We start from the raw sequence: 50467 nt of genomic DNA, 5'->3' as shown, positions 1-50467 counted from the left end.
CCAACTGAGCTAAGAGACCTTCGTAATTGGATTGCAAATATAGGGCTGTTTTTGAATAATCCAAATAGTTAAAATGAAAAAAATTAAATAAAATTTAATGTTAGGACTTAACTCTTTTCATTTCAAAGAAATAATTTTTCAGATTTTAAAAAGAAATATTCGTCTTTTTCTTTTTCTCTTCAATTTTAACCCCTTTAAACAGGTAAATAATACCAATAAATGAGATAGAAATGGTGATGATAGAGAAAATAAATGCCGCACTTGTTGCTAAAGTTTCATCAAAATTGAATCGATGTGCAGCGTACATAAACACAGCTTCTCTAATCCCAAATCCACTAAACGAGATAATCGATAAGATCCCTGAAACTAAAAAGATCAATAAATATATACTGAAATTCTCTGGATGAATATTTAATCCTTCCAAAACAAAATACAACATACCAACTTGTATCAATTGCAATACAATCGAATAAATCATCGAGTTATAAAATGTACGTCTATGAATAGGGAAAATCATTCCTAAAATAAATGGAACAGCTATAAAACCAACCAAAGAAAGGATTAATGAACCATATTGTACCCAAGGATAATCAGTCAGATTTGAGAAAAATATTAGGAAGATGATGATGAGTAACATTGCACAAAGACCGATAATTTTGTCAAGAAAAACCGCCTGCGAAATTTCTTTCAGACTGATTTTATAGTTTTTATTCAACACATAAACTTTGTATGCATCACCACCAATTCCGCCTGGAACAAAGGTGTTGTAAAACATTCCTAAAAAATATAAACGTGCATTTGATTTGTATGATAAATCGAGGTTAATATCTCTGAAATAATAATCTAATCGGAAAACAGACAAGGCTTGCGAAAGAACATAAAGGATAACAGCAATAAAAATATACGCCCAATTCGCGTTTTTGTAATGACTGAAAATATCAAAAATATGTAGTTTAACAAAGAAGATATAATAGATTAACGCAATACTAATTGTTAATTTAATTCCTGTTATGATATATTTTTTAGTTTTTGGATTCAATTGAAATCTTTTGATAATTAACGCACAAATTTAGAGAATCTTCTAATAACCATTCAAAAAATTATTTATCTACCAATATTTGTCTGATATTATGTAGTTTTGCGATTAAATTAATCGAATCATGCAATCAAAAGTTATTGTAATTACAGGCTCTTCTTCGGGTGTAGGATTGACTTTGGCGAATTATTTTCACGATAAAGGACATCAAGTTTATGGTTTATCAAGAACGGCTAAAGGTCAAGAAAAATTTAAACATATTGCAACAGATGTTTCGGATAAAGATAATGTAAAACGTAGTTTTCAGCAGATTTTTTCGGAAACGAACAATCAAATTGATGTATTGATTAACAATGCAGGAATTGGAATGTTAGGCGCTGTGGAAGATGCTTCGAAAGCTGATATCGAGAAATTATTGGACGTTAATGTGTACGGACCTATTTATACAATGCAAGAAGTTTTGCCTACAATGCGTGCGCAAAAAAACGGTTATATCCTGAATGTTTCTTCGATTGCGAGTAACAATGGTTTACCTTTTAGAGGTTATTATTCAGCTTCTAAAGCGATGATTGATCGTTTGATTGAATCGGCTCGTTTGGAAAATCGTCATACAGGAGTAGAAATTGCTACGTTGAATTTTGGAGATATTAAAACTAATATTGCAGAAGGTCGTGTGAAAACTTTTGTGTCAAAATTTTATCAAAAAAGATATGATGCAATGGTTGCTGATATCGATCACGAAGTGCAAGATGGTACACCAACAGAAGATTTGATTCCGATTATCGAAAATATTTTGGCTCAGAAGAATTTGAAACCGCATTATTATATTGGAAAATCAATGCAGAAATTTTCTGTAACCTTGAAAAATATTTTACCTCAAAAAATGTTCGAAAATATTATTGCAAAATATTCAAAATTAGATTAATCTATGGAAGAAATTATTTGGCATTACAAATCTTTTGATGATTTAACGTCGAAAGAGCTATATAAAATAGTGCAATTACGCAACGAAGTTTTTGTGATAGAGCAAGATTGTATTTATCAAGATTGTGATGATAAGGATTTGGTTTGTGGACATCTTTGGGCAACGATTGGCGATGAGGTTGCGGCATATTCTCGAATTGTACCAAAAGGAATTTCGTATGAAAATGAACCTTCAATTGGTCGTGTAATTTCGAATCAAAAGTTTCGTCGTTATGGATTAGGAAAGCAATTGATGAAAAATTCGGTTCAAGTCATCGAAAATCAATTTAAAACATCTGAAATTAGAATTTCTGCTCAATCTTATTTGAAAGAATTTTATTCTTCTTTTGGTTTTGAGCAAGTTTCAGAAGAATATTTAGAAGACGATATTCCACATATCGAAATGTTGAGAAAATGAAATTCTTAAAATACTTTTTCATTACGTTATTTTCAGCTTTCATTGCATTGGTTTTGGTTGATGTCTATTATTCGAATCAACTCAAAAAAATGGCTTTGTTTAGCGGAGAAGTGCAAGAATGGAATCAAATAAGAGAAGGGAAAACGAATGTTGAATTGGCTATTTTTGGTTCTTCTCGAGCATTTATTCAAATTAATCCGAATATTTTAGAACAAGACTTAAAACTGACAACGCATAATTTTGGGTTGAATGGAAGTAAATTTAAAATGCAATTGTATCGTTTCAATTTGTATTTGAATCATAATCCAAAACCGAAAGTTGTTGTTTGGAATTTAGATACTTTTTCGTTTTCACACATTGATGAAGTTTTTCAGTCAAATCAATATGCGCCATTTATGTTGTGGAATTTTAAACTTTATGATGCATTAAAAGAATATAAAGACACGAAATTGGTTGATTTTATTGTACCGCTTTATCGTTACAGAGATCAGACGTATTGGAAAGATCAAATTGTAAGGGCTAAGAAGGAAAAATTGTATAAAGATGGACTTTTTCGTGATGATGGCTTCAAGTCATATAACCGAAAATGGAATGTTGATTGGGAAAAAATGAAAAAGAAAAACTCCGATTTTGATTTTTCAGATTATGCTTTATTAGAAGAATTAATTGCGAAATGTGAGCAAGAAAATATTCAGTTAGTTTTTACAATTGCACCCGAATTTTATAAAGGTCAAGATTATATGTTGAATCGAGGTGAAGTGATTAATCGTTATCAAACAACGTTACAAAAGCATCATCTTCCTTTATTAGATTATTCGACTGATTCGATTAGTTTTGATCAAAAATACTTTTATAACACAACACACATGAATTACAAAGGTGCGGATGCTTTTACAAAAGAATTAGCAAAAGATTTAAGAAAATATATAAAATAAAAAATCTCGTAAACGATTTGGTTTACGAGATTTTTAGTTATTGTTGAAGCGATTTGTATTCACTTAAAACTTCGTCTTTTGAAAACTCTTTGTTATAAACTTTCAATTCATCGAAGCTAACATTTTCTAATGAAATTTGCTTTAATGGAAACGTCAACGTTTTTACTTTATGAAATGAAATCTCTTTTCCTTTTTTATCTTTGTAAGGCAAAATGATTTCTTCTGTTTCCATTTTTTTAACCAGTTTTCCATTTACATACAAGCTTGTATTTTCTTTATTCCCTGTGATTGTAATAAAATTCCAGTCATTTAAATTCAAATGATCAGTCATCTGATAAGAATAACCATCACGCTTATATCCGACAGAATTTTTATTCAATTCAAAAGTTGCGTTTTTTGATTTGAATAAAACATTTGCATTCTCTGCGTTAGATTTCAACCAAAAAGAAATAGTGTAGCTATTTCCAATCTCTTCTAACGGAAGATTTAATGTTGTTGTGCTATTCAATGAATTGTTAATAATTCCTTTTGCAAAAGAAGAATTATTTGAAGTGACTTTTTCATTGAAAAAACCTGAAATATCTTCTACAGAATTTTCAAACGGAAGATGAATAATTTGGCGAGTTTCTTCTCCAAAATATCCCCTTAAATTAAGTCCTGGAGCTTCTGCAACGTTTATTTTTTTCTGATTAAAATCGAATAAAGCTGGATTATTATCACTTGCAGTCCACATTTTTTCAGCCAAAACTTGTATCGCAGGAAAAGCTCTGTTGTGTACATCTTTTTCAGAAATTCCATTGCCAGCAATATCATTCCAAATCCCAAACATTCCGCCTACAACAGTTGGGTCTCCTTTCTCAAATGTTATATTACCAATATTACGCGGCTCCCAATTGTTATAAATATTGTTGACATTTAGATAATCATTATAATATCCTGCAGCGGGAACAATATATAACCAATCATCTGGTGTAGAAATTTGTTTGTAACCCAATTTTTTCATTTCAACAGGATCTGCATATCCGTTGTACCACATATTTAGTGTGACATTTTTCGAAGTTACAGGAGTTTTTCCTTGCGCATGCGTAAGCGCTCCCCAAGCACGTACATCTTTTCCATTTTTCTGAACAGCTTTTATAAGAAAATCCGTAAATTTTCTGAACGACTCAGCTTCTTTTTTATCATATTCATCTGTTCCAATATGAACTTCTTTTCCTATAAATAAAGGATCTTGTCCTTTTGTGTATTCATCAAAAATTGCTTGTACAACTTCGTAAGTTTTTGGATTAGCTAAATCCAAATGATCTTTTCCATATTTATCACTTCCGATTTCAGGAATTACTTTTGTAATGGACAAAGAATGTGCAGGAACATCGATTTCAGGAATAATTTTAATTCCATATCGAAAAGCTTTTTTCTGTAAATCTCTAAATTCTTGTTTAGTATAATGACCATCTGCTGAAGCTAAACCTGGATATGTTTCATTTTCTAAGCGAAAACCCGAAGGTGTTTTATCCCAATCGAAATCGAAGTATTTGTGAAATGCATTGTCATTTAAATGAATTTGAAAGTTGGAGATTTTATAATAAGACAATATTTCGACGTAATCATTTAAAAAATCAATGGTGAAAAATCTTCGTCCAACATCTAAAAGAAGTCCACGTTCTGAGTAAGTAGGATAATCTCTAATTTCTCCTTTCGGAATACTGTTTTTAGTTTTGGATTGATCTAATAATTGCAAAATTGTACGAGTTGCAAATACATTTCCAGTATAAGTTGGTGCAGAAAACTGAACAAAATCTCCAATTTCCATTGCGTATCCTTCATTTCCTAATGTTGTGTCTTTGTGCTTAGAGATAAAAAAATCTCCTTTTGAAACTTTTTTAGTTGAGGTAATTTCTAATTTGTAACCAAACTGTTTTTGGAGATCTTCTTGTAATAATTTAGCAACTTCCAAATTTTCAGAATTGTTATTTTCAATTACAATTTTTGAAGAAGAAGTTAAATTAAATTCTCCTTTTTCCCCATGCCATTCACGCAAAGAGGGAATTACAAAAGGTTTTGGATTGATTCCTGCGTTTGTATATTTTCCGTTTATTTTTAAATTTTTTACAGGGATTTCTGTTGTGGCTTTATCTGATTTTCGAGTTATTTTGAATAATAAATTAATTGATTTAGAAATTAAAGGTTGATTTATTTTTCCATTCAAATCAATTATTGTTTGATTGTCAGAGCCAATTAATTCAAAATTATACTTGTTCTGTTTCGGTAAAGAAAGGGTTTTACCATCAATTTTTATATTTGATTGAAGTTGAGATTGTAATTGAACAACTTCGATGCTATCAATTTTTGTTTGTGCGAAGATGATTTGATGAGATGAAAAAAGTAGGAGAGTAAGTGAGAGTTTTTTTGAAATTGTAATAAAATGATTCATTTTTAATTTATTAAATAATCTACGATAGACCATTGTTGTGTTAATTATTTAATAAAAATAGGAATCTATTTTGAATATAGCTTAAATCTTTTGCAGTTCTTTTTCTTTTTTCTGTGTTAAATAAACGCCTGATAAAATCATTCCGAATCCAAATAAATGGATCCATGAGATTTTTTCACCGACTAAAAATCCCCAAAAAACAGAAACTACGGGCATTAAATAAGTCACCATTGAGGCGAACATCGAACCTGTAGATTGTATCAATCGGTAAAACAATATCATCGCTAAAGCTGTTCCTAAGAGTCCTAAAATAGCGACAAAACCTAAACTTTTTAATTGTTGTTCTGTTCCTTCGAATACATCAAAAAATCCTGAAATAATCAAAATAAAAACTGAAGGTAATAACCAAATTGTAAACAAAGCTGATGATAATTGAAATGAAGGAACGTCGTTTAAATAGCGTGTTAAGATTAAACTGTTTAGACCGTAAAGAGCAGTTGCTAATACAATTAATAAACAATGTAAAAGACTATTTTCCCCAGAAAAACCATCGCCACCAATTAATAAAACAGCTCCGATAAATCCAATTATTGCTCCTAAAACTTGATTTTTAGTTCCTTTAATATTGAAAAATAAAGCACCAAAAAGTAAAATAAATAATGGGACTAAAGAATCTAAAATTCCAGCCATTGAACTAGAAACATGTGTTTGCGCCATTGGAAATAAAAACATTGGAATGAAATTTCCGCAGAAACCAGCCAATGCGACATATTTTAATTTGTTTTTCGGAATTTTAAATAGACTTGGAATTCCCCAAATAGCCAAAATTCCTCCTGCAATTGTTAGTCGTAATGCTCCAACTTGATACGGCGTGTACGCGACCAATCCTTGCTTGATGAGAATAAACGAGCTTCCCCAAGTTAGCGCCAAAACGCCAAGGATGATCCAATGTTTTAGTTCGATTTTCATTTTTCTAAGTTTGCGCAAAGATGCACATTTCAGATGATTTTATTGAGCTGTTATTTACAAAAACAATCTGTTGTATGATCATTTACCATTCCGGTCGCCTGCATATGCGCATAAATAGTGGTTGAACCAAAGAATTTGAAGCCAAGTTTTTTCAAATCTTTTGCAATTTGATCTGAAATTTCGGTTGTGGCAGGAACTTCTTTTATCGAATTCCAATTGTTGATAATTGGTTTGTTATCAACGTATTTCCAGATGAAATCGGAGAAAGAACCGAATTCTTTCTGAATTTCTATAAATAATTTTGCATTATTAATTGCTGCCGAAATTTTTCCTCGATGACGAATAATTCCTTCATTTTGTACCAATTCATCAATTTTAGTTTCATCAAATTTGGCTACTTTTTCTACATCAAAATCAGCAAAGGCTTTTCTAAAATTTTCTCGCTTTTTAAGAATTGTAAACCAACTTAATCCTGCTTGAAAAGATTCGAGAATCAAAAATTCGAATAAAATTTTGTCATCTTTTACAGGTTTTCCCCATTCGTTATCGTGATAATCGATGTAATCTTGGTCTTTATTTACCCAAGCGCAACGTGTTTTTTCCATGGTTTTTTATTGTAATTTCTAAATATTTTTATAAGCCTCTTCAACCGAATAAACGGGTAATTGACACGTATAGTTTTCGCATATATGAATAGATGTTTTATTTTCGATGAATCGATTTTGAGTGATTTCTAAATTTTCAGTTTTTGAAGCAACAAAAATTGCATTCGGAACATAACATTGTTGAATTTTCTTCGAGAATTCTAATGCATTTTCGCCAACGATTACAATTTCTTTGAATGGATAAGCGAAATTTAGATACAACTGAATCCAATTTGCAAAACCAGTTGGATAATCGTGAATTTTTTCTTCGATATTGGTTAACATTTGTTTCGCTTGTTCAATGTATTTTTCTTGATTGAGAATCTTCCCTAATTTGAACAAATTATTTGCCATAACAGAATTTGAAGATGAAATAACATTGTCATAAATCTCAAATGTTTCATTAACCAAAGGCGTGTCATAATGCGATTTGTACGCAAACATTTTATTCTTGTGATTATAAAATTGATTGAAAACTTCTTCTGTTAAGGTTTGAGCAGTTTCTAAATAGTGCATTTCAGAAGTAATTTCATAAAGCTTGATTAATGCTTCAATTATTAACGCATAATCATCCAAAAATCCTGGAATTGTTGTTTGATTATCCTTATAATTTCTGAACAAGATTTCACCATTCCATTGATTTTCTAAAATAAAATTGGTTGCATTTTTTGCTAAATCAAGATATTCATCATTTTCAAACGTAATAAATGCGTCGCACAAACCTTTTATGGTTAAAGCATTCCAAGAAGTTAAAACTTTTTCGTCGCGATGAGGTTTTATACGTTGTTTACGAATTGGATTAAGAATTTTTTTCCATTCATTAACTTTGGTTTGAAGTTCTGTTGTTGTGATATTCTGTTTCGATGCAAAATCTTCGTCATCTGTCAATCGCATCAAAATATTATTACCATGTTCCCATTCTCCAAATTCATCAACATTATAATAGTGTTGAAATAAGTTGAAATCATCTTTCAATATTGTTTTCAATTCATCCGATTTCCAAACATAATATTTTCCTTCTTCGCCTTCAGAGTCGGCATCAATAGCAGAATAAAAAACATTTTCAGTCGAAAGCATTTCATCTTTCAACCAATTAATCGTTTCTTCGACAACTGTTTTATATTCCTTTTCTTCATAAATTTTATATGCATTCGAATAAAGCGAAAGTAATTGTCCGTTATCGTAAAGCATTTTTTCGAAATGTGGAACTTTCCAATACGGATCAACAGAATAGCGAGAAAAACCACCTTTTAGTTGATCGTAAATTCCACCAAAAGCCATTCTATCTAATGTAATTTTGGTTTGAATTAAACAATTTTCATTCTTCGTTTGTATGCCATATCGTAAAATAGCTTCCCAAGCATTTGGTAACATAAATTTCGGTGCACGATTAAATCCGCCCCATTCATCATCAAATTGTTGTTGCCAAAATTCAAATGTTTCATCAATTTTATGTGTTGAAAAAGTTGAAGAAGATTTCAATTCGATTGTTTCCATTTTATTCAGACCATCCGCAATAGAGTTGACATATTCCATTGTTTTAGTTTGATTGTGATGGTATAAATGATTGATGTTTTCTAATAATTCAATCCATTGAACTTTCGGGAAATATGTTCCGCCATAAAAAGGACGACCATCAGGTAAGGCAAAAACATTCAGCGGCCAACCACCAGATTGATGAATTAATTGCGAGACATTCATGTACAAAGCGTCTAAATCAGGACGTTCTTCACGATCAATTTTAATGCAAACAAAATTCTCATTCATCACTTTTGCAACTTCATCGTCTTCAAAAGACTGATGTTCCATCACATGACACCAGTGACAAGCAGAATATCCAATTGAAATAAGCAAAGGTTTGTTGACTTTTTTTGCATGATTCAAAACTTCGTCACTCCAACTTTGCCACCAAACAGGATTGTTTTCGTGTTGTTTCAAATACGGACTTGTCGCTGATTTTAGATTATTTTGTTGAAAATTCATGATTCTTGTTTAGAAATTTAAAGTTCGTACAATTTTTGTGGATGAAAAATTATATTTTCGATAAAAATTAAAACACATGAACATTTACGAATACATTTCTATTGGCGCATATATGGCTCTGATGATTGGAATCGGGATTTATTCCTACCGAAAATCAACAAGTAATTCCGAAGATTTTTTGATTGGAGGAAGGAAGATGGGAGCGGCTGTAACGGCGCTTTCTGCTGGTGCTGCTGATATGAGTGGTTGGTTGTTGATGGGCGTTCCAGGAGCAATGTATTTTACAGGTTTGTCGAGTGCTTGGATTGCAATTGGATTGACAACAGGATGTTTTTTGAACTATATTTTTGTCGCACCGCGATTACGAATTTATACAGAAATCGCTCAAAATTCGATTACTTTACCCGTATTTTTTGAAAATCGTTTCAAAGATAAATCACGTTTATTGCGAATTGTTTCTTCAATATTAATCTTAGTATTTTTTACATTATACACTTCTGCAGGAATGGTTTCTGGAGGTAAATTATTTGAATCAGCTTTTGGATTAGATTATATGACAGGACTTTGGATGACAAGTTTTGTAGTTGTATTATACACTTTTTTAGGAGGTTTTTTAGCGGTAAGTTTAACTGATTTCGTACAAGGAACGATTATGGTTTTGGCTTTGGTTATTGTTCCAATAGTAGCAATTTCTGAAATTGGTGGAGTAGGAGAAACATTTTCATTGATTAATGATAAAGGTGATAAGTATTTAGATTTATTCAAAGGAACTACAACGGTTAGTATTTTGTCGTTGATGGCTTGGGGCTTGGGATATTGTGGACAACCGCATATTTTAGTACGTTTTATGGCGATTGGTAATCCGAAAGATTTAGCGAAAGCAAGAAATATTGGGATTACTTGGATGATTTTTACAGTTGGTGGAGCTCTTTTAGTTGGTTTAGTTGGAATCGCATATTTAATGAAATATGACCAAACAACAATGTTGACATTCGATAATTCTAAAACAGAAGCTGAGACCATTTTCATTTACTTTTCACGTGTTTTGTTTCATCCATTGGTTGGAGGTTTCTTATTATCAGCAATTTTAGCAGCAGTAATGAGTACTATTTCTTCACAATTATTAGTAACATCAAGTTCGTTAACAGAAGATATTTACAAAGCATTTTTGAACAAAAAAGCAACATCAAAACAGTTATTAACAGCAAGTCGTTTATCGGTTTTAATTGTAGCAGTTATCGCGGTTTTATTATCCTTAACGCCAAAAGATTCTATTCTAAATCTAGTTGGAAACGCTTGGGCAGGATTTGGATCGGCATTTGGACCAGTGATTGTTTTTTCACTTTTTTGGAAAAAAACTTCTTGGCAAGGAGCTTTAGCGGGAATGTTAACAGGTGGAATTGTTGTCTTATCATGGGTTTATGCAAATCATGATTACAAAGATTGGTATGAAATGATTCCAGGGTTTATTTCTTCGGTTATTGCAATTTATGTCGTTTCGTTATTGACTCAAAAACCGAATCAAGAGATTGATGAAGAATTTGAGGAAATGAAAGCTGTTTTGAAAGAAAATTAATTAATCCAATAATAATAAAAAATAGGTAGGCATTTGTCTACCTTTTTTATTGCTGAAAATTATGAATTTATTATTCAGAATTTTAATCTCAAGACTTCAACAATTGTTGATAAGTTTCACTTATAGAGAATAAGGTCAAAAGAGAGATTTGTTTGTATATTTGTAAAGTTTGATTAAAAAAATAGTCAAAATTAAATCAATTTATACGAAAAGATGAACGATATTATTCAATTACTGCCAGATCATGTAGCCAATCAAATTGCCGCAGGAGAAGTTGTACAACGACCAGCTTCTGTCATAAAAGAATTGATTGAAAATGCGGTGGATTCTGGTGCAACTTCTATTCAGGTGATTGTAAAAGATGCTGGAAGAAGCTTGATTCAAGTGATTGACAATGGTTCGGGAATGAGTGTGACAGATGTTCGAATGGCTTTTGAACGTCACGCGACTTCAAAAATCAGAAAGACAGAGGATATTTATAATATTCATACAAAAGGTTTTCGTGGAGAGGCTTTGGCATCGATTGCTGCAGTTGCGCAAGTAGAAACGAAAACGCGTCGAGAAGATGATGAGGTTGGTTCGCAATTGGTGATTGAAGGCGGAGAAGTTCGCAACCAAGATCCTGTTGTTTGTCCAGTCGGAACGTCTATTTCGGTCAAAAATCTTTTCTATAATGTACCTGCTCGTCGCAATTTCTTAAAATCAAATCAAGTTGAATTTCGTCATATTCAAGATGAGTTTCAACGTGTTTCGATGGCGCACGAAAACATTAGTTTCTTTTTACATCACAATGATGCAGAGGTTTATCATCTGAAAGCTGGGAATTTGAAACAACGAATCGCTCAAATTTTTGGAAAGAAATTAAGTTCTCAAATTATTTCGGTTGAAGAAGATACAGAAATTGTAAAAGTAAAAGGTTTTGTTGGAAAACCAGATGCAGCAAAAAAATCGCGTGGCGAGCAATTTTTCTTTGTGAATAATCGCTTTATTCGTAGCGGATATTTGCATAATGCAATCGTAGACGCTTTCGAGAGTTTGTTGCCAACGGGATATAGTCCTTCTTACTTTTTGTATCTAGAAATTGATCCGTCAAAAATTGATATTAATATTCATCCAACCAAAACAGAAATCAAATTTGAGGATGAAGCGTTGATTTTCACGATTCTTAGAGCGGCTGTAAAACACGCTTTGGGACAATTTAATGTAATTCCTTCGTTAGATTTTGAACAAGATCCGAACTGGGCTTTTATTCCGTCTGCGACAGAAGATACAGAAATTAAAATGCCTGAAATTACGGTAGATTCTAGTTTTAATCCTTTTGAGCATCAACAAACAAGAGCGCCAAAACCGTCTGATATTCGTGCGAATATGGATTTTTATAAAGATGCAGTTGAGTTAGAAATCGAAAATAATCATGCGCATCAATTATTTGAATCTGAAGATTTTCATGATAGTTTTGAAGTGATTCAATGGATGAATCAATATTTGGTTGTGGAATATCGTGGAGAATTGTTAATTATAGATCAACATCGTGCACATCAAAAAATATTGTTCGAAAAATTTATACATTCAAATAATGGAAGTGCTTTGGTACAACAAATGCTTTTCCCGATAGAGTTGGAACTTTCGCCAAATGATCGTCAGAAATTAATTAATGTAGAACATCAATTGTTGAGTTTTGGTTTTGATATTTCGTTGGATGAAGAAGCGATACAAATTAATGCAATCCCTGTTGATGTGCAACAAGAGGATGTTGTGTCTGTTTTTATGGATTTTATCGAGGAATTAGAATACCAAGAATCAATTGAATTAGAAAATACGTTTGCAAAAATTTTAGCAAAAAATGCGGCTGTTAAAAAAGGAGTTTCATTAAAATCTGAACAAATGCAAACTTTGGTCGAAGAATTGCTAAGACTACCAAATCCGAATTATACGCCATACGGACGCCCAATTTTTGTGCAGATGAATACGGCTGATATCAAAAAAACATTACAATAAACGAATGAGACAATCTATACCACCGATTACAAAGAATTTACTTATTATAAACGGTTTGTTCTTTCTAGCGACTTTTGTTTTTAGTACAAAAGGAATCGATTTGAGAGTGATTTTAGGTGCTTTTTATCCAGAATCTCCCAACTTCAAATTTTGGCAAATTTTGACGCATATGTTTATGCATGCCGATTTTTCGCATATTTTGTTTAATATGTTCGCATTGTGGATGTTTGGTTCTGTAGTTGAACAAACTTTTGGACCAAAAAAATTCTTGATACTTTATTTATTAGCTGGTTTTGGTGGTTTTATATTGTTTAATGCAGTTAATTACTTTCAAATAGAGCAGTTAAAAGAAGCAGTTCAGGCGCAAGGAATAGGTTTTAGTCAAATTTATGAAGCTGCAAAATTGAATATGCAAGGAGGATATCATACAAATTCAATTATTCAAAGTAACCAAGCTGCGTCAGAACTTTTGACAAATTATGTAACACCAATGGTTGGTGCTTCTGGAGCTATTTATGGTTTATTGTTAGCATTCGCGGTTTTATATCCAGATGAAAAATTAATGTTAATCTTTTTTCCAGTGCCGATAAAAGCGAAATATTTTATTCCAATTATGGTATTAATTGAGTTTTATATGGGATATCAAAACATCGGAAATGTAGCACATTTTGCGCATTTAGGAGGTGGATTGATTGGTTTCTTGTTGACAAGACATTGGAAAAAGAATTTATATAGATGGAATTAGGAATGGCAAATAATATCTTAGACGATTTAAAATTAAAATATTCATCAGGAAATAGCGCAACAAAATTAATTTACGTTAACGTTGTGGTGTTTTTTACATTGTTAATTGTTGATTTTGTTCTTCGAACGGTAGTAAATTCTACGATTACAACAACTGGTTTGTTTGCTTTGTCATCTTTCGATGATTTGATTGTGAGACCTTGGCAAATCCTAACATATTCTTGGTTACATGGCAATCTTTTTCATTTGATAATGAATATGGTTTTGTTGTATTTCGTTGGGCAAATGTTTTTGCAACAATTTCAGAACCGAAATTTAGTTACATTCTATATTTTTGGAGGAATCGCTGGTGGAATTTTCTTTTTATTGTTTCAGAATATATTCAATTATTCACATTTATTAGTTGGTGCTTCGGCAGCGGTTTATGCGGTGTTTTTTGCAATGATTTCTTATAATCCGAAAATGCCCGTTCGTTTGTTGTTGATTCCAACTTCATTTCCATTGTTGTATGTTGGTTATGTATTTATCGCATTCGATGTGTATAATATTATTGCCAATCAAAATGCGGGCGGAAGTATTTCTCATTTGGGAGGTGCTATTTTTGGTTATCTTTATATGAAACAATTTGAGAGAGGAAATGATTTTTTAGGTAACTTTATTTTCAAAATAGAACAGTTATTTAAGAAAAAAGAGAAATCAACTTTCAAAACATATAAAAATACTTCTTCAACTTCTTCGCGATCAAATGTTCCGAAAGATGATTACGATTTTAATCATCAAAAAGTTGAAAAACAAAAGAAAATTGATGTAATTTTAGATAAGATTTCTCGTTCAGGTTACGAGAGTTTGTCTAAAGAAGAAAAAGACTTTCTGTTTAGAGAAGGTAGATAAAATGAGTATAATCAGTAAGTTTAAACTAAATTATTTCAATCGTTTAGTACTAACAATTAATATCGTTTTTTTGTTGGTGGCTTATTGTGTCTATTTAAATAAAGTTTTTACGCCTACAGAAATTCCATATTTTAATTTCATTTCGATCGGTTTTCCAATATTATTTGCATTCGGAGCAATGTTTTTACTGTATTGGTTGTTGTTTAGCTGGCGACACTTTTTGTTAATTTTAATTCTTTCAGCCGGATTATTTTATCCTATTTATCTTTCATATCCAATTGTACAATTCAATAAAGTTGAAGATAAAAAAGCTGATTTATCTGTATTGACATATAATGTACATGGTTTTAAAGAAGAAGGAACAAAAGAGCTTTTGATTAAGAATAAAGCTGATATTATGTTGCTTCAAGAAGCGTATGAAGGTCAGCAGAAAAGTCTAAAAAATAAAGAATTTAAGAATTATTATTCAGAATTTTATGGTTTATTGACAATTTATAGTAAATATCCTATTATTCAAACCAAAAAAATAACGCCTGATGATAATGATGAATTGAATGGTCTTGCCGCATATGCGGATATCGATTTAGGGAATGATACGATTCGTGTAATTAATGTTTATCTTGAACCAATGTATATTGATAAAGCGATGGTAAAAGAAATTATTCAATCTGATGATTCGAGAAATGCAGAAATTTCTAGTCGAAAAGTTGAATTGAAATTGGTGCAAGGTATGCAAAAACATCAAAAACAGTTAGAAGCAATTATTCCGTATATCACATCTTCGCGCTATCCAGTTATTTTGGGAACGGATCTTAATTCGACTCCAGTTTCTTACGAATATGAGAAGTTGAAAAAATATCTTCACGACTCTTATATAGAAGTTGGAAAAGGAAATGCGACAACTTTTCACGGATTTAAATTCCCAATTAGAATTGATTATTTGTTTCATTCTAAAGAGTTTAACTCTGTTGAGGCACATGTTATTCGAAAAAAATTCTCTGATCATTATCCAGTAGCTGTAAAATATAAAATTTCAGAATAATTTTTTCTTATATTTATTCAATAATCAATCAAAATGAATCAGAAAGAAAGCTTTATTCAAGAGATACAAAGTCGTTATTCTTATAAAAACGATAAAATAATTTTAGGCAAAGCCAAGCTAGATGGCGAAATTGTAGAAGAAGCTGAAATCTCAGTAGCATTAAAAACAATGAATCGCCACGGATTGATTGGCGGAGCAACTGGTACAGGGAAAACAAAATCTTTGCAGATTATCGCCGAGCAACTTTCTCTGAAAGGTGTTCCAACATTATTGATGGATATTAAAGGAGATTTATCTGGAATTGGAGCTGCAGCAAATTCGGAAGATAAAAATGCCCAAGAAAGAATGGAATCGCTTAATTTACCTTTTGATCCGCAAGCTTCTCCTGTTGAATTTTTATCTATTTCTGATGAGCCTGGAGCAAGACTTCGTGCGACTGTAAGTGATTTTGGACCAATTTTATTCAGTAAAATTTTAGAACTGAATGAAACACAAGAAAGCATTATTTCAATTATATTCAAATATTGTCAAGATCGTAATTTACCTTTGATTGATTTGGAGGATATTCGACGTGTTTTGCAATATGTGACAGATTCTGATGAAGGAAAGTCTGAATTAAATTCGAATTATGGAACAATTGCGCCAACTTCATTGGGAGCTATTTTGCGTAAAATTGTTGCATTAGAACAACAAGGAGCAACAAAGTTTTTTGGAGAACCAAGTTTTGATGTTCAAGATTTATTGAAAACGAAAGACGGAAAAGGAATTGTAAATATTATTCGTTTAATTGATATTCAAAATCAGCCAAATTTATTTTCAACTTTTATGTTGAGTTTATTGAATAAAATTTATTCTCAATTCCCTGAATCTGGAGATTCTGATAAACCGAAATTGGTGATTTTTATTGATGAAGCACATTTGATTTTTAAAGAAGCTACAAAAGCTTTATTGAATCAAATTGAAACAATGGTAAAATTAATTCGATCAAAAGGTGTGGGTTTATATTTTGTAACGCAAGTTCCTGGTGATGTTCCTGATGCGGTTTTGAGTCAATTAGGGCTTAAAGTTCAACACGCATTAAGAGGTTTTACAGCCAAAGATCGTAAAGAAATTACAAAAGCGATAGAAAATTATCCGACAACAACCTATTATAAAGCGGATGAGGTCATCACTCAATTAGGAATTGGAGAGGCTTTTGTGACGGCTTTAGATGAAAAAGGTATTCCAACTCCTTTGGCGTATACGTATATGCGAGCGCCGAATTCGAGAATGGATATTTTGACTTCAAATGAAATCGATACGATTACCTCAAATTCAGATTTAGTGACTAAATATGCAACAGATATTGATCGTGAATCTGCAAATGAAATTTTATCGAAAAAATTAGAACAACAAAAAAATATAGAGAAACCTGCTGCTAAAGCAACTTCAATAAGAAGTGTTCCTAAAGAAAAAGATTGGACAGATAATCCTGTTGTGCGTGATGTAAGTCGTACTGCAACTCGAAAATTGATGGATTTTGGAATGAAAATGTTAACTAATTTTTTAAAAGGAAAAAAATAAGCACGTGTACGCGATTTTAGATATAGAAGCGACTGGCGGAAAAGTAGGAGAAGAGTCAATCATAGAGATTGCAGTGTATAAATATGATGGAAAAGAAATTGTCGATCAGTTTATATCATTAGTCAATCCTGAAAAAAAGATTGACCAATATGTACAAAGATTAACGCATATTTCGGATAAGATGGTGCTGACAGCTCCTAAATTTCACGAAGTAGCAAAACGTATAGTTGAGATTACAGACGATTGTATTTTAGTTGGACATAATGTAATGTTTGATTATAGAATGTTAAAACAAGAATTCGATCGTTTGGGGTATAATTACGAAAAAGAATGGATTGATACGTTCGAATATAGCGAAAAATTAATTCCAGGATTACCTTCATATTCTTTGGGGAAATTATGCGAATCGCTTGGAATTGTAGTCACAGATAGACATAGAGCTTCTGGAGATGCAAGAGCGACAATTTCTTTATTCAAATTATTGTTAGATAAAGATTCGGAGAAAATAATTACGAAGAAAACAGGTTTGAAACAACCTAAAAAAGCACATTCTAAATATCAGAAACTTCTTGAAGGTTTACCTAATTCTATCGGGGTTTATTATTTATATAATAGTCGAAAACAACTTATTTATATTAGTCGAAGCAATAATATTGCGCGATCTATTAATCAAATTTTTACATCAAAAACTCTAAAAGCAAATAAACTTAAGCGTTATACTCGTTCTATAAAATTCGAAGAAACCGGTAGTGGTTTTCTTGCTGCAATTAAAGAAAATAATGAGATTTTGAATAATCAACCAATGTATAACGTAAAGTTGGTTGAAAATAAAGTTTATCCTTTTGGATTGTATTATTTGGAGTCTAAACGTGGTTATTCGAGATTAGAAATAGGGAAAGTTAGAAAGACACAACCTGTTTTGAAATTTAAAACTAAAGAACGTGCAAAAGAGGTTTTAGAGAAAATTGTTCATGATTATAATCTTTGTCAACAAGTAAATGCGGGAATTAAATCTGATGAATCTTGTTTCCAGTATAAAGTAAATAAATGCAATGGAGCTTGTGTAAAAGAGGAATCTAAAGAAGTTTATAATGAGCGAATTCAAAGTTTTATTAAAACAACAGAATATCCTTCCGAAACTTTTTTGATTATTGATAAAGGACGAAAAGGAATTGAAAAATCATTTTATTTAGTTGAGAATGGAGAATTTAAAGGATATGGTTATTACGAATATCATCATCAAATAAAAACGCTAGAGAAGATTCATAATATCTTAATTCCGATTAAAGAAACGGAAGAAATAAAAAATATGCTCAAATACTTTTTGTATAAAGTTTCTTCTAATTCTAATCAAATCGTTATCATTGAATAATTAATTCAATTAATATTCTTTAAAAGAAGAAAATATAAATAGAAAATAATAAAAAAGCTCAGTTAATATTAACTGAGCTTTTTTTGTATGATTAAATTTTAGACTATTTAATTTCTTTGAAAATTACACGTCTGTTTTCTAAGTTTTTCCAAGCAGGACAGTTTGTAACAGGATTACATTCTGGCCATTTTAAGTCAGATTTACCTTTTCCTACAGACGACAATTTAGTTGTGTCAACACCTTTGTTAGCTAAGTAACGAACAACAGAAGCAGCACGTCTTTCAGATAATTTTTGGTTATAATCAACACCACCAGCAGCATCTGTATGACCTTCCACTACGAATTTGAAATCTGGATTTGCTAACAATACCTCAGAAGCATGATTTAATTTTTCATAAGATTGTTCTCTAATGCGATCAGAGTTGTAATCGAACTCAATTCCTTCTAAATAAGCATTAATAGTTGTCGCAACATCTTCACCAGAAATTCTAATTACTTTTTCAGGACAACCACCATTTGTTGGAGGTCCAGGAATTGTAGGACATTTATCTTCACTATCAGGAATACCGTCTCCGTCAGAATCTAAAGAACATCCTGATCCATCGACACGAATTCCTTCTGGAGTCCCAAGACATTTATCCCATTGATCACAAACACCATCACGATCTTCGTCAATACATTCGAAAGGAGTTTGTTCTACAGGAGCTTTGTATGCTATAGGAGAAACCCATTGTAATGCATCTTTATGTTTACCAATTTTATAATGTAATCCTAAAGATAATGTAAACATATTATCATCACGACCTTCTTCAACATCTGCTGCTGTCCAATATCCAATTTCTGGTTTTCCTGATCCATCAAATTCTTCGTCACCAGACATTACGTACATTCCACGTAATTCAAGATCTAATTTGTCACTTAATTTATAACGTAAACCAGCTCCTACTTGACCATAAACAGATTTGTCAGATAATTTTTGATCAGTAACTAAACCGTAATCATTACCTGATCCATAAAAATGTTGTCTATAAGCTTTAAAGCCTAATATACCAAAACCTCCATATAAATGCATAGCCCATTTAAATTCAGTTTTATTATCTACTCTTCTTAATAGATTAGATGCGTTAATATCAGCTAAAACAGAAATTCCATTATATTTTGTTTTTCCATGAGCTTTTCCTTGATAAGCATTTCCCCAAGGGGTATTGTCATATATGGTTCCTTTTTGTCTCGTTTGTCCTAATTGATATTGTAAGCTTAGACCAAAAGCATGAGAGATTTGTTTATTGACTTGAAATTGAAAATCATATCCAGGAGTAAAGTATCCTCCGCCCATCCAAGATACTAAGTCTGTATTTTGTAATGCGTTCAATCCTCCAAAAGCAGAAATAGACCAATCATTAAATTCTTTTTTACTGTTGTTGAATGGTTTTTCATCGTACTTGGTCTGTGCACTAGCACAAGCCGCAGCACCTAAGATTAATAAAGATAAAAGTTTTTTCATAGGTTAGAATTATTTTTATAACTAATATAAAGCATATCTTAATATAATTTTACAAAACTAATGAATTAATAGTTAATATCTTAATAAAAATATAAACTTTTGATAAAATCTCTAGAATAGTTCTGAGGATGAGGAATTTTTAAGTAATTACAATTGATTAAAAGTTTATTATAGAATAATATATCAATATCTATTAAGCGATCAACGTAACTTTCATTTTCTTTGGGTTTAGAATAGATTCTACCCATTTTTTGTTCGATATCTTTAATTTTTTTCAAAACCTCAAATGGAGAATAACTTGTATTGATTTCTATTTTCTGATTTAAGAATAAATGCTCTGTAGTAAATCCTTCAGCTTTATTTTCAAGAATATTTGATTCTTTTTTTATTTCACCTACCTCTTTGTTTATGAGGTTTTTAGCGATTTCTAAATTATTTTTTTTGTCACCTAAGTTTGTACCGAGTAACAAAATGACTATATTTTGCGACATATAGAGCAAAAGTAATAATAAATTAAAAATGAAAAACTTTTTCGGGAGAGTATTCTCAACAATCATAGGAAATCTATTAACGATTAGTGTATTTGTCATACTACTTTTCGTGTTGATATTTGTTTCAGCATTATCTGCTCCAACAAAAAGTGTAAAAGACGGTTCTGTTTTAGAAATTTCGTTAGAAGATCCAATTATGGAAAGTGATATGGATCGTTCCGTTTCTATTTTTGATATGTCAGAAAGTCCAAATGTTTTTTTACAAGATATTATTCATTCAATTGAAGAAGCGAAGAATGATGATAAAATAAAAGGAATTAGTTTGAAATTGGATAAATTTTCTGGTGGAGCTACGCAAGCGACTGATATTCGTAATGCACTAGAAGATTTTAAGAAATCTGGAAAATTTGTGTATTCATATTCTAATTCAGGAAGTCAGCTGTCATATTATATAAGTAGTGTGTCTGATAAAATTTATCAAAATCCTTTGGGAGGAACTTTATTACAAGGTTTAAGTTCTAATATTATGTTCTTCAAGAATGCAGGAGATAAATATGGTGTAGATTTTCAGGTGATTCGTCATGGACAATTTAAGAGTGCTGTAGAGCCTTATATGAGAACAAATATGTCTGATGAGAATCGATTACAATTATCAGAATTATTGAATGATGTTTGGGGTAATGTTTCAAATTCGATTACAAAATCGCGTAAAATTTCTCCTGAACAATTCACTACAGTAACAGATAGTTTGTATGCTTTCATTCCAGAAACAGGAAAAGAAAACAAGATTTATGATGTATTGGCGCAAGAAAATGAATATCAAAAAATGTTATTCACAAAACTTGGTCTGAAAGAAGAAAAATCAAAAACTGATTTTGAAGTTCTTGAAAAACATACCATAAAAGTAGAAGATTATTTCGAAACCTTATCAGATAAATCTGAAAAAGATAAAATTGCAGTCTTATATGCATCTGGAACAATTACAGAAGGAGATGGTTTTGATGGTATTCAATCGAAGACTTATGTGGATGCGATTCGCAAAATCAGTCAAAACGATAAAATCAAAGCTTTAGTTTTACGTGTAAATTCTCCTGGAGGTAGCGCAAATGCATCAGAAGAAATTTTATATGAATTGATGCAATTGAAAACAAAAATGCCAATCGTAGTTTCTTTTGGTGATGTTGCAGCATCTGGTGGATATTACATTGCACAAGCTTCTGACAAAATTTATGCGCAACCAAATACAATTACTGGTTCGATTGGAGTTTTTGGAATGATCCCAAATGCGCAAAAATTATTCAATAATTTCGGATTAGATTTTGATGAAGTAAAAACGAATGCAAATGCAGATCAGTTAAAATCTTTGACAACACCATTATCACCAACAGCAAAAAATACGATGCAAAAATCAATCGTATTGATTTATGGGAAATTCGTAAATCACGTTGCAACAAATAGAAAATTAACATACGAGCAAGTTGATAAAATAGGAGAAGGACGTGTTTGGTCTGGAACTCGTGCAAAACAAATTGGTCTAGTAGATGATTTTGGAAGTTTAGATACAGCGATAAAAGAAGCCGCTAAATTGGCTAAAATTGAAAAATATTCAACAGAAAATTATCCAAAAAGAAAAGATTCTTTTGAAGAATTTATGGATAATTTTCAAGGAAAAAATACTGAGGCAGCAATTGCAAAAGAATTAGGTTCGGACGGAATCCGAATTTACAAAGAAATAAAGATGATGAATGAGCAAAAAGGTGTTCAAGTTAGGCTACCTTACGATATTCAAATTCAATAAAAATCATAAAAAAGGGTTAAAATATTTTTAACCCTTTTTTATTGTTAAAATCTTACTATTTTAGTAAAAATATTTAGATGATTAAAAAATTAAATTCTCTTTTATAATCATCTAAATTTATTATACTTTTGTACATTCATTTTTAATAATACTGAGACATAATCAACGATGGGATTATTTGATTTTTTCACGCAAGAAATTGCGATTGACTTGGGGACTGCTAACACTTTAATTATCCACAATAATAAAGTTGTAGTAGATAGTCCATCTATCGTCGCTATACATAGAAGAACAAATAAAGTTATTGCTGTTGGAGAACAAGCAAAACACATGCAAGGTAAAACGCATGATGATATAAAAACAATTCGTCCTTTGAAAGACGGAGTAATTGCAGATTTTGAAGCTTCAGAATTCATGTTGACAGAGTTCATCAAGAAAATTCCTGGAATTCAAGGGAAATTATTTTCACCCTCATTACGAATGGTGATTTGTATTCCTTCTGGAATTACAGAAGTTGAAAAACGTGCCGTAAAAGATTCTTGTGCACGTGTTAATGCTAAAGATGTTCGCCTTATTTACGAACCAATGGCTGCTGCGATAGGAGTTGGAATTGATATCACTCAACCTAAGGGTAACATGATTATTGATATAGGTGGTGGTACAACTGAAATTGCTGTTGTTGCATTAGGTGGTATTGTTTGTGACAAATCTGTGAAAATTGCAGGTGATGTTTTTACAAATGATATTGCATATTATTTAAGAACTCATCATAATTTATATATCGGAGAAAGAACTGCCGAACGTGTTAAAATTGAAGTTGGAGCTGCTGTAGAAGAATTAGAGCACGCGCCAGATGATATGCCAGTACAAGGACGTGATTTGATTACAGGAAAACCAAAAGAGATTACTGTAAACTACCGCGAAATTGCACGTGCATTAGATAAATCAATTTTACGCATCGAAGATGGTGTAATGGAAACGTTATCTCAAACACCTCCAGAATTAGCTGCTGATATCTACAACACTGGTATCTATATGGCTGGTGGTGGAGCTATGTTGAGAGGTTTAGATCAACGTATTTCTAAAAAAACAGGTTTACCAGTTTTCTTGGCTGATGATCCTTTACGTGCTGTTGTTCGTGGAACAGGTATTGCACTTAAAAATATTGATAAATTCACTTTCTTAATGAAATAGAAGAGTAAAGAGCAATGCAATATATTCTGAATGCCATTAGAAGAAATGGAATGCTATTAATTTTTGTCTTTTTAGAGTTAATTGCGTTGTTTCTTGTCTTTAAGAAAAATATTTATCACGAAACTATTCTTGCCTCTGCAAGCACTTCGTTTACAGGTTATGTGGATGATAAAATTGCAAAGGTGACAAACTTTATTAATTTACCGAGTACCAATAAAGATTTGATGGACGAAAATGCCTTTTTGCGTGAGCAATTGGTGCATTTAGGGATTAAAGATGCGAAAACTAAAAAGTTTTACAAATCGGATACCTTAGGTTATCATCAAACGTATTCTTTTGTACCTGCTGAGATTGTAAACAACTCGATTATCAAAACGCAAAATCTTTTGACGATTGATAAAGGAACAAATGACGGAATAGAAAAAGGTGACGGAATCATTACAAATAATGGTGTGATTGGTATTGTAACTTTTGCAGGGAAAAATTATTCTCGTGCAATTTCGTTGTTAAACAAGGATATCAATATCAATGCACGTATCAAAGGTAATCAATATTTCGGGACAGTGAAATGGGATGGAAAAGATCCTCGTTTTGTTCAGTTATATGAAATTCCGAAATACATCGAAGTGAAAAAAGGTGATATCATCGAAACGGATGGTAAATCGCCAGTTTTCCCAGAAGGAATTATTATAGGTAAAGTTGTAAGCAAAGGAATTGATGAAACGGGAGAAATGAAAGTTCAAGTAAGATTGAAACAAGATTTTGCCAATTTAGCACAAGCTTATGTGGTTACAAACCTTAATAAAGTTGAAATTCAACAAGTAGAAAAATCAGATACAATAACAAGTCCAAAGAATGTTCAATAAAGATTTTTTAATCAATATTATCAAGATTATCGTTTTAGCTTTGCTACAAGTTTTTGTGTTCAATCACATCAACTTTTTAGGAAGCTATCAACCATATATCTATATTGTATTTGTATTATTTTATCCGCCTTATCAAAATAAATATGCCTTATTAATCTTATCATTTATGTTAGGATTAATGATTGATATTTTCGAATATACAGGTGGAATTCATGCTTTCGCATTAACACTTATCGCATTTCTTAGAAATCCAATTATCAAACTTTTGGCAGGAAAACAAGATTACGAAATGGAATTTTTCTCTTTCAATTCGTTTAGTTTTGCGCAATGGTTATTTTATTTGATTATTCTAATTCTTGCACATCATATTATTTTATTACTTCTTGAGAATTTTAAACCATCAGGAATTGGACCTTTGATGCTAAAAGCATTAATCAATTCGGGAATAACTTTTGTGTTTGTCTTTATTTATAAAATTTTATTTAAAAATAAAGTTGGAGTATGAAAAAGTTGATGGTTGTTTATGCACTCATCCTGTTTATAGTGTTTCTATTTATAGGACGTTTGGCGTATTTGCAATTATTTACAGATCGTTATACGTTAAATGCATTTAATACGTCGATCAAACAAGAGATTATTTATCCCAATCGTGGTGATATTCTTGATCGAAACGGAAAATTGTTGGTGAGTAATACCTATTCGTACGAATTAGATGTTATTCCTGGAAAATTAATTGACAGTTATGGAGAATATATGAATGGTTTTGATAAGCCTAAATTCTCTAAAATGATTGGAATTTCTACACAACAATTTGATTCTATTTTAGATAAAATTGTAACTGCAAAAGATTACAAAAAATTATCTCCATATCCTTTTTTAAAGAATATTTCGCGCGAGAATTTTGCTCGTATGCAAGAGCAATTGTATTTGTATCCAGCGTTTAGTATCATCAAACGTCCTGAACGTAAGTACATGGTAAATTCTGCAGGAAATATACTAGGCTATATAAATGAGGCCAATCAATCTTATATCAAAACAGATTCTACCTATTATCAACCTGGAGATTTAGTAGGAATTGCCGGAGTTGAAAAATCGTATGAAAAAGATTTACGTGGAGTAAAAGGTGTAAAAAACTGGATTGTAGATCGAACAATGAATGTTGTTGGTCCATATAAAAACGGTGACTATGATCGACCTGTAAAAAGTGGGAAAACAGTTCATTTAACCATAGATTATCGTTTGCAAGAATTGGCAGAACAAATGCTTCAAAATAAACGTGGGGCAATTGTCGCACTTGATCCTAATAATGGTGAAATTTTGGCTTTAGCATCTGCACCTACAATTAATCCAAATGATTATTTGAATACAAAGTTGAGAAGTGCATTAATCAACGATTCTATTGCTCGTCCAACTTATGATAGAGCCTTACAAGGAACTTATCCTCCTGGTTCTACATTCAAAATGGTAACGGCTTTGGCTGGTTTACAAATGGGAACGATGACAGAAAAGACAACGTATGTTTGTAAACATGGTTTCCGTTATGGACGTATGCATATTGGTTGTCACTGTGGAATGTATTATACACCACAAGGTCTAGAACATGCGATTGGAAAATCGTGTAATAACTTTTTCTCAGAGGCTTACCGAGATATTGTTCGTAAAGATCCAAACGATTATAGTGTAGGAATTAACGAATGGGCTTCCATTTTGAATAGTTTCGGATTAGGAAAATTTATGGGAACAGATTTACCTGTTGGTAGCAAAGGTCTTATTCCGACAGCTGAGTTTTACGACAATCGTTTTGGAGAAGGTGTTTGGAATCCTTACCGTATTATTTTTAATGGTATGGGACAAGGAGATATTAATACAACTCCACTGCAAATGGCTAATTATACAGCAATCATTGCGAACAAAGGATTTTTCTATACACCGCATATTGTACATAGTATTGATGGAAAACCATTGACAGATTCTACTTATATGGTGAAAAAAAATACATTGGTTGATCCAAAACATTTTGACATCATTCAACGCGGAATGCGTAATGTATTTACAATGGGTACAGCTCGTAGTTTTGATACAAGTTCTTTTGTACAATTTGGTAAAACCGGAACTTCTCAAAATTCTCATGGACAAGATCACTCATTATTTGTATTGTTTGCTCCAGCAGATAAACCAAAAATTGCGATTGCTGCAATTGTAGAGAATGGTTCTTGGGGTACAACTTATGCTGGACCAATGGCGAGTTTGATTGCTGAATTGTATGTAACAGATACAATAAAACGTCCTGCGTTAGTGCAACGTATGAAAAATGGTAATTTACAAGGCGAATATCGTCGTCAATGGATAGATTATCTAAAAAGAAAAGGATTATACGTAGAACCAGTAAAAAAGGATTCGATCGGAAATAAAGTAGATAGTTTAAAATTAAAAAAAGATTCAACAAAACTAAAACATGAGCCAAAGCAGATTACTAAAAGGAATTGATTGGACCGTACTGATCCTAGGGTTTCTGATAGTAACTTTCGGGATTATGAATGTGTATAGTGTCAATCCAGATTTAGGTGTAAAACAGCTAATTTGGTTTGGACTTGGAATGGTGATGATATTGATTTTGATAATTGCGAGTGGAAACAATCGTAATTTCTTCGAAATTTATAGTCCTGTCTTTTATATCATTTCCCTCGTTTTGCTCGTGGGAGTTTTGATTGTTGGAAAAGAAATTAATGGTGCAAAAGCGTGGTATCGTTTTGGTCCTCTGAGTTTGCAACCTGCAGAATTTGCGAAGATCGGTACAGCTTTGTTGATTGCTAATTTTATCAATCATTCAAATGCAAATCTAAAAGACTTAGGTTTTATAGGAAAAATATTGTTGATTATAGCTATACCAGTAGTCTTAATTCTTTTACAACCCGATTTAGGATCAGTAATTATTTTTTGTTCATTAAGTATTGCATTGTACAGAGAAGGACTTAATCCGTGGATAATTTTAGCGCCAATCATATTATTAATCATTTTCTTGATTTCGATTGTACAAATTCCTTTTTACGTTTTATTAGTTTTTGGATTTATAATTCTTACAATAGCTTTATTAATTTTAGCTTTCAATTATAATCAGAATGTAGTTGATGCAATGCACGGCGTTTTAATCGGTTTATCAATTTTCTTTTTATTATTGATTGGAATTTGTTATTTGGTTGAAGATTTATCAGAAACAACAAGAGAATCTTTTGGACATTTATTCCCAATGCGTTCCTTATTTTTCTCAGAACCGATATTTTTTAATACAACTTTCTTTGGATTGATAGGATTCTTTATATCAATCATTCCAGTTTTAATTTTAAAATTAACCGAACAAAAAGAAATTAATGATTCACCCTTCAAAACACAATCTGGATTAGCTGCAAATGTTTTGAATTTTAGTATTATTGCGTCTATTGTGTTGTTATTATTTGCAAGCACGGTTAGTTTTATTTCTCCGATCATTTTTGAGAAGTTACCGAAACACCAAAAAGAACGTGTGATGGTTTTGTATGAAGGAGAAGCAAAATACCGCGATACTTCGGGATATAATTTATTATATGCAAAAACAGCGATTGGTTCGGGCGAATTATACGGGAAAGGTTACAATCAAGGAACTATTAAAAAAGGAAGATTTGTGCCAGAACAACAAACCGATTATATTTTTACAACAGTAGGAGAAGAGTGGGGATTCATTGGTAGTACAGCCTTGGTGATTGTTTATGCAGTTTTCGTAGGACGATTATTTTTCTTAGCCGAAATCCAAAAAAATAGATTTGCTCGATTTTATGGATATGCTGTTGCCTCTATTTTATTTTTCCACTTCTTTATCAATATTGCAATGGTAATTGGGCTTTTCCCAACAGTTGGTATTCCGCTACCATTCTTTAGTTATGGAGGAAGTTCGTTGTGGGGATTCACTATTCTGATCGGAATTTTTCTAATCATTCATTACAAGAACAGTCAAGGATTTATTTAGAAAATAATTCAATAAAATAAAAAAGCTACATTGATTTTCAATGTAGCTTTTTCGTTATTATTTCGATACTTCTAACTCAGAAATATGATGAACTTTCTTAATTAATTTATTGTCTTTATCAACCAAAATTAGAGTAGGAGTAGACTCTATTCCAAACTCAGCTGCGATTGGCGAATCCCATCTCAAAAGATCAGTATAATTGTACCAAGGTAAATCCTTTGTAGCGCTTTTAAACGCTGTTTGATCGTAGTCTAAAGAAATGGCAACAATTTCTCCGCCTTTTGATTTAAAGTTCTTATAAAACTCTTTAATATGCGGGATTTCTTGTTGACAAGCAGGACACCAAGAAGCCCAGAAAACAATTAATTTTTGATCTGCTTTGATATCATACAACGATTTTTTTCCGTTAACAGGTTGAGGAAAAGTGATATTCGGAACTTTACTTCCTGCTTGCATAGAAGCGCTTTGTCCTACTTTCTTTTTCAATTGATCTGTTACGTTAGAAGTCAAACCTTTTACTTTATCTACGTATTTTTTATGAAAATTTGCATATTCTTTTTCAGGAACAAAGTTTAAGATAGTTGTCAATACATTTTGACCTCGTGTGGTTTTGATATCTGTTTTAGCCAAAATTTCGTCTGTAGCAGCAATTAAATTTCCTTCTACATTTTGATTGTTTGCAGCAGCTAATTTTCCATTAATATATGCAAAAACTAAATCATTAAACATTCCAGATTGTTCCAATCGTACATCATCTTTTACAAAATGATTCACAATTTCATTTAGCGTTTCAGCATCTTTATTTGTTTGAGCTTTTTGTTTCAAATCATTCAACTCATTAATATAGGTGATTAATGGCGAAAAATTTTCGTTACGTTTCAACTCTTTTATACGTTTATCTTCTTTTACCATTGCTGTATAAAACTCATCAGTTGGCTTATACATTTGCATCAAATAAGGAAAAACTTGATTTTGAACTTCATTTAATGGTTGAAGTGCCAAAACTTTATTGTATTCCTTTTGAGTATTTCCCTCTAAAATTTCAAGTTTAGAAGACATTTCTTGTCCACTTACCGTTTTGAATTTTAGATTTTTGTTATCAGTTAATAACGAAAGATTTTCTCCTGTTGGCAAATCAATACGTACAAAACCATTGTACGCTTTTGGAACTTTAACAGAGAAATTTCCATTGTTATCAGTAATCGCATTGTTGATTAATTTCATTTCAGCATTCTCAAAAATCTTAACCAAAACAGGTTTGTTTGCATAATTTTCTATTTGCCCAGAAACATTAAACTGCCCAAAGGCAGAACTTCCTAAAACAACAAGCGGTAGTATAAATTTATTTTTCATAGTTTGTTTGATATAATAAAAAAACCTCAATCGAATAGATTGAGGTTTAAAAGTATGAATTTATTTTTTAATAACTTGTCTTTGTCTGTAGGAAATCACTCCTGCGATTGTTACAGCTGTAACAATTAAAATAGGTGCGTAATCGTCTATTGGAACTTTTCTTCCTCCGGTTCCCCCTCCTTCAATTCCCCCTCCATCGCTAGATTCACAATCTGGCATATCTGGTGGACAAGGATCAGCAGCCTTTATTACCTTAGAACAACTAAAAAAAAGTATAATTAAGAATAATTTATTTAAATGTTTCTTCATAGCTAGGTTATTTGTTAATGGTTTTCTTCGTTACTACTTTACCATCTTTATATGTAATTTTAACAACATACATAGTAGGTATATTTGCTAGATTAAGTTTATAATCAGTATTTGTCATAATATTTGTTTTATAAAATATTTGACGTCCAGTTAAATCAAAAATTGAAATATCTGCTGTTGTATTTTTATCTTCAAATCTAACATACTGACTTTTATTATTTGTATAAAGAAAAGTAGCGTCGGTTCTATTCAAATCACTTGTTCCTAATTTACTTGGTAATTCATTCCAATAAAATTCAAAACGTTCGTTAATTTTATCATCAGCAATAAAACTTAGTTCAGTAGCTTCACTAACATCTATAGCTTTTTTTGTGACATTATCATATAAATAGTATTTTCCTACAGTTAAATTTTTTACTTTATTTAAAATAGAATATTCATAAAGATTTAAATTTAAACGATAATTTTTTCCATTTTCTAAATTATAAAAACCTATTCTCAAAGGTTTACCAATATAATCTTCATTATTGAATTGATTAGTTAATGTTTGAGAATCTAACAATACATTTCCTTCTTTGTCTTCTTCATAGAAAAAAATAGGATTAGTAATTTTAGCAGGATTAGAAGAGCCAGTAACCATAAAGTTAGCATTTAACAAATAAGCAGCATTTCCTTGTAATTGGTTATCTTTACTCAAATACAATTCTAGTTGCGTAAAATCAAAATCTGTCACTAATCCATTTTCTTTTAATTTTTCATTATATAAAATATCAGACTCAACATTAGCTGTATTTGCTGATTTAGAATATGTACCAGTACCTGAAAAAGTATATCCATTAATAAAAGTTTTTTGAGAATCGCTTAAATTAACCTTAGCATCAATAATAAGTGATCCATTTCCTGATGGACTAATAACATTATAGTCTACGTAAAATGATTCATAAGGCTTTACCAATAATGCTTCGGGGCTTCCTGTCCAAAAATATTTACTATTTGTATTATCCTTCATTAAATAAGCACTAAGAGCAGTTGTATTTCCTGTACTAGTGTTTCCTGAGTTACTATTCCATTTAATTATGTAATCATTTGCTACTTTAAATACTCTAAATCGTAGTGCAAGCCATGCTTCTGCAGGTGATTTACCAGATCCTGAAGCTGTATTAAAAGTAATCCATGAAGCTCCAGAATTAATATTTGATAAATCTAAATTAGATGTAAAAGGATTTCCTAAACGATGTAAATTTTTTCCAAATAATTTATCATTGTCATATTTAGTACCTGTTTGGTTTCCAATATATGAATCATAAGACTCTGCATAATTATTGATTCTATTTTTCCAATCTTTCCAAGCAAGATTTGCAAAATCAGAAGTTTTTCCTTTTAATCCACTTTTTAGAGTATAATTTGTTTGATTGTTATTAGGAATACCAGCAAATACTAACGAACTAACAGCTCCTAAAGAATTAATTGTAGACTTTACATTAGTTCCATTTCTTAAATTTAATAAATATCTACGTTCTGGAGTAATGGTATAATTGTTGTCAACAGCATCATATTCTGTTTCTTCAACATCCCACACAAAAAGAGATTGATTATACCTTTTGTTTAAGCCACAATCTACATTAATAGCACAATTTCCTGAGAAGAAATCACCTCCAGTCATAGAATTTATAACATCTTTAGCTGATGTATTTTTGTACGGTAACGAGATAATATATTCATCATTTGTTAAATCAGGAACAGATCTTTCAATAGCTACTTTTCCTGTAACACTACTAGCATCTTTAATGATTAATTGACCATAAGATGTTGAGCTAGTGTACTTGTTTACAAAGTTTTTTCCAGTTTCATTTACGTTTGTAAAACCACCTTGAATTTGGATATTCCCTTGATTAATTATTTTCTCAGTTGTAGCAGTTATTTGATCTGTACTAACATTTACATTTCCTCCGTTATAGAATAAAGTATTAGGATTAACTTTGACTATCACAGCGTCTTTGATATACGTATCTTGCGCAGAAGCGCTATATATCGCACCAAGTACGAATAAAGCAAGTAGATTCTTTTTCATAAATTATGTTATTTTGGTAGGTTTTTATTAAAATTAAAAAATAATTTCATTACAAATATAAAAATATTTATTAATAAGTTACTATACAATAGATTATATTATAACTTTTTCTGGTAAATCTTTAATGTTATACATCAAATCAGTAAAGATTTCTTCCGTAACTGCTCGCAATCCTCGAGCTCCTAAACCCAGTTCATTGGCACGGTCTACAATTCTATTTAGGGTTTCGTCCGTCACTACAAGCTCTTTTCCGTCTAGGGCAAAAAGTTTTGTATATTGTTTCATTAGAGAGTTCTTTGGTTCTGTCAAAATAGCTCTCATCGCTTCTTTATCTAATGCTTTAAGATACGTAATAATTGGTAAACGTCCAATTAATTCTGGAATGATACCAAAGTTTTTCAAATCTTGTGCATTTACTTCATCCAAAAGATTTTCGATTTCTTTGTGATCCTCATTCTTGAAACCAATTACGTGTTTCTTCAAACGATCTGCAATGTGTTTTTCTATTCCAGAAAAAGCTCCACCAGCCACAAACAAAATATCTTTTGTATTAACTTCTATAAATTTTTGATCAGGATGCTTACGTCCTCCTTTTGGTGGCACGTTAACAATAGTTCCTTCCAAAATTTTAAGCAAAGCTTGTTGTACACCTTCTCCAGAAACGTCACGTGTAATAGATGGATTGTCACTTTTACGTGCAATTTTATCTACTTCATCAATAAATACGATTCCTTTTTCGGCAAGCTCTACATTATAATCAGCAGATTGTAAAAGACGCGTCAAAATACTTTCTACATCTTCTCCTACATATCCAGCTTCTGTAAGTACAGTTGCATCAACGATTGCAAATGGAACATTCAATAACTTAGCAATTGTTTTTGCTAATAATGTTTTTCCACTTCCTGTTTCTCCAACTAAAATAACGTTCGATTTATCAATCTCTACATCATTTTCTTTGTCTAGCAATATTCTTTTGTAATGGTTGTATACGGCAACCGACAATATTTTTTTTGCCTGGTCTTGACCAATCACGTAATCATCTAAAAACTCTTTAATTTCTTTCGGAGATTTTAGCGTTAATGGTTTTATCAAATCGTTATTTTCGTTAAATTTCGATTCTTCTAAAACTATACCATGAGCTTGTTCTATGCAATTATCACAAATATTACCGTCGATTCCAGACACTAAAATATTTACTTCGTTTCTGCTTTTTCCGCAAAAAGAGCACTTATTTTCTTCCAATTTTTTATACTAATTAAGATGCAAAGGTATTTATTTTCTTCTAGATAGAAAATAAATTATTTGTTAATTTCTATAATTGTAAATTAAATCAAAAAAGTGGATGTTTTTGTCCTTATTTAGATTATTGTTTTTTTATTTCATTCTTATTGTTTTACAAAATTTTAAGTATTTGTAAACGAAAAAAAGGATACTCAAAATTTTGAGTATCCTTTTTTTGTATTTTTATTGAATTTAAAATTATTTACGAGGCAATAAAACTTCGTCAATCATTCCATATTCTTTTGCTTCTTGTGAAGTCATCCAGTAATCACGTTCACCATCTTTTTCGATTTGCTCGAAAGTTTGACCAGAATGAGTTGCAAGAATATCATATAATTCTTTTTTCAATTTCAAGATTTCCTTCAATGTAATTTCCATATCAGTAGCTTGTCCTTGAGCACCACCTAAAGGTTGGTGAATCATCACGCGAGAATGTTTAAGAGCCGAACGTTTTCCTGCTGCACCTGCACATAATAAAACTGCTCCCATAGAAGCTGCCATTCCTGTACAAATTGTTGCAACGTCTGGTTTTACTAACTGCATTGTATCGTAAATTCCTAATCCAGCATAAACACCACCACCTGGTGAGTTAACATAAATCTGAATGTCTTTTGTCGCATCCACACTTTCTAAGAACAATAATTGCGCTTGAATAATATTGGCAATTTGATCATCGATTCCTGTTCCTAAAAAGATGATTCTGTCCATCATCAAACGAGAGAAAACGTCCATTTGTGCAACGTTCAATTTTCTTTCTTCAACGATGTAAGGCGTTGTATTTTGGATGTAACTCTCCATATGTAAAGAGCTAATTCCTTTGTCTAACAGCGCATATTTTTTAAATTCTTCTCCTACGTTTTTCATTATTAAATTTAGATTTTAAATGAAAGGTATAAAGAATTTTTTAGAAGTGATTAAGCTTCTGCTAATTCTTTATTTTTTTCTGTAATAATGTCAACAAACTCGTCAAATGTTACTTCTTTCTCGTTCAATTTTACATTGTTTTTGAAGATGTCTAACATTTTGTCTGTAAACACTTGGTATGATAAACGGTTGTATTCTTCTTGATTCTGTAAAGCAGACATTGCAATTTGTTGTAATGTTTCTTCTGGAATAGAAGTTTGACCGTACATTTTTAATTGATCTTTGATTGCAGCAAAAGCAGCTTCTTTTACTTCCTCAGCATTTACTTCTACATTGTTAACTTCAGCAATTTTAGCTTCGATTAATTGGTAACGTAAACCTTTGTCCATTTTTACCAATTCTTCTTTCGCTTGCTCTTCAGAAGTTACATTTTCGTTAGAAGTGATTAACCATTTTGTTAAAAATTCTGTTGGTAAATCAAATTGAACTGTATCTAATAATTTAGCTACAACGTCATTGATAATTTGTTTGTCAGATTCTTTGTTGTACATGTTTTCTGACTCTTCTTTGATTTTGTTACGGAAAGCTTCTTCTGAATCTACAGCTCCTTCTCCATAAACTTTATCAAATAATTCTTGGTTAACTTCTGCTTTTTCAGCTTTGTTAATTTCTTTGATTGTATAAGTAACGTTAGTTCCTTCTTCAGAAACTTCTGTGTTCAATTGTTGTGCAGCTTCTTCAGCAGTGTCAAAAATATCGTTAGAATTTACTTCTACAACATCACCAGCTTTTTTACCGATAAATGCAGAAGCATCTTTCAATTCTTCTAAACGGATAAATGTTGGTTTAGCTTCTTGTCCTTCTACAGAAGCTTCTACTTTCAATACAGCTTCAGCTTCAGCTTCAGTTAAAGATTTTAATGATCCAAAACGAGCAGCGAAATTATCTACATATTTTTGGATTTCGTCGTCAGCAACTTTTACTTTGTAGCTGTCAACTTCTACTTTAGATAAATCAACATCAAATTCTGGAGCTAATCCTAATTCGAAATCAAATGATAATTGATCAGCATCCCAATCAACATCTTTCATTACTGGAACTGGATTTCCTAAGATTGATAATTTTTCTGTGTTGATGTATTCAGATACACTTTTTTGTAAAATTTCGTTAACTGTATCAAAAATAACAGCTTGTTCGTATTGTTTTTTTACAAAGCTCATTGGAACTTGTCCTTTACGGAAACCTTTGATGTTAGCTGTTTTTCTGTATTGGTTCAATACGTCAACTACTTTTTCTTGAAAATCTGCCTTATCAACAGTTACAGTTAATACTGCGTTTAATTTGTCTGTTGTATTTTTAGTAATATTCATCTACCTTAAATTTGGAGTGCAAATGTATAAATTATTAATGATTTTTAATAGTAAAAAGTAATATTACAATCAATTCATTCACTATAAATTAACAATTCGGATCGAATCTTATCAAATACTTGAGATTTTGATTTTAGATGGAATGATTGAATTGATTATTTACTACTTTTATGAGGTGATATTTTCAACAATTAAGCCATTTGATTTTTGCTGACACAATGACATAAAAAAATCCAGAACATTGGTTCTGGATTTTTAATATTTTGAAAATTTAATTTCTTATAATTCTCCGTAATTTGCGTAAGATTCGTCAAAAACAAAATCTTCCATAAACTTAGTTGTATAATTACCCGCGATAAAATCTGGGTTGTCCATCAACTGTAAGTGGAAAGGAATTGTTGTTTTGATACCTTCGATATAAAATTCTCCTAACGCACGTTTCATTTTTGCAATTGCTTCTTCACGCGTTTGTGCAGTAACAATGATTTTTGCAATCATAGAATCGTAGTTCGGTGGAATAGAATATCCAGCATAACAATGTGTATCTACACGAACACCATTACCACCAGGAATATTAATATTTGTAATTTTACCTGGAGAAGGGCGGAAGTCGTTGTAAGGATCTTCTGCATTGATACGACATTCGATAGAGTGTCCGTTTGGATAATAATTTTGACCAGAAACAGGCTCACCGTCCGCTAACATAATTTGTTCACGAATTAAATCGAAACCTGTTACTTGCTCAGTAATTGGATGCTCTACTTGGATACGAGTATTCATTTCCATAAAGTAAAAGTCTCCATGTTTATCTACTAAGAACTCAATTGTTCCAACACCTTCGTAACCGATATATTCACAAGCTTTGATAGCTGCATCTCCCATGCGCTGACGTAATTCGTCTGTCATGATTGGAGATGGAGTTTCCTCTGCTAATTTTTGATTACGACGTTGAATAGAACAGTCACGCTCTGATAAGTGACAAGCTTTACCATTTTGGTCAGATGCAACTTGAAACTCAATATGACGTGGTTCTTCGATCAATTTTTCCATGTACATTGCGTCGTTACCAAAAGCTGCTGCAGCTTCGGCACGAGCAGAATCCCATGCGTGTAATAAATCTTCTTCTTTCCAAATCGCACGCATACCTTTACCACCACCACCGGCAGTAGCTTTTATCATTACTGGGTATTTAATTTCGCGAGCAATTTCTAAAGCTTCTTCATAACTTTCTAATAAACCATCAGATCCTGGTACAACAGGAACTCCAGCTTCTTTCATTGTTGCTTTTGCGTTTGCTTTATCTCCCATACGGTCAATATTGTCAGCAGAAGCTCCAATAAACTTGATTCCGTTAGAAGCACAAATTTTAGAGAAATTAGAATTTTCTGCTAAGAATCCGTATCCTGGGTGAATAGCATCAGCGTCAGTAATTTCTGCTGCTGCAATGATATTAGAGATTTTAAGGTATGAATCTTTACTTGGAGCAGGACCAATACACACAGCTTCGTCTGCGAAACGTACATGTAAAGATGTCTCGTCAGCTTTAGAGTAAACAGCAACCGTTTTGATTCCCATTTCTTTTGCAGTACGTATAATACGCATTGCAATTTCTCCTCTATTAGCGATTAATATCTTCTTAAACATAATTTTTTAGATATAATTGATTAAGCTGGATCAACTAAGAATAATGGTTGATCGTACTCAACTGGACTAGCGTCGTCCACTAAGATTTTTACAATTTTTCCAGAAACTTCTGATTCGATTTCGTTGAATAATTTCATTGCTTCAACAATACATAAAACTTTGCCTGGAGCAATAGCATCACCTACATTAATAAAAGGTTCTTTACCTGGTCCTGCAGAACGGTAGAAAGTACCAATCATAGGAGATTTAACTGTAATTAAATTACTGTTTTCTTCTTCTGTTGATGTAGTAGAGTTATTTGCTGGTGCAGCTGCTGCTTGAGGTGCTGCAACTTGTGCTACAGGAGCTTGTGGTACATAAATTTGTTGAGATGCAACTTGTGCAGGTACGCTTGCTAAAGTTTTGATTTTGATTTCGATGTCATCTTGTTTGATGCTCACTTCAGCAACTTCTGCTTTTGATACGAATCTAATTAAATTTTGAATGTCTTTAATGTCCATATAATGCGGTTTTTTATTTGACCTTTTATGTTTGTTTTCTATAAAACGACTTCAAAGGTATTGAAAAAAAAATAAAAAAAGCTGTTTCTTTTTAGAAACAGCTTCAAAATCTTTCGAAGATTATATTATTCAGTAACTTCTTGTACTTTTTCTAATACTACTTTTCCTTTGTAGTATAATTTTCCGTCAGACCAGTGAGCTCTGTGGTATAAGTGTGCTTCACCTGTTGTTTTATCGATTGCTAATTGTGGAGCTTCGATTTTGTAGTGTGTTCTACGTTTATCTCTTCTTGTTGACGACTGTCTTCTCTTAGGATGTGCCATATCTAACTACTTTTTTTTCTTTATTTCTATAATTTATTTTAATAATAAAAACCAATTAAGGTTTCAAATCTTTCAATTTTGCCCAACGAGGATCAATGTCGTTATTATCGTCATCGTCATCATTGTTGTTGTCTTCATCGTTATGCTCGTCTTCTGCATCTTCGTCTAATTCGTAAATGCTGTATTGGTCTAACAATTCAATCATTTCAGAATCGCTTTTGCCATTCAAGACATCGGGATGAATTCGTTTTGTTGGTACTGATAGCATTGCTAGTTCATAAAAAACTTGTGCAACATTGATTTGGTATTCCTCTCTTGGAATTACCCATATCTCAAAATCAGTATCGTCAAACTCGTCGCCAAATTTAACAATTAATTCTGCATTATTCGAAATTTCTTGCTGAAACAATTCTCCAGTCAAATCACAAGGAACTGTAATGTTCCCTTTTAAGCTGATTTCTAACTCAAGCATTGTCGATTTTTTATCTAAAATAATTGTCGCAATTAAATTAGGATTGTCAAAATCTTGCTCAATTTCAAATAAATCAAAGAACGATTGTGATAATTCGAATGTAAAATCACTCTTACCAAAAGGCAAGCTTGTAAATACAATATTATAATTTTTTAACTTGTCCATACCACAAAAAGGTGTGCAAAGATAATCTAATTTATTTAAAATTAATAGCTCTTTGCAACTTATTTTAATTTTTTATTCTTTATTATCGCCTTTTTCTAATTTTAGAGGAATATGTTGCAATACATTTTTTGTTAGCTCTTGGTATTCGTTTCGATTTTTATATAATTCGATTGCCGAAAAAATAGCTTCCTTAAATGATTCTTCGTTTGCAATTCCTTTTCCTGCGATGTCGTAAGCCACACCATGATCTGGCGAAGTTCGTACAAATTTTAATCCAGCTGTATAATTAACTCCTTCATCAAAACTAATTGTTTTGAAAGCAACCAATCCTTGATCGTGATACATGGCCAAAACAGCATCAAAAGCGTCTAAATTATTTGGATTGAAAAAACTATCTGCCGAATAAGGTCCAAAAACTAATTGATTTTCGTTAATGCAACGCTCGATAACAGGCGAAATAATTTCTTTTTCTTCTGATCCTAACAGACCATTGTCACCTGCATGAGGATTAAGCCCAAGAACAGCAATTTTTGGCTTGCTGATGGCGTAATCTTCAATCAAACTTTTATGAATTTGTTGAATTTTTGCATAAACAGATTTTGAATTAATTTGTTTTGCAACTTCGCTAATTGGAATATGTTGCGTGACTAAACCAACTCTCAATTTCTCTGAAACTAAAAACATCAAAGGTTTTCCTCCCCAAACTTCTCCTAAATATTCGGTATGACCTGGGAAATGAAATTCTTCGGACTGAATATTATCTTTATTAATTGGAGCCGTTACCAAAACATCTGTAAAACCATCTGAAACAGATTTTGCAGCCGCTTTTAATGATTGATAAGCGTGTTCACCAGCTTCTTTGGTTACTTTACCATAATGTACATCAATTTGATCTTTCCAAAGATTAACCACATTGATTTTTCCGTCTACAATTTGATTCGCATCTTGAATACCTTGAAAATTGATTCGGTCAAATTTTAAACGATCTTTTTGATACGATAATAATTTGGTTGAACCGAAAATAACAGGTGTAAAAAACTCAGTTATTTCTTTTTCTTGTAAGGTTTTTAAGATAACCTCAATTCCGATTCCGTTATAATCACCAATCGAAATGGCAACTCTAATTTTTCTATCTTTTTCAGACATAATTTTAGTTTAATATGATTGGCTGGACGGTTTGTATTTTTTGAAAAACTTCTTGTAAATCAAATCTACAATTAAACCTCCAATCCATGATGAAAAGAATAAAACTGGACAGATCGCAATTTCGTACCAAGTTGGGTGATAAGGCGTGATAAGAACGTCGCCTAAAGCAACGATTAACACAATAAAACCTACAAACATCGTGTAAGCTTGTTTAGCTCTTCTTACGATAAGTGCTGTTATGACACCTCCAACTAAAGCTGCAATTCCACTAATTGCTAGCATTGATCCAAAAAATTGAACTTCGAATTTTTTCCCTTCTTGGTGCGAAAAATATTTGATGATATGTCTCCATTCTGGAAAAACTTTGTCGTCCCATCCTAATCTATCCGCGTTGTATATAAGACCAAATTGTATGATAGCATAGATAACAGCTAATCCTACTATTACAGCAATTGTGTTTCTTAATACAGTTTTGTCTTTTAGCATAATATTTTATTAGTCTGCAATGGCGATTACAGAAATTTCAACATTTACGTCGCGTGGTAAACGAGCAACTTCTACACATTCGCGTGCAGGATAATTTTCGTCATTAAAATAAGAAGCATAAACTTCGTTAACTGCATTGAAATCATTTAAATCCTTAACGAAAATTGTTGTTTTTACAACTTGATCAATTGTTGTTCCGCCCGCTTCTAAAATTGCAATTACATTTTTCATTACTTGATGAACTTCATCTTGAATGCCTGTTGTAACCAACTCATTTTTTTCTACATTAAAAGGAATTTGTCCTGATGTGTAAATAAATCCGTTGTATTTTACACCTTGTGAATAAGGTCCAATTGCTTGTGGCGCTTTTTCTGTATGAACGATTTGTTTTTTCATATTAATATTTTTTTAGTAATTAAGTCTTGATCTATCGTTGTATTTTAAATCTTGTAAGATTGATGCTTTGATTCCGATAAAGAAATCATAACTTTTATATGTTCCCATTGGTGTCCAGTTGAATGATAAAGTAAAGCTTCGTAAATCTCTTTCAAAACCAAAACGTACATAAGTAATTTCGCTTTTGATGAAATCGTAAGTTGCATTTGCTGAAATAGCCCAATATGGTGTTGGAGAAATTTTACCATTCATTGCAATAGAGCCTGTGCTACTTCCTTTTCGTTCTGTTCCTTTGCTATAATTATAACTTAAATTAGCTGTTAAACTCCAAGGAATAGCAAATTGAGCATAATTGTCGCTGTCATAATAGAAATTTTCATCACGAACTGTTCCACGCTTTTTATAGTTCTTGGCATCGAAACGTTTTCCACCAAATGTACTATTGTCAAAAGTATAACCAGTTCCTAATGTCATGTTCGAAATACGAAGATTTCCTAAGCCAAGTTCATCAATGTATTGAGCAACTTCACTTCCTTCAGCATTAATGTAACGTTGAATTTTATATGGATTAACAGTTGATGAGAATTGTACATTTACTTTTCTGTCAAACAAAGATGTCATTCCATTAATACTAATTGGAGAAAGTTTAAATTCATCCGCAGAGAAATTATAAGAAGAACTCAAACGTAAATATTCAAAAATCTTCACTTTTTTGAAACCTTTCGGATCATTTGAATCTTTGATTTTCATCTCCAAGTTATTCGAAAGTCCAAAGTTTAATGAATTTGTTAAACCAGGAATTGATACACCATATAACATGTTTTGATATTGGTTGTACCAAACTTCTTCTTGATTTTGGTTTTGATACGCTTTATAATATCCCCAAGATTGACTTTGGAAATCTGGCGTATAACTATAACCAATAGATGGTGTAATTACGTGCTGAATTCCTAAAATCTTAGCATCTTTATTTGGATTAAGATATAATCCATAAATATTTGTTGAAACAGAAGCATTGAAATTAAATGTTCGATAAGAATTGAATCCTTTCAATGTTGTGTCTTCTACTTTTCCGTTAACAGAATTGTAATTTTTAATTAAACGATTATCACCCCAAACTTCATTATAGTCAGAAGAAAGTGTTAATGGGAAATAATTAGCAAGTGTAATACCTGTTTGCAAACCAATTTTGTGATTGGCTCCCATTCGCATTTGATCTTTCCACATTTTGTCTGTAAAAATATCTTTGTCGTTGGTGTTAACTTCATTTCCTGCTTGCATACTATACGTTAAACCAAGATTTTGAATTAAACCTTCTTTTGGCATATTTTTCTTTGCAAAAGGGAAAATACGAGACATTGTCAAATTGAAACGAGGAAATGCAATGTTAATATCTCCAGTATTATAGTTTTGAGAGTGAGACATACTCAATTGAGCTGTTAGAGGTGCATTCTCAAAGTTTTTTGTTAAGTTGATAGACGAGTTAACGTTGTTTGTAAAAACTTGTCCAGTATTGATGTATTGATTTCGTACAGATTCACGGTAATATTTCGAACTCGAAAAGTTAACATTCGCATTGAACAACCAATATGGATTTGCTTTTGGGTCTTGGCTATGCGACCACATTACACCAAACATATTTTGTTTAGAAAACGCATTAGAACCTTCGGTAAGACCTTTGATACCAGTTAAACGATTTTCTACATTCGCTGCAAGTCGTCCATTGTATTTATAACGTTTTTTATAGGTAGACTCGGCTCTAGCAGCCCAACTACCTTTTGTATAAACATCCCCCGAAAGTTTTAAATCAAAATTATCTCCAAATGGAACATAAAACCCTAAATCTTCGATAAAGAAACCAAGATTTGTACGCTCACCTGGGCGAGGCATCAAAATACCTGCTGCACGTTTTGCACCCATCGCTGGGATGTAACCAAATGGCAATGCTAAGGGCGTTGGTACGTCATAAATCCACATATTGATGGGGCCGGTAATCAATGTTTTCTTACCATTTTTATCAATCATTTTTCCTTCTTTGGCGCGAAGAAAATAATCTGGTCGAGTATCTTTTTCTTCTTTAAAATAAGTATCCGTTGTAAAATCGGCACGTTTTAATAACATTACCGAATCATTGACACGTTTCGCTTTATCAGCAATGATGATTCCATCTTCTTGCGTCATGCGAATGTTATACGCGATTCCAACTTTCGTTTTGAAATTTACCTTGAAAGCATCTTGCAAAATTTCTTGTTGACCTTGTGTAAACTTTGTTTTTTCAATAATATTCCCAATAGAATCGCGCTTACCTTCGGCATATACATCACCTGTATCCCAATTTAGTTCGATATAATCTGCATCAATAGTCATATCGCCGTAAACTACATGTGCCTTACGCAAAAGGTAAGTCATACGTTTTTTACGATTATGTATTTCGTCCTCGGAATTGTGCTCTACCACAAACTCTAATTTCTCTTTTACAGGGATAATAGTATCTAATTTTACTGAATCAGAAACTATCTTAGAGTGATCTTTATCGTTATTATTTTGCTTAACTTGTCCAAAAGAAACGGTGCAAACCATAACTGGACTAAAAAATAAAATCGATTTAATTGCCTTTGTAAACAAATTGAAAAACTTATTTTTTATAAATTGCGTCAAAATTAATCAAAAAAACAAACCTATAGTATGAGTTTAAAAATGATTAACATACAAAAGTATTTATTTTTTGCGATGATGATGGTATTTTCTACATTTTCATTTGCACAAAAAAAGCAAAATTTTGTAATTGTTATTGATGCTGGTCATGGTGGACATGATGCTGGAGCAAGGGGAGTCGCTGATTATGAAAAGAATATCACGTTAGATGTTTCGAAAAGATTGGCGGAATTAATTAAGAAAAATCACAAAGATGTTAAAGTTGTTTTAACACGTGACACAGATATTTTTTTAGAATTATGGGAACGTACACGAATTTCAAATGATAATCATGCGAATTTATTTGTCTCGATTCACTGTAATTCGGCTGATAACAAAAGCGCAACAGGAACAGAAACATTTGTAATGGGATTGAAACGATCTAACGAAACAGATGAGGTTTCTAAACGTGAAAACTCGGTTGTGTTTTTAGAGAAAGATCAAGAACGTTACGAAAAATTTAATCCAAATGATCCAGAAGCGGTTATCGCTTTCGAGATTATGAATGCAGCTTACAAAGAGCAATCTATTCGTTTTGCAGATTTGGTAGAAAAAGGTTTCGTGAATCGTGATTTCAGAAAAAGTAGAGGTGTTAAACAAGCAAATTTTCACGTATTGAGAGGAAATGCTTCGCCTTCAGTTTTGGTTGAGTTAGGTTTTATTTCGAATTATGATGAAGGAACTTTTTTAGCATCAGACGAAGGAAAAGATAAAACGACGACTACAATTTATGAAGCTTTTAAACAATTCAAAAAAGAATATGATCGTAGAAGTGGAGTAGAGGACGAGGACGAAAAACCTAAACCAGTTAAAAAAGTTGAAAAACCTGTAGAAGGAAAAAAATTGAAGGTAAGGGTAATGGAATCTAAAATGAAATTCTCTTCAACTTCACCTCAATTAAGAGGTTTAACAGATTTAGATGTGATTCAGGAAGGTGATAATTACGTCTATTATTACGGGGAAACAGATTTGCAATCTCGTGCAGATGATTTGTTGCAAACGGTAAAACGTAAAGGATTTTCTGGTGCTAAAATTGTGGAATTTGAAACGAATAAAAAATTAGAAGGCGGTAAAAATTATCGTGTTCAGTTTATGACATCAAATAAAAAATATAAAGACAAAGACGAAAAGTTTAATGGATTGACAAATGTGTTGCGAGTAAAAGAAGGTGGACTTCAGAAATATTATTATGGTTCTGATAAAACAATGGAATCTGCTCAAAAAACATTGAAACAAGTACAAGACAAAGGTTTTAGAAACGCCTTTATCGTTACATTTAATGGTGAAGAACCAATGTAAACGTAATATAAAATGTTTCTTTACAAATTAAATTTTATTTTTGCATAAAATCATAACAAGTGAAGTTATCTAAAGAATTAAAAATAGGAGTTGTTACCATCTTAACCTTAGTAGGTTTTTTCATGCTATTCAATTTCTTAAAAGGTCAAAATATTTTTTCATCAGGACGTTTGTTTACAGTGAAATACGAAAATGTAAGCGGATTAGCTCCTTCTAAACCTGTTTCTGTAAATGGTTTGAGAGTTGGTCAGGTGAAAGAAATTAAAATTATAGATACTGCAAAACCTATCTATTTTGAAGTCGTGATTTCTGTCGAAAAAGATATTCAATTTTCGAAAAAAACAATTGCAGAAATTTACGAACCAGGAATTATGTCTGGACCAGAAGTTAGACTTTTATTAGACTATGGACCAGATGTAGCAAAAGATGGTGATTATTTACAAGGTCGTATTGCAGGCGGAATGTTAGATGGTTTGACGAAACAATTAACACCAACTCAAGCAAAATTAGATAGTGTTTTATTAAGTTTTAATCAAACATTAGGAAGCGTGAATAACGTATTAGATCCGTCAACTCAACAAGATATTAAAGCAATGTTGAGAAACTTGAATCATACAATTGATTCGTTCGACAAAACAGCGCAATCTTTGACTGCAACATCAAATAGTGCAAATAATTTGATCAAAACAAACGAGAAAACATTGAACACAACGCTTAACAACGCAAGTGCTACAATGGCTTCTGCAAAAGCTACGGTTGACAAATTTGGAAAAACTGCGGATAAATTAAATGCGTTAGAATTAGATCAAGTGATTAAGAATTTCGAAAATGCATCTAAAAACTTAAATACATTGTTAGAAGATATGAACAATGGAAAAGGTTCTTTAGGAAAATTAGCAAAAGACGAAACACTTGCTAACGAGCTTGAAGCAACAATCAAAAATATGAATGAATTGGTAACTGACTTAAAGAAAAACCCAAGTCGTTATGTTAATATTTCTGTTTTTGGTAAAAAGCAACCAGTTCAGCCATAAGATCAAAACTAAAATTAAATACTCAAAACTCACAAAAAGACTAATAAAAAATGATGAAGTACATTCCAAATGTAATCTTTCTTATAATTATGGTAGGAAGTATTTGGTTCTTTGCACAAAACGTAAAGAAGCTTATACGTAACATCAAATTAGGGAAAGAAATCGATCGTTTCGATCATCCTGCAGAAAGGTGGAAAACGATGGCTCGTGTGGCTTTAGGACAAGGTAAAATGACTGTTCGTCCTCTTGCTGGTATTCTGCATATCTTTGTTTATGTAGGATTTGTTTTAATCAATATCGAAGTATTAGAAATTATCATCGATGGTGTATTCGGAACACACCGTATTCTAAGTTTCTTAGGAGGTTTCTATAACGGAATGATTGGATTTTTCGAAATTTTAGCCTTTTTGGTGATGGTTTCGTGTATCATTTTCTTCTGTAGAAGAAACTTTGTAAAAGTTGGGCGTTTCTGGAAACCAGAAATGAAAGGCTGGGCAAAAGACGATGCTAATTATATCCTAATTATGGAGGTTGCATTTATGTTGGCTTTATTTACAATGAACGGTGCAGATCAAGTGTTACAAAAAATGGGTGCACCTCATTATATCGAAACAGGATCTTTTCCAATTTCTTCTTGGTTAACAGCGCCAATTATTAGTCAATTTAATGACATTACATTTATTACAATTATAGAAAGAGCAGCTTGGTGGTTTCATATCATCGGAATTTTCTTTTTCTTAAATTATTTATATTATTCAAAACATTTACACATCATTTTGGCTTTTCCAAACACATGGTTTTCTAAGTTAGAACCAAAAGGAGAATTCAATAATTTACAATCTGTAACAGATGAGGTAAAAATGATGATGGATCCAAATGCAGACCCTTACGCAGCACCTGCCGAACCACAGGGAGAGCCAGAAACATTTGGAGCAAAAGATATTTTTGATTTAAATAGAGTACAATTACTGAATGCCTACACATGTACGGAGTGTGGACGTTGTACATCTGAATGTCCAGCTAATACAACAGGAAAAAAATTATCTCCTCGTAAAATTATGATGGATACTCGTGATCGTTTAGAAGAAGTAAGTAAAAACATCGATACAAACGGAAGTTTTGTAGATGATGGTAAAACGCTTTTAAATGATTATATTACACCAGAGGAATTGTGGGCTTGTAACACATGTAATGCTTGTACACAAGCTTGTCCAGTAAATATCGATCCGTTATCAATTATTGTTGATTTACGTCGTTATTTGGTAATGGAACAATCTGCTGCGCCAAACGAGTTGAACATGATGATGACAAACATCGAAAACAATGGAGCTCCTTGGCAATTTAACACGGCAGATAGATTGAATTGGGCAAACGATTAAAATTGTAAAATACAATTACTCATTCTCAAAGAACTATTAATTTTTATACATAACACACAAACACAACACACATGGAAAATTTCTTAGAGGAAAAAATTGAAAACGGAGAAAGAGTAAGTCCTATTTTACCAGAAAATGTTAAGAATTATTTAATTGACATCGATGGAACAATTTGCGATGATATTCCTAACGAAGAACCAGAACGTATGCTAACAGCGGAGTTATATCCTGATGCTTTAGAAACGTTAAACAAATGGTACGACGAAGGACATATTATCACATTTTTTACATCACGTACAGAAGAACATCGTGAGTACACAGAAATTTGGTTGAAAAAACATGGTTTCAAATATCATGGACTTTTAATGGGAAAACCTCGTGGAGGAAATTATCATTGGGTAGACAACCATTTAGTAAAAGCGACACGATACAATGGTAAATTTACAGATTTGGTAGAAAAAAATGTTTCGATTCAAGTTTTTGATGATGGAAAACATTAAACCAAATCCATTCAAATAACACAAAGACTACAAAAAAATATGTCAAATATTACAGTTAAAACAATGGCTCAATATATGGCCGAAGGCAAACAACCAGAAGTTTTGTTTTGGGTTGGATGTGCTGGAAGTTTTGATGATAGAGCTAAAAAAATAACACGTGCATTCGTTAAGATTTTAAATAATATTGGCGTAGAATTCGCCGTTTTAGGAACAGAAGAATCGTGTACAGGTGATCCTGCAAAACGTGCCGGAAACGAATTTGTTTTCCAAATGCAAGCTATGATGAACATCGAAGTTTTGAATGCTTACGAAGTGAAAAAAATCGTTACAACTTGTCCACATTGTTTCAATACCTTAAAAAATGAATACCCAAGTTTAGGTGGAGAGTATGAAGTTTTGCATCATTCTCAATATTTACAACAGTTAATCAACGAAGGTAAATTGAAATTAGAAGGCTCTGAAACGTTCAAAGGAAGAAGAATCACTTTCCACGATCCTTGTTATTTAGGACGCGGTAACGATGTGTACGAAGCGCCTCGCGAATTAATCGAAAAATTAGATGCCGAGTTAGTCGAAATGAAACGTTGCAAAACACGTGGATTATGTTGTGGTGCTGGTGGAGCGCAGATGTTCAAAGAACCAGAAAAAGGAAACAAAGACGTCAATATCGAGCGTACAGAAGAGGCTTTAGAGAAAGAGCCACACATTATCGCAACAGGTTGTCCATTTTGTAATACAATGATGACTGACGGTGTAAAACACTTCGAAAAAGAATCAACGGTTATGGTAAAAGACTTAGCTGAATTGATTATGGAAGCTAAAGATTTATAATCGAATTTTTAAAAATAATACTGAATAAAGCCATCTCAACGAGATGGCTTTTTCATTTTAACTCAAAACTTACAACTCATTACTCACTACTTAAAATTTCCGTATCTTTGAAACACAAATTTTAAATAAAGAGAAAATGAATTTAGCAGACGATTCAAGAATTTGGATTTTTCAAGCCAATCGTAAATTCTCAACAGAAGAAAAGCAAGCTATTACAGCTAAACTAAATACTTTTATAGCAGATTGGAATGCGCATGGTGCTGAACTTTTAGCTGATTTTGATTTACCTTACGATCAATTTATTGTAGTTGGTGTAGACGAAAATCAAGCAACAGCAAGTGGTTGTTCTATCGATAAATTAACGAAAATCGTACGTGAAATTGATGCAGATTATTCGTTTGATTTATTAAACAGAATGTTAGTTTCGTATGAAAATGAGGAAGAAGTTTTTATTGAAAAATTACCAACATTCAAACAAAAAGTAAAAGAAGGAGAAATCAAAAATGTAAAAGTTTTCAATAATGGAATTTCTTCTTTGAATGATTTTAAAAATAATTGGTTGTTACCAATCGAAGAAAGTTGGGCAAAAACATTATTAAATTAAACGTTTAAAATCCATAAAATATTAAAGCCGAGTTTCGAAATAAGCTCGGCTTTATTTTTGATAAAATATTGTTGAAAAAACACTATTTTTACGTAATAATAAATTAAAAATACTATGAAAAACAAAGGATGTCTTATTGGTGGAGTGATTCTTTTACTTCTTGCAGGAATCGTTTTCTGGGGAATTGGAGTTTCGAATACGATCAAAACAACAGACCAAGGTGTGCAAAAACAATGGTCGAATGTAGAAAATACATATCAAAAACGTTCAGATTTAGTTCCAAATTTAGTGAACACGGTAAAAGGTGCTGCGAATATGGAAAAAGAAACGTTAACAGCTGTAATTGATGCACGTGCAAAAGCGACTTCTAATCAAATTAAAATTGATGATCCAAGTCAATTAACAGATGCAAATATTGCGAAATTTCAACAAGCGCAAGATCAATTAGGATCTACATTAAGCCGTTTATTGGTTTCTGTTGAAAAATATCCAGACATTAAATTCAATCAAAACTTTACTTCTTTACAAGCAGAATTATCTTCTATCGAACAAGAAGTTTTATTTGAAAGAAAAAAATATAACGATGCTGCAGAGAAATTTAACAACATGATTGTAACTTTTCCTAACAGCTTAATCGCTGGTTTTACAGGTGCTACGAAAAAAGGTTATTTCAAAGCTGCTGCAGGATCTGAAAATGCTCCTAAAGTAGAATTCTAATCATTATGGGAAAAAAGAAACATAAATTTCTTTCTTCAAAAGATGAAAAAAAAATAATCGAAGCTATTCAGAAAGCCGAGAAAAATACAAGTGGAGAAATTCGAATTCATATTGAATTCGAATCTTCTCCCAATCATTTTGACAAAGCTTTAGAAGTTTTCGAGCAATTGGAAATGCATAAAACCAAAGATAGAAATGGTGTATTGTTTCATGTTTCGCCAACCGATCACAATTTTACAATTGTTGGAGACGAAGGAATTGACAATGCAACGCCAGACGATTTTTGGGACGATATAAAAGCAGATGTTGTCAAGCATTTCAAAAAAGAACATTATGTAAAAGGGCTTTGCAAGGGAATTAAGAAAACTGGCAAGGCACTTAAGAAATATTTTCCTCATCAAGAGGATGATACAAACGAATTACCAGATGAAATTAGCTACAGTTAAATACTTTTTTCTAACTTTTTTTCTTTCCATTTTAACTGTTTTTGGGCAAACGCCTGATGAATTGGTTAATATGAAACATCCGCCAAAAAAGCTTGTGCATGATTATGCGCATGTTTTTGATGCAATGCAATTGGATGAATTAGAACGAAAATTGGTAGCCTA

The 50467-nt window shown here is 31.8% G+C and carries 46 protein-coding genes (1 of these 46 running past the window's edge); 25 read left to right on the top strand and 21 right to left on the bottom strand.

What is annotated here, in order from left to right:
* Nucleotides 1-145 precede the first annotated feature (145 nt).
* Nucleotides 146-1039, bottom strand: coding sequence for a lysylphosphatidylglycerol synthase transmembrane domain-containing protein (locus B4A23_RS08175; RefSeq protein ID WP_286511447.1), 894 nt, complete (start codon nt 1037-1039; stop codon nt 146-148).
* A 121-nt stretch (nt 1040-1160) separates the two neighbouring features.
* Between B4A23_RS08175 and B4A23_RS08170 the strand changes: the two genes are divergently transcribed.
* From B4A23_RS08170 to B4A23_RS08160, 3 genes are read left to right on the top strand one after another with little or no spacing between them, the layout of a single operon-like run.
* Nucleotides 1161-1961, top strand: coding sequence for an SDR family NAD(P)-dependent oxidoreductase (locus tag B4A23_RS08170; protein WP_291118803.1), 801 nt, complete (start codon nt 1161-1163; stop codon nt 1959-1961).
* A gap of 3 nt (nt 1962-1964) precedes the next feature.
* The gene (locus B4A23_RS08165) at nt 1965-2417 is read left to right on the top strand and encodes a GNAT family N-acetyltransferase (RefSeq protein WP_038331925.1); all 453 of its coding nucleotides are present in this window, start codon (nt 1965-1967) and stop codon (nt 2415-2417) included.
* A complete protein-coding gene (locus B4A23_RS08160; protein WP_291118798.1) occupies nt 2414-3352 on the top strand; it encodes a hypothetical protein in 939 nt (312 codons plus the stop codon). Before B4A23_RS08165 ends, B4A23_RS08160 begins: the two co-directional genes overlap by 4 nt.
* Nucleotides 3353-3389: 37 nt before the next feature.
* Here B4A23_RS08160 and B4A23_RS08155 read toward each other — a convergent pair whose 3' ends face one another.
* The 4 genes from B4A23_RS08155 to B4A23_RS08140 form a co-directional block, all read right to left on the bottom strand.
* Nucleotides 3390-5786: a family 20 glycosylhydrolase gene (locus tag B4A23_RS08155; protein WP_291118795.1), complete on the bottom strand. Its 2397-nt coding sequence runs from the start codon at nt 5784-5786 to the stop codon at nt 3390-3392.
* A gap of 81 nt (nt 5787-5867) precedes the next feature.
* A complete protein-coding gene (locus tag B4A23_RS08150) occupies nt 5868-6755 on the bottom strand; it encodes a DMT family transporter (protein WP_291118792.1) in 888 nt (295 codons plus the stop codon).
* A gap of 50 nt (nt 6756-6805) precedes the next feature.
* Nucleotides 6806-7360 (bottom strand): DNA-3-methyladenine glycosylase I, encoded by a 555-nt coding sequence (locus B4A23_RS08145; protein WP_291118789.1) that lies wholly within the window; start codon nt 7358-7360, stop codon nt 6806-6808.
* An 18-nt stretch (nt 7361-7378) separates the two neighbouring features.
* Nucleotides 7379-9382, bottom strand: a complete 2004-nt coding sequence (locus B4A23_RS08140) for a thioredoxin domain-containing protein (protein WP_291118786.1) — start codon at nt 9380-9382, stop codon at nt 7379-7381.
* Between the two features lie 76 nt (nt 9383-9458).
* Between B4A23_RS08140 and putP the strand changes: the two genes are divergently transcribed.
* The 7 genes from putP (at nt 9459) to B4A23_RS08105 (ending at nt 18568) form a co-directional block, all read left to right on the top strand.
* Nucleotides 9459-10958 carry a sodium/proline symporter PutP gene (putP, locus tag B4A23_RS08135; RefSeq protein WP_291118783.1) on the top strand — a complete coding sequence of 500 codons (1500 nt, stop codon included), beginning with the start codon at nt 9459-9461 and terminating at the stop codon, nt 10956-10958.
* A 213-nt stretch (nt 10959-11171) separates the two neighbouring features.
* A complete protein-coding gene (gene mutL / locus B4A23_RS08130; RefSeq protein ID WP_038331948.1) occupies nt 11172-12956 on the top strand; it encodes a DNA mismatch repair endonuclease MutL in 1785 nt (594 codons plus the stop codon).
* 4 nt (nt 12957-12960) lie between these two features.
* Nucleotides 12961-13701 carry a rhomboid family intramembrane serine protease gene (locus tag B4A23_RS08125; protein ID WP_291118780.1) on the top strand — a complete coding sequence of 247 codons (741 nt, stop codon included), beginning with the start codon at nt 12961-12963 and terminating at the stop codon, nt 13699-13701.
* Nucleotides 13692-14591: a rhomboid family intramembrane serine protease gene (locus B4A23_RS08120; protein WP_291118777.1), complete on the top strand. Its 900-nt coding sequence runs from the start codon at nt 13692-13694 to the stop codon at nt 14589-14591. The genes B4A23_RS08125 and B4A23_RS08120 overlap by 10 nt, the downstream gene beginning before the upstream one ends.
* A gap of 1 nt (nt 14592) precedes the next feature.
* Nucleotides 14593-15633, top strand: coding sequence for an endonuclease/exonuclease/phosphatase family protein (locus tag B4A23_RS08115; RefSeq protein ID WP_291118774.1), 1041 nt, complete (start codon nt 14593-14595; stop codon nt 15631-15633).
* 33 nt (nt 15634-15666) lie between these two features.
* A complete protein-coding gene (locus tag B4A23_RS08110; RefSeq protein WP_291118771.1) occupies nt 15667-17196 on the top strand; it encodes a helicase HerA-like domain-containing protein in 1530 nt (509 codons plus the stop codon).
* A gap of 4 nt (nt 17197-17200) precedes the next feature.
* On the top strand, nt 17201-18568 hold the full coding sequence (locus tag B4A23_RS08105) for an exonuclease domain-containing protein (protein WP_180905012.1): 1368 nt from the start codon (nt 17201-17203) through the stop codon (nt 18566-18568).
* A 103-nt stretch (nt 18569-18671) separates the two neighbouring features.
* Here the strand turns inward: B4A23_RS08105 and B4A23_RS08100 are convergent, their stop codons facing one another.
* Both B4A23_RS08100 and folK read right to left on the bottom strand, forming a co-directional pair.
* Entirely contained in the window at nt 18672-20072 is a 1401-nt protein-coding gene (locus B4A23_RS08100) for an OmpA family protein (protein WP_291118769.1), read from the bottom strand.
* An 80-nt stretch (nt 20073-20152) separates the two neighbouring features.
* Nucleotides 20153-20563, bottom strand: a complete 411-nt coding sequence (gene folK / locus B4A23_RS08095) for a 2-amino-4-hydroxy-6-hydroxymethyldihydropteridine diphosphokinase (RefSeq protein ID WP_291118767.1) — start codon at nt 20561-20563, stop codon at nt 20153-20155.
* A 28-nt stretch (nt 20564-20591) separates the two neighbouring features.
* Between folK and sppA the strand changes: the two genes are divergently transcribed.
* From sppA to rodA, 6 genes are all read left to right on the top strand, one after another.
* Nucleotides 20592-22361: a signal peptide peptidase SppA gene (gene sppA / locus B4A23_RS08090; protein ID WP_291118765.1), complete on the top strand. Its 1770-nt coding sequence runs from the start codon at nt 20592-20594 to the stop codon at nt 22359-22361.
* Nucleotides 22362-22529: 168 nt separating this feature from the next.
* A complete protein-coding gene (locus B4A23_RS08085) occupies nt 22530-23555 on the top strand; it encodes a rod shape-determining protein (RefSeq protein ID WP_038331974.1) in 1026 nt (341 codons plus the stop codon).
* Between the two features lie 14 nt (nt 23556-23569).
* A complete protein-coding gene (gene mreC / locus B4A23_RS08080) occupies nt 23570-24421 on the top strand; it encodes a rod shape-determining protein MreC (RefSeq protein ID WP_038331976.1) in 852 nt (283 codons plus the stop codon).
* Complete coding sequence (gene mreD, locus B4A23_RS08075; RefSeq protein WP_125348710.1) at nt 24411-24926, top strand: rod shape-determining protein MreD; 516 nt, start codon at nt 24411-24413, stop codon at nt 24924-24926. The genes mreC and mreD overlap by 11 nt, the downstream gene beginning before the upstream one ends.
* Nucleotides 24923-26908, top strand: a complete 1986-nt coding sequence (locus B4A23_RS08070; protein ID WP_291118761.1) for a peptidoglycan D,D-transpeptidase FtsI family protein — start codon at nt 24923-24925, stop codon at nt 26906-26908. The genes mreD and B4A23_RS08070 overlap by 4 nt, the downstream gene beginning before the upstream one ends.
* Nucleotides 26877-28421, top strand: a complete 1545-nt coding sequence (gene rodA / locus B4A23_RS08065; protein WP_286477395.1) for a rod shape-determining protein RodA — start codon at nt 26877-26879, stop codon at nt 28419-28421. Before B4A23_RS08070 ends, rodA begins: the two co-directional genes overlap by 32 nt.
* 57 nt (nt 28422-28478) lie before the next feature.
* Here rodA and B4A23_RS08060 read toward each other — a convergent pair whose 3' ends face one another.
* The 14 genes from B4A23_RS08060 to B4A23_RS07995 all read right to left on the bottom strand — a co-directional run bounded on the left by B4A23_RS08060 (nt 28479) and on the right by B4A23_RS07995 (nt 43426).
* A complete protein-coding gene (locus B4A23_RS08060) occupies nt 28479-29774 on the bottom strand; it encodes a TlpA family protein disulfide reductase (protein ID WP_291118759.1) in 1296 nt (431 codons plus the stop codon).
* A 60-nt stretch (nt 29775-29834) separates the two neighbouring features.
* Nucleotides 29835-30083, bottom strand: coding sequence for a hypothetical protein (locus B4A23_RS08055; RefSeq protein ID WP_291118756.1), 249 nt, complete (start codon nt 30081-30083; stop codon nt 29835-29837).
* Between the two features lie 7 nt (nt 30084-30090).
* Nucleotides 30091-32154 (bottom strand): T9SS type A sorting domain-containing protein, encoded by a 2064-nt coding sequence (locus B4A23_RS08050; RefSeq protein ID WP_291118753.1) that lies wholly within the window; start codon nt 32152-32154, stop codon nt 30091-30093.
* A 93-nt stretch (nt 32155-32247) separates the two neighbouring features.
* The gene (gene clpX, locus B4A23_RS08045; RefSeq protein ID WP_280062867.1) at nt 32248-33396 is read right to left on the bottom strand and encodes an ATP-dependent Clp protease ATP-binding subunit ClpX; all 1149 of its coding nucleotides are present in this window, start codon (nt 33394-33396) and stop codon (nt 32248-32250) included.
* A gap of 237 nt (nt 33397-33633) precedes the next feature.
* On the bottom strand, nt 33634-34299 hold the full coding sequence (clpP, locus tag B4A23_RS08040) for an ATP-dependent Clp endopeptidase proteolytic subunit ClpP (RefSeq protein ID WP_038331995.1): 666 nt from the start codon (nt 34297-34299) through the stop codon (nt 33634-33636).
* Between the two features lie 50 nt (nt 34300-34349).
* Complete coding sequence (locus tag B4A23_RS08035) at nt 34350-35669, bottom strand: trigger factor (protein ID WP_291118751.1); 1320 nt, start codon at nt 35667-35669, stop codon at nt 34350-34352.
* Between the two features lie 279 nt (nt 35670-35948).
* Nucleotides 35949-37313: an acetyl-CoA carboxylase biotin carboxylase subunit gene (gene accC / locus B4A23_RS08030; RefSeq protein ID WP_286484797.1), complete on the bottom strand. Its 1365-nt coding sequence runs from the start codon at nt 37311-37313 to the stop codon at nt 35949-35951.
* Between the two features lie 20 nt (nt 37314-37333).
* Entirely contained in the window at nt 37334-37813 is a 480-nt protein-coding gene (gene accB, locus B4A23_RS08025) for an acetyl-CoA carboxylase biotin carboxyl carrier protein (RefSeq protein ID WP_180904999.1), read from the bottom strand.
* Nucleotides 37814-37938: 125 nt separating this feature from the next.
* Entirely contained in the window at nt 37939-38136 is a 198-nt protein-coding gene (gene rpmF / locus B4A23_RS08020) for a 50S ribosomal protein L32 (RefSeq protein WP_019975824.1), read from the bottom strand.
* A gap of 55 nt (nt 38137-38191) precedes the next feature.
* On the bottom strand, nt 38192-38773 hold the full coding sequence (locus tag B4A23_RS08015; RefSeq protein ID WP_291118745.1) for a YceD family protein: 582 nt from the start codon (nt 38771-38773) through the stop codon (nt 38192-38194).
* A 72-nt stretch (nt 38774-38845) separates the two neighbouring features.
* Nucleotides 38846-39919, bottom strand: a complete 1074-nt coding sequence (pdxA, locus tag B4A23_RS08010; RefSeq protein WP_291118743.1) for a 4-hydroxythreonine-4-phosphate dehydrogenase PdxA — start codon at nt 39917-39919, stop codon at nt 38846-38848.
* 9 nt (nt 39920-39928) lie between these two features.
* Nucleotides 39929-40405 carry a hypothetical protein gene (locus tag B4A23_RS08005; protein WP_180904996.1) on the bottom strand — a complete coding sequence of 159 codons (477 nt, stop codon included), beginning with the start codon at nt 40403-40405 and terminating at the stop codon, nt 39929-39931.
* A gap of 9 nt (nt 40406-40414) precedes the next feature.
* Nucleotides 40415-40801, bottom strand: a complete 387-nt coding sequence (locus B4A23_RS08000) for a RidA family protein (protein WP_125348731.1) — start codon at nt 40799-40801, stop codon at nt 40415-40417.
* A gap of 12 nt (nt 40802-40813) precedes the next feature.
* Nucleotides 40814-43426 (bottom strand): putative LPS assembly protein LptD, encoded by a 2613-nt coding sequence (locus B4A23_RS07995; protein ID WP_291118740.1) that lies wholly within the window; start codon nt 43424-43426, stop codon nt 40814-40816.
* A 72-nt stretch (nt 43427-43498) separates the two neighbouring features.
* Between B4A23_RS07995 and B4A23_RS07990 the strand changes: the two genes are divergently transcribed.
* The 9 genes from B4A23_RS07990 to B4A23_RS07950 all read left to right on the top strand — a co-directional run.
* Nucleotides 43499-44794, top strand: a complete 1296-nt coding sequence (locus tag B4A23_RS07990) for an N-acetylmuramoyl-L-alanine amidase family protein (RefSeq protein WP_257467976.1) — start codon at nt 43499-43501, stop codon at nt 44792-44794.
* A gap of 59 nt (nt 44795-44853) precedes the next feature.
* Nucleotides 44854-45828 (top strand): MlaD family protein, encoded by a 975-nt coding sequence (locus B4A23_RS07985; protein WP_038332017.1) that lies wholly within the window; start codon nt 44854-44856, stop codon nt 45826-45828.
* A 53-nt stretch (nt 45829-45881) separates the two neighbouring features.
* Nucleotides 45882-47207 carry a (Fe-S)-binding protein gene (locus B4A23_RS07980; protein WP_291119487.1) on the top strand — a complete coding sequence of 442 codons (1326 nt, stop codon included), beginning with the start codon at nt 45882-45884 and terminating at the stop codon, nt 47205-47207.
* Between the two features lie 71 nt (nt 47208-47278).
* The gene (locus B4A23_RS07975; protein ID WP_125348737.1) at nt 47279-47707 is read left to right on the top strand and encodes an LNS2 domain-containing protein; all 429 of its coding nucleotides are present in this window, start codon (nt 47279-47281) and stop codon (nt 47705-47707) included.
* A 39-nt stretch (nt 47708-47746) separates the two neighbouring features.
* Nucleotides 47747-48538: a (Fe-S)-binding protein gene (locus tag B4A23_RS07970; RefSeq protein ID WP_115001475.1), complete on the top strand. Its 792-nt coding sequence runs from the start codon at nt 47747-47749 to the stop codon at nt 48536-48538.
* 136 nt (nt 48539-48674) lie between these two features.
* Entirely contained in the window at nt 48675-49142 is a 468-nt protein-coding gene (locus B4A23_RS07965; protein WP_038332024.1) for a hypothetical protein, read from the top strand.
* Nucleotides 49143-49256: 114 nt separating this feature from the next.
* The gene (locus tag B4A23_RS07960; RefSeq protein WP_180904995.1) at nt 49257-49859 is read left to right on the top strand and encodes a LemA family protein; all 603 of its coding nucleotides are present in this window, start codon (nt 49257-49259) and stop codon (nt 49857-49859) included.
* A 5-nt stretch (nt 49860-49864) separates the two neighbouring features.
* Nucleotides 49865-50305, top strand: a complete 441-nt coding sequence (locus B4A23_RS07955) for a TPM domain-containing protein (protein ID WP_291118737.1) — start codon at nt 49865-49867, stop codon at nt 50303-50305.
* On the top strand, nt 50286-50467 hold the start of the coding sequence (locus B4A23_RS07950; RefSeq protein WP_291118734.1) for a TPM domain-containing protein. It continues 631 nt past the right edge of the window; the window shows 182 of its 813 coding nt (coding positions 1-182); the start codon lies at nt 50286-50288; the stop codon falls past the right edge of the window. Before B4A23_RS07955 ends, B4A23_RS07950 begins: the two co-directional genes overlap by 20 nt.

Source organism: Empedobacter sp. UBA7248 (genome assembly GCF_002472945.1).
Taxonomy (GTDB): Bacteria; Bacteroidota; Bacteroidia; order Flavobacteriales; family Weeksellaceae; genus Empedobacter; species Empedobacter falsenii_C.
This window is presented reverse-complemented; position numbering and strand designations above follow the sequence as displayed.

Coding starts and splice junctions, on each gene's coding strand:
- B4A23_RS08170 (WP_291118803.1), top strand. CDS start 1,161: ATGCAATCAAAAGTTATTGTAATTACAGGCTCTTCTTCGGGTGTAGGA.
- B4A23_RS08165 (WP_038331925.1), top strand. CDS start 1,965: ATGGAAGAAATTATTTGGCATTACAAATCTTTTGATGATTTAACGTCG.
- B4A23_RS08160 (WP_291118798.1), top strand. CDS start 2,414: ATGAAATTCTTAAAATACTTTTTCATTACGTTATTTTCAGCTTTCATT.
- B4A23_RS08155 (WP_291118795.1), bottom strand. CDS start 5,786: ATGAATCATTTTATTACAATTTCAAAAAAACTCTCACTTACTCTCCTA.
- B4A23_RS08150 (WP_291118792.1), bottom strand. CDS start 6,755: ATGAAAATCGAACTAAAACATTGGATCATCCTTGGCGTTTTGGCGCTA.
- B4A23_RS08145 (WP_291118789.1), bottom strand. CDS start 7,360: ATGGAAAAAACACGTTGCGCTTGGGTAAATAAAGACCAAGATTACATC.
- B4A23_RS08140 (WP_291118786.1), bottom strand. CDS start 9,382: ATGAATTTTCAACAAAATAATCTAAAATCAGCGACAAGTCCGTATTTG.
- putP (WP_291118783.1), top strand. CDS start 9,459: ATGAACATTTACGAATACATTTCTATTGGCGCATATATGGCTCTGATG.
- mutL (WP_038331948.1), top strand. CDS start 11,172: ATGAACGATATTATTCAATTACTGCCAGATCATGTAGCCAATCAAATT.
- B4A23_RS08125 (WP_291118780.1), top strand. CDS start 12,961: ATGAGACAATCTATACCACCGATTACAAAGAATTTACTTATTATAAAC.
- B4A23_RS08120 (WP_291118777.1), top strand. CDS start 13,692: ATGGAATTAGGAATGGCAAATAATATCTTAGACGATTTAAAATTAAAA.
- B4A23_RS08115 (WP_291118774.1), top strand. CDS start 14,593: ATGAGTATAATCAGTAAGTTTAAACTAAATTATTTCAATCGTTTAGTA.
- B4A23_RS08110 (WP_291118771.1), top strand. CDS start 15,667: ATGAATCAGAAAGAAAGCTTTATTCAAGAGATACAAAGTCGTTATTCT.
- B4A23_RS08100 (WP_291118769.1), bottom strand. CDS start 20,072: ATGAAAAAACTTTTATCTTTATTAATCTTAGGTGCTGCGGCTTGTGCT.
- folK (WP_291118767.1), bottom strand. CDS start 20,563: ATGTCGCAAAATATAGTCATTTTGTTACTCGGTACAAACTTAGGTGAC.
- sppA (WP_291118765.1), top strand. CDS start 20,592: ATGAAAAACTTTTTCGGGAGAGTATTCTCAACAATCATAGGAAATCTA.
- B4A23_RS08085 (WP_038331974.1), top strand. CDS start 22,530: ATGGGATTATTTGATTTTTTCACGCAAGAAATTGCGATTGACTTGGGG.
- mreC (WP_038331976.1), top strand. CDS start 23,570: ATGCAATATATTCTGAATGCCATTAGAAGAAATGGAATGCTATTAATT.
- mreD (WP_125348710.1), top strand. CDS start 24,411: ATGTTCAATAAAGATTTTTTAATCAATATTATCAAGATTATCGTTTTA.
- B4A23_RS08070 (WP_291118761.1), top strand. CDS start 24,923: ATGAAAAAGTTGATGGTTGTTTATGCACTCATCCTGTTTATAGTGTTT.
- rodA (WP_286477395.1), top strand. CDS start 26,877: ATGAGCCAAAGCAGATTACTAAAAGGAATTGATTGGACCGTACTGATC.
- B4A23_RS08060 (WP_291118759.1), bottom strand. CDS start 29,774: ATGAAAAATAAATTTATACTACCGCTTGTTGTTTTAGGAAGTTCTGCC.
- B4A23_RS08055 (WP_291118756.1), bottom strand. CDS start 30,083: ATGAAGAAACATTTAAATAAATTATTCTTAATTATACTTTTTTTTAGT.
- B4A23_RS08050 (WP_291118753.1), bottom strand. CDS start 32,154: ATGAAAAAGAATCTACTTGCTTTATTCGTACTTGGTGCGATATATAGC.
- clpP (WP_038331995.1), bottom strand. CDS start 34,299: ATGAAAAACGTAGGAGAAGAATTTAAAAAATATGCGCTGTTAGACAAA.
- B4A23_RS08035 (WP_291118751.1), bottom strand. CDS start 35,669: ATGAATATTACTAAAAATACAACAGACAAATTAAACGCAGTATTAACT.
- accC (WP_286484797.1), bottom strand. CDS start 37,313: ATGTTTAAGAAGATATTAATCGCTAATAGAGGAGAAATTGCAATGCGT.
- accB (WP_180904999.1), bottom strand. CDS start 37,813: ATGGACATTAAAGACATTCAAAATTTAATTAGATTCGTATCAAAAGCA.
- rpmF (WP_019975824.1), bottom strand. CDS start 38,136: ATGGCACATCCTAAGAGAAGACAGTCGTCAACAAGAAGAGATAAACGT.
- B4A23_RS08015 (WP_291118745.1), bottom strand. CDS start 38,773: ATGGACAAGTTAAAAAATTATAATATTGTATTTACAAGCTTGCCTTTT.
- pdxA (WP_291118743.1), bottom strand. CDS start 39,919: ATGTCTGAAAAAGATAGAAAAATTAGAGTTGCCATTTCGATTGGTGAT.
- B4A23_RS08005 (WP_180904996.1), bottom strand. CDS start 40,405: ATGCTAAAAGACAAAACTGTATTAAGAAACACAATTGCTGTAATAGTA.
- B4A23_RS08000 (WP_125348731.1), bottom strand. CDS start 40,801: ATGAAAAAACAAATCGTTCATACAGAAAAAGCGCCACAAGCAATTGGA.
- B4A23_RS07990 (WP_257467976.1), top strand. CDS start 43,499: ATGATTAACATACAAAAGTATTTATTTTTTGCGATGATGATGGTATTT.
- B4A23_RS07980 (WP_291119487.1), top strand. CDS start 45,882: ATGAAGTACATTCCAAATGTAATCTTTCTTATAATTATGGTAGGAAGT.
- B4A23_RS07975 (WP_125348737.1), top strand. CDS start 47,279: ATGGAAAATTTCTTAGAGGAAAAAATTGAAAACGGAGAAAGAGTAAGT.
- B4A23_RS07970 (WP_115001475.1), top strand. CDS start 47,747: ATGTCAAATATTACAGTTAAAACAATGGCTCAATATATGGCCGAAGGC.
- B4A23_RS07965 (WP_038332024.1), top strand. CDS start 48,675: ATGAATTTAGCAGACGATTCAAGAATTTGGATTTTTCAAGCCAATCGT.
- B4A23_RS07960 (WP_180904995.1), top strand. CDS start 49,257: ATGAAAAACAAAGGATGTCTTATTGGTGGAGTGATTCTTTTACTTCTT.
- B4A23_RS07955 (WP_291118737.1), top strand. CDS start 49,865: ATGGGAAAAAAGAAACATAAATTTCTTTCTTCAAAAGATGAAAAAAAA.